53 protein-coding genes and 7 pseudogenes (2 of these 60 cut by a window edge) are annotated in these 56,831 nt (G+C 57.9%); 28 read left to right on the plus strand and 32 right to left on the minus strand.

The features are described from left to right. Both HB780_RS00330 and HB780_RS00335 read right to left on the minus strand, forming a co-directional pair. A pseudogene (locus HB780_RS00330) lies at positions 1-182 on the minus strand (undecaprenyl-diphosphate phosphatase); it reaches 605 nt to the left of the window's first position. 10 nt (positions 183-192) lie between these two features. Continuing rightward, entirely contained in the window at positions 193-1,101 is a 909-nt protein-coding gene (locus HB780_RS00335) for a MurR/RpiR family transcriptional regulator (RefSeq protein ID WP_183686220.1), read from the minus strand. A gap of 77 nt (positions 1,102-1,178) precedes the next feature. On the opposite strand from HB780_RS00335, the gene HB780_RS00340 reads away from it, so the two are divergent. Genes HB780_RS00340 through HB780_RS00350 form a run of 3 tightly spaced genes read left to right on the plus strand, consistent with a single transcriptional unit; the run spans position 1,179 to position 2,727 of the window. Further along, positions 1,179-1,934: a COG4280 domain-containing protein gene (locus HB780_RS00340; RefSeq protein WP_183686222.1), complete on the plus strand. Its 756-nt coding sequence runs from the start codon at positions 1,179-1,181 to the stop codon at positions 1,932-1,934. Further along, complete coding sequence (locus HB780_RS00345) at positions 1,931-2,146, plus strand: hypothetical protein (RefSeq protein WP_183686224.1); 216 nt, start codon at positions 1,931-1,933, stop codon at positions 2,144-2,146. Before HB780_RS00340 ends, HB780_RS00345 begins: the two co-directional genes overlap by 4 nt. Then, on the plus strand, positions 2,143-2,727 hold the full coding sequence (locus HB780_RS00350) for a tyrosine-protein phosphatase (protein ID WP_183686226.1): 585 nt from the start codon (positions 2,143-2,145) through the stop codon (positions 2,725-2,727). The genes HB780_RS00345 and HB780_RS00350 overlap by 4 nt, the downstream gene beginning before the upstream one ends. A 237-nt stretch (positions 2,728-2,964) precedes the next feature. Here HB780_RS00350 and HB780_RS00355 read toward each other — a convergent pair whose 3' ends face one another. Then, positions 2,965-3,153 carry a DUF302 domain-containing protein gene (locus HB780_RS00355; RefSeq protein ID WP_183686228.1) on the minus strand — a complete coding sequence of 63 codons (189 nt, stop codon included), beginning with the start codon at positions 3,151-3,153 and terminating at the stop codon, positions 2,965-2,967. Positions 3,154-3,318: 165 nt separating this feature from the next. Here HB780_RS00355 and HB780_RS33280 point away from each other — a divergent pair, with 165 nt between their 5' ends. Beyond that, positions 3,319-3,444: a hypothetical protein gene (locus HB780_RS33280; protein ID WP_353622942.1), complete on the plus strand. Its 126-nt coding sequence runs from the start codon at positions 3,319-3,321 to the stop codon at positions 3,442-3,444. Between the two features lie 272 nt (positions 3,445-3,716). Here HB780_RS33280 and HB780_RS00365 read toward each other — a convergent pair whose 3' ends face one another. Then, entirely contained in the window at positions 3,717-5,000 is a 1,284-nt protein-coding gene (locus tag HB780_RS00365) for an ATP-grasp domain-containing protein (protein WP_183686230.1), read from the minus strand. 78 nt (positions 5,001-5,078) lie between these two features. Next, complete coding sequence (gene copM, locus HB780_RS00370) at positions 5,079-5,450, minus strand: CopM family metallochaperone (RefSeq protein ID WP_183686232.1); 372 nt, start codon at positions 5,448-5,450, stop codon at positions 5,079-5,081. Positions 5,451-5,655: 205 nt separating this feature from the next. Between copM and HB780_RS00375 the strand changes: the two genes are divergently transcribed. Both HB780_RS00375 and cueR read left to right on the plus strand, forming a co-directional pair. Further along, positions 5,656-8,154: a heavy metal translocating P-type ATPase gene (locus HB780_RS00375; protein WP_183686234.1), complete on the plus strand. Its 2,499-nt coding sequence runs from the start codon at positions 5,656-5,658 to the stop codon at positions 8,152-8,154. A gap of 18 nt (positions 8,155-8,172) precedes the next feature. Continuing rightward, positions 8,173-8,577, plus strand: coding sequence for a Cu(I)-responsive transcriptional regulator (cueR, locus tag HB780_RS00380; RefSeq protein WP_183686236.1), 405 nt, complete (start codon positions 8,173-8,175; stop codon positions 8,575-8,577). Between the two features lie 409 nt (positions 8,578-8,986). Here the strand turns inward: cueR and HB780_RS00385 are convergent, their stop codons facing one another. The 4 genes and pseudogenes from HB780_RS00385 to HB780_RS00400 form a co-directional block, all read right to left on the minus strand. Continuing rightward, positions 8,987-11,041 (minus strand): bifunctional DedA family/phosphatase PAP2 family protein, encoded by a 2,055-nt coding sequence (locus tag HB780_RS00385; protein ID WP_286202824.1) that lies wholly within the window; start codon positions 11,039-11,041, stop codon positions 8,987-8,989. Positions 11,042-11,052: 11 nt separating this feature from the next. Continuing rightward, positions 11,053-11,512 (minus strand): annotated as a pseudogene (locus tag HB780_RS00390) (phosphatase PAP2 family protein). A 54-nt stretch (positions 11,513-11,566) separates the two neighbouring features. Then, positions 11,567-12,088, minus strand: a pseudogene (locus tag HB780_RS00395) (MFS transporter); the annotation flags it as partial. 53 nt (positions 12,089-12,141) lie between these two features. Next, positions 12,142-15,108, minus strand: coding sequence for a Tn3 family transposase (locus HB780_RS00400; RefSeq protein ID WP_183686238.1), 2,967 nt, complete (start codon positions 15,106-15,108; stop codon positions 12,142-12,144). A 165-nt stretch (positions 15,109-15,273) separates the two neighbouring features. Between HB780_RS00400 and HB780_RS00405 the strand changes: the two genes are divergently transcribed. The 3 genes from HB780_RS00405 (at position 15,274) to HB780_RS00415 (ending at position 17,601) form a co-directional block, all read left to right on the plus strand. Continuing rightward, a complete protein-coding gene (locus HB780_RS00405; protein ID WP_183686407.1) occupies positions 15,274-15,828 on the plus strand; it encodes a recombinase family protein in 555 nt (184 codons plus the stop codon). A gap of 110 nt (positions 15,829-15,938) precedes the next feature. Next, positions 15,939-17,039, plus strand: coding sequence for a serine hydrolase domain-containing protein (locus HB780_RS00410; protein ID WP_183686240.1), 1,101 nt, complete (start codon positions 15,939-15,941; stop codon positions 17,037-17,039). An 82-nt stretch (positions 17,040-17,121) separates the two neighbouring features. After that, complete coding sequence (locus HB780_RS00415; RefSeq protein ID WP_183686242.1) at positions 17,122-17,601, plus strand: TlpA disulfide reductase family protein; 480 nt, start codon at positions 17,122-17,124, stop codon at positions 17,599-17,601. A gap of 695 nt (positions 17,602-18,296) precedes the next feature. Here HB780_RS00415 and HB780_RS00420 read toward each other — a convergent pair. After that, the gene (locus HB780_RS00420; protein WP_183686244.1) at positions 18,297-18,644 is read right to left on the minus strand and encodes a winged helix-turn-helix transcriptional regulator; all 348 of its coding nucleotides are present in this window, start codon (positions 18,642-18,644) and stop codon (positions 18,297-18,299) included. A 133-nt stretch (positions 18,645-18,777) separates the two neighbouring features. On the opposite strand from HB780_RS00420, the gene HB780_RS00425 reads away from it, so the two are divergent. From HB780_RS00425 to HB780_RS00440, 4 genes are all read left to right on the plus strand, one after another. Then, entirely contained in the window at positions 18,778-19,632 is an 855-nt protein-coding gene (locus HB780_RS00425) for an SDR family oxidoreductase (RefSeq protein ID WP_183686246.1), read from the plus strand. A gap of 206 nt (positions 19,633-19,838) precedes the next feature. Then, entirely contained in the window at positions 19,839-20,393 is a 555-nt protein-coding gene (locus HB780_RS32690; RefSeq protein ID WP_286202825.1) for a hypothetical protein, read from the plus strand. A gap of 623 nt (positions 20,394-21,016) precedes the next feature. Further along, entirely contained in the window at positions 21,017-21,367 is a 351-nt protein-coding gene (locus HB780_RS32700; protein ID WP_286202826.1) for a hypothetical protein, read from the plus strand. Position 21,368: 1 nt separating this feature from the next. Then, positions 21,369-21,938: a type II toxin-antitoxin system VapC family toxin gene (locus tag HB780_RS00440; protein WP_183686248.1), complete on the plus strand. Its 570-nt coding sequence runs from the start codon at positions 21,369-21,371 to the stop codon at positions 21,936-21,938. Positions 21,939-22,050: 112 nt separating this feature from the next. Here HB780_RS00440 and HB780_RS00445 read toward each other — a convergent pair. From HB780_RS00445 to HB780_RS00490, 10 genes and pseudogenes are all read right to left on the minus strand, one after another. Further along, positions 22,051-22,164, minus strand: a pseudogene (locus tag HB780_RS00445) (IS5/IS1182 family transposase); the annotation flags it as partial. An 83-nt stretch (positions 22,165-22,247) separates the two neighbouring features. Beyond that, a complete protein-coding gene (locus HB780_RS33285; RefSeq protein ID WP_353622940.1) occupies positions 22,248-22,508 on the minus strand; it encodes a hypothetical protein in 261 nt (86 codons plus the stop codon). Between the two features lie 3 nt (positions 22,509-22,511). Next, entirely contained in the window at positions 22,512-23,396 is an 885-nt protein-coding gene (purU, locus tag HB780_RS00455) for a formyltetrahydrofolate deformylase (protein WP_183686250.1), read from the minus strand. A 135-nt stretch (positions 23,397-23,531) separates the two neighbouring features. Then, positions 23,532-24,524, minus strand: a complete 993-nt coding sequence (locus HB780_RS00460) for an ABC transporter substrate-binding protein (RefSeq protein ID WP_183686252.1) — start codon at positions 24,522-24,524, stop codon at positions 23,532-23,534. After that, positions 24,512-24,679 carry a hypothetical protein gene (locus tag HB780_RS00465; protein WP_183686254.1) on the minus strand — a complete coding sequence of 56 codons (168 nt, stop codon included), beginning with the start codon at positions 24,677-24,679 and terminating at the stop codon, positions 24,512-24,514. Before HB780_RS00465 ends, HB780_RS00460 begins: the two co-directional genes overlap by 13 nt. Before the next feature lie 107 nt (positions 24,680-24,786). Next, positions 24,787-26,058: an aminomethyl transferase family protein gene (locus tag HB780_RS00470; protein ID WP_183686256.1), complete on the minus strand. Its 1,272-nt coding sequence runs from the start codon at positions 26,056-26,058 to the stop codon at positions 24,787-24,789. Beyond that, positions 26,055-26,798: a GntR family transcriptional regulator gene (locus HB780_RS00475; protein WP_286202840.1), complete on the minus strand. Its 744-nt coding sequence runs from the start codon at positions 26,796-26,798 to the stop codon at positions 26,055-26,057. The genes HB780_RS00470 and HB780_RS00475 overlap by 4 nt, the downstream gene beginning before the upstream one ends. Positions 26,799-27,404: 606 nt before the next feature. After that, positions 27,405-29,690, minus strand: coding sequence for a xanthine dehydrogenase family protein molybdopterin-binding subunit (locus HB780_RS00480; protein ID WP_183686260.1), 2,286 nt, complete (start codon positions 29,688-29,690; stop codon positions 27,405-27,407). Then, positions 29,687-30,676 carry an FAD binding domain-containing protein gene (locus HB780_RS00485; protein ID WP_183686262.1) on the minus strand — a complete coding sequence of 330 codons (990 nt, stop codon included), beginning with the start codon at positions 30,674-30,676 and terminating at the stop codon, positions 29,687-29,689. The genes HB780_RS00480 and HB780_RS00485 overlap by 4 nt, the downstream gene beginning before the upstream one ends. After that, a complete protein-coding gene (locus HB780_RS00490) occupies positions 30,673-31,203 on the minus strand; it encodes a 2Fe-2S iron-sulfur cluster-binding protein (RefSeq protein WP_183686264.1) in 531 nt (176 codons plus the stop codon). The genes HB780_RS00485 and HB780_RS00490 overlap by 4 nt, the downstream gene beginning before the upstream one ends. Before the next feature lie 615 nt (positions 31,204-31,818). Here HB780_RS00490 and HB780_RS33430 point away from each other — a divergent pair. Continuing rightward, complete coding sequence (locus HB780_RS33430; protein ID WP_286202827.1) at positions 31,819-31,998, plus strand: DUF3309 family protein; 180 nt, start codon at positions 31,819-31,821, stop codon at positions 31,996-31,998. A 475-nt stretch (positions 31,999-32,473) separates the two neighbouring features. Continuing rightward, positions 32,474-32,776 (plus strand): YciI family protein, encoded by a 303-nt coding sequence (locus HB780_RS00495; protein ID WP_183686266.1) that lies wholly within the window; start codon positions 32,474-32,476, stop codon positions 32,774-32,776. 156 nt (positions 32,777-32,932) lie between these two features. Here the strand turns inward: HB780_RS00495 and HB780_RS00500 are convergent, their stop codons facing one another. The 3 genes from HB780_RS00500 to HB780_RS00510 are packed head-to-tail and all read right to left on the minus strand — an operon-like array spanning position 32,933 to position 36,052. Beyond that, positions 32,933-33,601: an NADPH-dependent F420 reductase gene (locus HB780_RS00500; protein WP_183686268.1), complete on the minus strand. Its 669-nt coding sequence runs from the start codon at positions 33,599-33,601 to the stop codon at positions 32,933-32,935. Next, entirely contained in the window at positions 33,598-35,190 is a 1,593-nt protein-coding gene (locus HB780_RS00505) for a hypothetical protein (RefSeq protein WP_183686270.1), read from the minus strand. The genes HB780_RS00500 and HB780_RS00505 overlap by 4 nt, the downstream gene beginning before the upstream one ends. After that, on the minus strand, positions 35,177-36,052 hold the full coding sequence (locus HB780_RS00510) for an alpha/beta fold hydrolase (protein WP_183686272.1): 876 nt from the start codon (positions 36,050-36,052) through the stop codon (positions 35,177-35,179). The genes HB780_RS00505 and HB780_RS00510 overlap by 14 nt, the downstream gene beginning before the upstream one ends. A 116-nt stretch (positions 36,053-36,168) precedes the next feature. Between HB780_RS00510 and HB780_RS00515 the strand changes: the two genes are divergently transcribed. Further along, positions 36,169-37,062 carry a LysR family transcriptional regulator gene (locus HB780_RS00515; protein WP_183686274.1) on the plus strand — a complete coding sequence of 298 codons (894 nt, stop codon included), beginning with the start codon at positions 36,169-36,171 and terminating at the stop codon, positions 37,060-37,062. 217 nt (positions 37,063-37,279) lie between these two features. Here the strand turns inward: HB780_RS00515 and HB780_RS00520 are convergent, their stop codons facing one another. Beyond that, complete coding sequence (locus tag HB780_RS00520; protein ID WP_183686276.1) at positions 37,280-37,525, minus strand: hypothetical protein; 246 nt, start codon at positions 37,523-37,525, stop codon at positions 37,280-37,282. Positions 37,526-37,610: 85 nt separating this feature from the next. Here HB780_RS00520 and HB780_RS00525 point away from each other — a divergent pair. After that, a pseudogene (locus HB780_RS00525) lies at positions 37,611-38,062 on the plus strand (transposase); the annotation flags it as partial. 45 nt (positions 38,063-38,107) lie between these two features. On the opposite strand, the gene HB780_RS00530 reads toward HB780_RS00525, so the two are convergent. After that, positions 38,108-38,794, minus strand: a complete 687-nt coding sequence (locus tag HB780_RS00530) for a class I SAM-dependent methyltransferase (protein ID WP_183686278.1) — start codon at positions 38,792-38,794, stop codon at positions 38,108-38,110. Between the two features lie 36 nt (positions 38,795-38,830). Then, positions 38,831-39,745 carry an NAD(P)/FAD-dependent oxidoreductase gene (locus HB780_RS00535; RefSeq protein WP_183686280.1) on the minus strand — a complete coding sequence of 305 codons (915 nt, stop codon included), beginning with the start codon at positions 39,743-39,745 and terminating at the stop codon, positions 38,831-38,833. A 135-nt stretch (positions 39,746-39,880) separates the two neighbouring features. On the opposite strand from HB780_RS00535, the gene HB780_RS00540 reads away from it, so the two are divergent. The 4 genes from HB780_RS00540 (at position 39,881) to HB780_RS00555 (ending at position 43,085) form a co-directional block, all read left to right on the plus strand. Next, positions 39,881-40,342, plus strand: coding sequence for an Rrf2 family transcriptional regulator (locus tag HB780_RS00540; protein ID WP_183686282.1), 462 nt, complete (start codon positions 39,881-39,883; stop codon positions 40,340-40,342). 191 nt (positions 40,343-40,533) lie between these two features. Further along, positions 40,534-41,571, plus strand: a complete 1,038-nt coding sequence (locus HB780_RS00545; protein ID WP_183686283.1) for an IS110 family RNA-guided transposase — start codon at positions 40,534-40,536, stop codon at positions 41,569-41,571. 381 nt (positions 41,572-41,952) lie between these two features. Continuing rightward, entirely contained in the window at positions 41,953-42,693 is a 741-nt protein-coding gene (locus HB780_RS00550; protein ID WP_183686285.1) for a hypothetical protein, read from the plus strand. Continuing rightward, positions 42,690-43,085, plus strand: coding sequence for a site-specific integrase (locus tag HB780_RS00555; RefSeq protein WP_183686287.1), 396 nt, complete (start codon positions 42,690-42,692; stop codon positions 43,083-43,085). The genes HB780_RS00550 and HB780_RS00555 overlap by 4 nt, the downstream gene beginning before the upstream one ends. 69 nt (positions 43,086-43,154) lie before the next feature. Here the strand turns inward: HB780_RS00555 and HB780_RS00560 are convergent, their stop codons facing one another. After that, a complete protein-coding gene (locus tag HB780_RS00560) occupies positions 43,155-43,388 on the minus strand; it encodes a hypothetical protein (RefSeq protein ID WP_183686289.1) in 234 nt (77 codons plus the stop codon). Between the two features lie 192 nt (positions 43,389-43,580). Between HB780_RS00560 and HB780_RS00565 the strand changes: the two genes are divergently transcribed. From HB780_RS00565 to HB780_RS00580, 4 genes and pseudogenes are all read left to right on the plus strand, one after another. Next, the gene (locus tag HB780_RS00565; protein ID WP_183686291.1) at positions 43,581-44,765 is read left to right on the plus strand and encodes an acetate/propionate family kinase; all 1,185 of its coding nucleotides are present in this window, start codon (positions 43,581-43,583) and stop codon (positions 44,763-44,765) included. A 70-nt stretch (positions 44,766-44,835) separates the two neighbouring features. Further along, positions 44,836-47,250: a phosphoketolase family protein gene (locus HB780_RS00570; protein ID WP_183686293.1), complete on the plus strand. Its 2,415-nt coding sequence runs from the start codon at positions 44,836-44,838 to the stop codon at positions 47,248-47,250. Positions 47,251-47,311: 61 nt separating this feature from the next. Further along, a pseudogene (locus tag HB780_RS00575) lies at positions 47,312-47,782 on the plus strand (SDR family oxidoreductase); the annotation flags it as partial. A gap of 328 nt (positions 47,783-48,110) precedes the next feature. After that, a complete protein-coding gene (locus tag HB780_RS00580) occupies positions 48,111-48,407 on the plus strand; it encodes a hypothetical protein (protein WP_183686295.1) in 297 nt (98 codons plus the stop codon). A gap of 112 nt (positions 48,408-48,519) precedes the next feature. Here HB780_RS00580 and HB780_RS33435 read toward each other — a convergent pair whose 3' ends face one another. Both HB780_RS33435 and HB780_RS00590 read right to left on the minus strand, forming a co-directional pair. Beyond that, a complete protein-coding gene (locus HB780_RS33435; protein ID WP_183686297.1) occupies positions 48,520-49,044 on the minus strand; it encodes a hypothetical protein in 525 nt (174 codons plus the stop codon). 245 nt (positions 49,045-49,289) lie between these two features. Continuing rightward, on the minus strand, positions 49,290-50,243 hold the full coding sequence (locus HB780_RS00590; protein WP_183686299.1) for a chymotrypsin family serine protease: 954 nt from the start codon (positions 50,241-50,243) through the stop codon (positions 49,290-49,292). A gap of 69 nt (positions 50,244-50,312) precedes the next feature. Between HB780_RS00590 and HB780_RS00595 the strand changes: the two genes are divergently transcribed. Further along, entirely contained in the window at positions 50,313-50,558 is a 246-nt protein-coding gene (locus HB780_RS00595; RefSeq protein ID WP_183686301.1) for a hypothetical protein, read from the plus strand. Here the strand turns inward: HB780_RS00595 and HB780_RS00600 are convergent. The 3 genes from HB780_RS00600 to HB780_RS00610 all read right to left on the minus strand — a co-directional run bounded on the left by HB780_RS00600 (position 50,536) and on the right by HB780_RS00610 (position 54,091). After that, positions 50,536-51,663 carry an aKG-HExxH-type peptide beta-hydroxylase gene (locus HB780_RS00600; RefSeq protein ID WP_183686302.1) on the minus strand — a complete coding sequence of 376 codons (1,128 nt, stop codon included), beginning with the start codon at positions 51,661-51,663 and terminating at the stop codon, positions 50,536-50,538. The genes HB780_RS00595 and HB780_RS00600 overlap by 23 nt on opposite strands. Further along, entirely contained in the window at positions 51,660-52,871 is a 1,212-nt protein-coding gene (locus tag HB780_RS00605) for a radical SAM protein (RefSeq protein ID WP_183686304.1), read from the minus strand. Before HB780_RS00605 ends, HB780_RS00600 begins: the two co-directional genes overlap by 4 nt. Before the next feature lie 77 nt (positions 52,872-52,948). Continuing rightward, a complete protein-coding gene (locus tag HB780_RS00610) occupies positions 52,949-54,091 on the minus strand; it encodes a hypothetical protein (protein WP_183686306.1) in 1,143 nt (380 codons plus the stop codon). A 609-nt stretch (positions 54,092-54,700) separates the two neighbouring features. Here HB780_RS00610 and HB780_RS00615 point away from each other — a divergent pair. Both HB780_RS00615 and HB780_RS00620 read left to right on the plus strand, forming a co-directional pair. Then, positions 54,701-55,185: pseudogene (locus HB780_RS00615) on the plus strand (IS66 family transposase); the annotation flags it as partial. 219 nt (positions 55,186-55,404) lie between these two features. Further along, on the plus strand, positions 55,405-56,831 hold the 5' portion of the coding sequence (locus tag HB780_RS00620) for an IS66 family transposase (RefSeq protein WP_183686308.1). Its footprint extends 247 nt past the window's final position; only the first 1,427 of its 1,674 coding nucleotides appear in the window; its start codon is at positions 55,405-55,407; the stop codon falls past the right edge of the window.

Genomic DNA, 56,831 nt, shown 5'->3' on the forward strand with positions numbered 1-56,831 from the left:
CGAGCCTGATAGACGATGGTCACCGCCACCATTGTCCCTGCTTGAATCACAGTATTGAACAGGTCCGACCGCTGCCCCAGCCAATGCTCCGCGATCAGGAGATGCCCTGTGCTGGAGATGGGAAGAAATTCTGTGATCCCCTCGATGATCCCCAGAAGAATGACATTCACGAGTTCCGGCAATTAAGACCTCTCAATGGTTGTTGTCCTCATCGTGCCCGCTCGAGACTTTCGGGATGGCGAGCTCCATCGCCTGCCCGGCGAGATCTGCCCGCAGGCGGTTGAGCTGATTGAGGCTCTCGACAGTCTCCTGGGGAGCGACCGTTCCAAGGCCGACGAGCAGGGTCTCGAGAAATGCCACGGTTGCGCTGTGAGTGCTGAAGGCGTCCGGCCGGCCGCGGGGGATCGTGACGATCCGCGCCACACGATCTTTCAGAGCGTCCTGCAGGCTATCGGTGACGAGGATGGTCTGCGCACCAACGCCTTTTGCATGGGCAAGCAGGACGGATAGCTCTGGATAGACGCGACCATACGCCATGATTACGACAACACTGCCCGATTTGAGTGGCAGTAGATCGTCGGCGAGCAGGAACCCGGACTTCGTCAGCGCGCGAGAGGCAAAGCCAAGCCTGCGCAGCTGGATACAGAAGTATTCCGCAATCGATGATGAAGGCCCGAGCCCGAAGACGGCAACTTCTAGCGCGGTGGCCAGCATATGGACAATCGCCTGAAAGTCCTCAAGCAGAACAGAGTCCCGCAGCTTTGCAGCTGCCTCGGCATGTGCCGCAAAGGTCGTCTCCAACACCTGTTGCAGACTTCCACTGCTTTCATCCAGCGTTTTCGACATCCGCCTTGCGGGAGTAGGCCCAACCTCAAGTTCCGCCGCTACGGCCTTTCGAAGGCCATCGAGGCCGTCGAAACCCAGAGAACGCGCCGTCCGGATGACCGTTGCGTCACTGGTGCCGATCGACTGCGCCAGTTCGAGCGCAGACTGGACGAGAACCTGGTGTCTGTTTTCCGCGAAAAATCTCGCGACCCGGTGCTCGGTTCTGCTGAGGTCGGAGCTTTTCGCCGCCACCAACTCAGAGAACGATGACAACATCTTCATAATTCCTCGATTGACTTGTTGTGTTTACTACACGATTAGTTCTCATGTCGCTACCGCTACGGAGTCGAAAAATGGAAAATCTCACATGGAGTGTCGCGGCACCTGCTGTAGGCGCTGCATTTCTCGCATCCATCGTCGAAGTCGTCGAGGCATTCACCATTATTCTCGCCGTCGGCACCCTTCGAGGATGGCGGCCCGCGATCGCCGGTACACTCGCGGGGCTAGTCGTGCTTGCGCTTATTGTGATCATCCTTGGCCCGCTTCTCGACCAGGTCCCGCTGGACGCCCTGCAACTTGTCATCGGCGTCTTGCTCCTTCTGTTTGGATTGGGATGGCTTCGCAAGGCGATCCTCCGTTCGGCCGGTGTGATCGCCCTTCACGACGAGATCACCGCATTCGCAAACGAGCGCATGACACTTGAGGACGCCGCAAGGCGCCATGCAACGTCGGCAAACTGGCTGGGGGGCATCACCGCGTTCAAGGCAATGCTGCTTGAGGGGCTGGAAGTGATCTTCATCGTCATTGCGGTGGGCTCCGGCCGAGGTCTCATCGCGCCTGCCGCCATAGGAGCCGGAATTGCATGTCTGATCGTGCTTGCGGTCGGTGCAGTCATTCACAAACCGCTCTCACGAGTTCCCGAAAATACCTTGAAGTTCGGCGTCGCGATCATGCTTTCCAGTTTTGGTGTCTTTTGGACGGGCGAAGGTCTTGGCATCAAGTGGATCGGTCAAGACCTGATGCTGTTCGTTTTCGCCGCAATCTTCCTCGCGACCGGGATCGTCATGTCCCAGGCGCTCCGGGTGAAAGTAAAGGAGCAGATACAATGACTATCTTCACGGATGTCCTGAAAGAGCTTGTCAGCATGTTTATGGCGGACGCGCGCCTGACTGCTGCAGTGCTCATCTTGGTTGCTGCAATATCGCTCTGGCTCAAACTCGCACCCGGCGTCGATACGGTCATTCCAGGCTTCGCACTTCTGGCTGGATGCATCGTCATCATCATAGCGATCACCACCGCCCATGCGAGGCGGTCCAAATGACACGAAAGTTCAAAGTTGTTTCTTTGGTCAGAAAAATGGGCGTTTGCCTCGTCGGCACCCTTTTCCTTGCCGGAGCCTTCCTGGGATACCGTCAGGTTTCGGGCAACTTCCATGCCGTTGTCAAAGGTGAAGTCTATAGAGCGGCCCAACCTACTGCGGACCAGGTGACGAGATACGTTCAGGAGAATGGAATACGCTCGATCCTGGATCTGCGTGGCGCTCCCGGTCCGCAGTCACCGCGCTTTCAGGCAGAATATGTCACGGCTCAAAAGCTCGGCGTGGCCCATTATGAATTTCGCATGTCTGCTCGCAAACAACTGACCCAGGAAGAAGCCGCGCAGCTAATCGACATCATGCGCAAAGCAGAAAAGCCTCTCCTGATTCACTGCCAGGCCGGAGCGGACCGCAGTGGGTTGGCGTCAGCTTTGTACCTTGCTGCAATCGCCAACGAAAGCGAGGGCAAAGCCGAGGGACAGTTATCCTTCTGGTATGGTCACATCTCCCTCCCAATCTCGGAAGCATTCGCAATGGATATGACCTGGGAAAAGCTGGAACCCTGGTTAGGCTTTCCCAATTCTTAAACTGAAATTTCAGGCGGATGCGCAACGGCAAGAACCTTTGAGTCATTGCCATCGCGCCCCTGCTTCAACCGTAACGGCAGTTGCCCTCCAGCATCCGCGCCATAGACTTCGTGCAAGTCATCGCGACTGGAACAATCGGCTACCAATGAACTCTAGGGGTCGCTCAGCGTAACAGCAGGCCCTACCCAGACAACAATGCACTGCTGCAGCGCTTGACCACGTCGACCAACAACTTCTTCAGATGCTGCCGATCACCTCTTGGAGAAGAGCACGCACCTGCCCGGCGACTACAATGAGTTCCTGGTTGTCGATCACCTGCATCAAGGCAACGGGATCGATGGCACTGACCATGACGCGCTCGCTCTCCAGCGATCGCACGATCGCGTTGCAGGCCAGCATCGCGCCGAGCTTGGTTTCAATCTTCATCGGCTGTACGCCACATCGCGGTTGAACGCCTTGAACGGGTTCGAACCGCGGACCCGACCACTATTTAGCGAAGCCATTGATATGAAGATACCTTAGCGATGTAGATGGAAACTGCGCAATCAAGTCTAATGTGGGTGGCGGCTCATTTGAAAATGCCTGATCTTCATCGGAAGGTTCCAGCCGCTTCACTTCGGTCATCAATTCATCATCGACCAAGCTCTCGAACCCGCCGAAGTGTCATCGTTCTCACTGGCTCAGCCACCGCCGCCTCGCTCGGCGCGCAATCCCTGACGGCCCTAGCTATGTGAGCTCCACGTCAGGAAGGTCTCTGGTTTGACGCCATCCGTCCGCGCATTCTCGATGAGCGGTTTGAGGGTGTCGTTGACGAATTCTTCCATAGTCGTGGGCAGCGCAGGACGATCATCGCGGAAATTTACACGCCCGTCGTTATACCTCCTCATTTAGAACTTTATGGTGCGAAAGTTATGCCAGGTTCATACAGTTCCTGGCCATTCTCACGCTTGATCGATCCAGGCTGCCACGACCAGCACCGAACTACGTTTCTAGACGGCCATTATCGGGGAAAAACCGCCGCCGGGTGTCCGGAAATTTGTAGTCTGGCCTTGATAGAGACGGGCGGCCGCGAGCAACACTTGGCCGTCGTAGGTATAAAGCCGCACGTCCATCTTACGCCGCGTGGGTGTGCCGTCGATCTCGATCATGCGCTGTCCAGGTGAAGCAAAGGCCTGGGCGACATAGCCGCCACGGGCGATCTCGGCCCACACTCCCTTTGTCACCTTGTCCCCACGATAGACCGCTTTGCTGCCGTGGCCTGAGAGCGGCTTGAAGAACCTGTCCTTTCGGGACTGCCAAAGGGCTTCCGAATTATCAGGCGTAACCAGCGTGGTCTGCGGCACGCTGGCCAGCCGCGAGCGCATCTCCGCAGAAAGGCCAAATGCTTCGAGCCTCGCCGGATCGGACAGCAGCGTCATATTGCGCTTGTTGGATACAAGCGCGTGATTGTGCGGATTGGGCGTGACCACCACGGCGCCATCCTGATAGGCCGCCCTCAACGCAGCATGTTCCGGGCGTTCGAGTGCGAAATCGACTAGTCGGTTGTAGACGAGGTCAATCTCCTGTCCGTCGAGCCGAAGCCTGCCGTCCTTATATGCCAGCGCGCTGGCATCCCCGACAATCGCTTCAAACCCATGTTTCAGCAAAACATTACGAGCAAGAACGAATTCCGGATACAGATACTGCTCCTCCGGTTGATCATCAATGATTGCGATCCGTCCTGGCGAACCGGCTTTACGCTGGAGGCGCCATTCATTTTTGAACATCGCAACGACGATGGTTTCGAAATCATCGTATCTTGTACCGACTGCCGTTCGGTCGACTTCGGAGCAGCACGCTTTCTGGGCCTTGGCGAGCACGGCATTGAGAAAGGCACCGCCCGCGTTGGTGTTGACCTCAATGAGCTTCGGACCGTCATCGTCCAGATGAAAATCATAGCCCATCATCGCGCCAACGGGACCAAAATCCCGCTGAGCGATTTCGGGAGCCCAGGAGAGAACGGTTTCGCGGTAACCCGGCAGCTTGGCAGTTGCCTCGACGGCCATGACAATAGCCTGCATCTCGTCAAGCGCCGATGCAGCGAGGAAGACCGGAACATTCGAAAACAAATGCGGCCGAGACGCCATGAAAGTCTCGGAGAACTGAGGCTCGCCGGCCTCCAGCGACAGCGCAGCCGAAAGTGCTGCCCAGTCGAGGGTAACGCAAAAGCACTTGCGGTTCAGTCGTGCCGCAAGCGACGAACGGCCATCCGCCACGGTTGGAGCTGGGGGCATGTTAAATCTTTCGCTTGGGCGAGAGGCCCGAGCCAACAGACCCGGCTATCGGCGATAAGACGGTTGATGTGAACCGTTTCACTTAGCGTTGGTTTTAAGCCACTCGGTCATCTCAGCGATTTCCCTGGTCTGCGCGTCGATAACCTTCTGCGCCATTTCCTTGGCCCAGGCATTCTTACCGTATTTGAGCTCTACTTTGCTCATGTCGATGGCGCCCATGTGGTGAGCGATCATGCCACAGACGAAGGCCACGTCGGGGTCCTTGTGCATCATCCCCTGCATCATGTCCTTATCCATCTGCATCATGCCGGTCATCATCTTGGAATGGTCGGCGCTCATGTCCGTCGCCATGTCGCTTTTGCAAACCTTCGGAAAACTGCCTTCCTCGGCGTTAGCGATCGGGGCGGCAAATAGCAGGATGGCGCTTGCGAGCAGGAGGGACTGTTTCATGGGTTTACCTTTCAAGCTGGAACAAACCTCTTCAAGGAGGGGTTGCGACACCGTGCTCCTTCCAGCGAGGGGAAGGTCAAGGAAAATCGGTACTCATTGCTACGATTTTCGTCCATCGCCGCAGCATGTCTATTTTGAAGAAATCGCTTGACCTTCCAGTTACGGGAACCGGTACTCTTTTAGATTAACATGAAAGGTACCGCCAATGGCGACCCACGATCACAATCATAGCACCGGAGACGCCAATCTCACCGCCAGTCCTCAAGCGGCAGATGCGGTGGTTCGCGACCCGGTCTGCGGCATGACCGTGGATCCGAAAGCAGCCGGGTCAGTTGTCGAGCACGGTGGCCAAACCTATCATTTTTGCAGCGCGTCTTGCCATGACAAGTTTGTTAAGGCCCCGAAGGACTACCTGACAGCGATTGATCCGGTCTGTGGCATGAGCGTCGACCGAGCCACCGCACCCCACTTCACTCGCCACAAGAGCAAGGGCTTTTACTTCTGTTCAGATGGCTGCAAGGCCAAATTCGAGGCAGAGCCAGCCAAATATCTTGGCGATAAGCCCGTTGCCGAGCCGATGAAACCCGGCACGCAGTATACCTGCCCGATGCACCCGCAGATCATCCGCGACAAGCCCGGTTCATGCCCGATCTGTGGGATGGCTCTTGAGCCCATGGGCGTGCCAACCGGAGATGAGGGGCCAAGTCCCGAGCTTGTGGATTTTACGCGGCGGCTGTGGATCAGTGCCATACTGTCGTTGCCCTTGCTCATCATCACCATGGGGCCGATGATTGGGCTGCCTTTCCGGGAATGGATCGGCGAACCTCTGGGCATATGGCTCGAACTGGCGCTGGCCACACCGGTGGTACTCTGGGCCGCTATCCCGTTTTTCCTTCGCGGCTACGAGTCTGTCGTGAACCGCTCGCCCAACATGTGGACGCTGGTCTCACTCGGCGTCGGCGCAGCCTATGGTTACAGCCTTGTGGCGACCCTATTCCCCGGTATTTTCCCCCATACGTTCCGTGACCACGGCGGAAGTGTCCCGGTGTATTTCGAGGCCGCGGCCGTCATTGTCGCGCTGATTTTCCTTGGGCAGGTGCTTGAGCTTCGGGCGCGCGAGCGCACCGGATCGGCAATACGCGCGTTGCTCGACCTTGCTCCAAAAACAGCGAGGCGCATCGGAAAGGACGGGTCTGAGGAAGATATCCCGCTCGACCAGGTGCTGGCCGGAGACCTGCTGAGGGTCCGCCCGGGCAACAGCATCCCGGTCGATGGGATCGTCACCGAGGGCCGCTCCTCCGTCGACGAATCCATGATCACCGGCGAACCCCTGCCGGTTGAGGTCACTGAGAGTGCCAAGGTCACTGGCGGAACCATCAATAGGAATGGAACCTTCATCATGCGTGCCGAGCGGATTGGCGCCGACACCATGCTCTCGAAGATCGTCGAGATGGTCGCCAAGGCCCAACGCTCTCGTGCGCCGATCCAAGGCCTTGCCGATCGAGTGTCATTCTATTTTGTGCCAGCCGTGGTCCTGGTCGCAGTTGCAGCTTTTGCCACATGGGCGATCATAGGCCCTGAACCCAGCATGATCTATGCAATCGTTTCGGCGGTCTCTGTGCTGATCATCGCTTGTCCCTGTGCCCTTGGGCTTGCCACACCCATGTCGATCATGACGGCGACCGGGCGTGGCGCCCAGGCCGGCGTGTTAATCAAAGATGCCCAGGCGCTGGAGCGTTTCGCCAAAGTCGATACCCTTATCGTCGACAAGACCGGGACCCTTACGGAAGGGCGGCCGAAGCTCACTGATATCCTGACCGCTGAAGGCACAACCGAGGCAGACCTGCTCGTGCTTGCCGCGAGTTTGGAACAGGGATCGGAGCATCCGCTCGCCGAAGCCATCGTTGAAGGAGCAAAGGAGCGCGGCGCAACCCTTCTGGCGACCATTGACTTTCAGGCAATCACCGGAAAGGGCGTGACCGGATTGGTTGACGGCCGGCGCATCGCGCTGGGTAATCAGGCAATGATGGTCGACCTGGAAGTCGACGTCGGAATACTTGCCAAGCAGGCAGACGCGCTGCGGACCGAAGGCAAGACAGCCATGTACGTCGCAGTTGGTGGCAAGCTCGGCGGGATCGTCGCAGTCGCCGATCCGATCAAAGCCACCACCAAGGAGGCTATTTTCGCGCTGCGCGAAAGCGGCTTGCGGATCATCATGGCGACCGGCGACAACGAACTGACCGCAAAGGCAGTTGCCTCCAAGCTCGGCATCGATGAAGTCCGCGCTAGCGTTCTGCCGGAAGACAAGAAAGCACTCATCGACCAGCTGCACGCCGGTGGGGCCAAGGTCGCCATGGCGGGAGACGGTGTGAACGATGCCCCAGCACTAGCGGCGGCCGAGGTCGGCATCGCCATGGGCACAGGTGCTGACGTCGCGGTGGAAAGTGCTGGTATCACGCTGGTGAAAGGCGATCTCAATGGCATCGTCAGGGCAAGGACACTCGCCCAGGCGACCATACGCAACATCAAGCAAAACCTGTTTTTTGCCTTCATCTACAACGTGCTTGGCGTGCCGGTCGCTGCCGGGGTCCTTTACCCGGTTTTCGGAACACTGCTATCGCCGATGATCGCGGCTGCCGCTATGAGCCTGTCCTCCGTGTCCGTCATCGGCAATGCACTGCGCCTGCGCAATTTAAAGCTGTAAGCTCAAGGAGGTTTTTCCATGAATATTGGTGATGCGTCGTTACAGTCCGGCCTGCCACCCAAGACCATTCGCTACTACGAGGATATCGGACTTTTGAAGCCCGGGTGGGCAGAAAACGGCTATCGTGACTACTCGGTCAAGGATCTTCATGGGCTGCGGTTTTTGCAGCGTAGCCGGAGCCTGGGGTTTTCGGTAGACGAGTGCCGGCAACTGCTGTCACTCTACAATGACAAGGCTCGTGAAAGTGCGGAAGTTAAAGCGATTGCACAGGCCAAATTGGTGGAGATCGACCGGAAGATTGCCGAGCTGGTTGGATTGCGCAGTGCGTTGCACCACCTTGTAGCAAACTGCCATGGCGACGAGCGGCCGGATTGCCCGATTATCGACCAACTTGCAGGCGAACCAAGTTTTCAGTCGAGCTGAAACGATGCCCCGGTCGAGGCCGAGAAAGTGCTTCTGAAACAGCCTAAAGGAAAATGACGTATCGTTCAGGCGGAAGGCCTGAACGATACGTGATGACTCAATGCCGGAGCGGTTCGCTTCCGATGGTTTCAGGCGCGTCGCGCCTGAGACGCCCCCTTGGCATTGTGACCGCCAGCAACCGGGTGTTTTTGCGCTCCGCGCGATAGCGGCTGTCATTGCCATCTACGGGATCCGGCCGCGGTTGCTCTGGGTTGCTGTTCCTGTGCTCGGCGATGCGGTGATCTCGGCCATAATCATGTCAGCTGCCGCGGTTGTCGCGCTCTTCAGGGACGTTAATGGCATGCGCAGTCGCGGGGATGGTATGAATCCCGCTGGCCTAAGGGAAACGATACAAAAGGCACGCTACCAACTACCGGATCGGCACGACTTCCGCGGATGCCTTATGGCGCGCGAGCAGAACGCGCCTGTGCCATCCTCCCTCGGCCTCCACGTCATCGCGCAAAACAAGCTGGCCTCCACGAAGCGTTTGTGCCAGAGCCTCTCTTGGCCCGGCGAAATCAGGCTGTGTCGAGACCACCGGGATCAATGACACGGCGCGGTAGATCCGCTCCTCAGTGATGGCTCCCACCCAAAGCGGGGTCTGTTCTCGGTCCGCGAGCACCCTGTCGGTTTCCCAGAGTCGAAGCACGAGACGAGTGCTCGACGGGGCCGGTGCGGCCAACGACCTAACGGAGGTGATAACCGGTAGGCGACCGCTCGCAAACAGCGGAACCACTGGGACGGCAGTGGCGTCGGAGGATGCTGCGAGCCATGTGAGGGCGGTCATTGGCGTCCAGCCGACGGACGTCCTCCAACCGTCCTGCTGCAAAACATCCTGCAAATCCTGCACGCTGCCCGCCCACTGGAACGCAAGCGGCTCTTCGATTTCGCCGGTGAGGTCGATACGACGCTCCGGAAGTGTCTGCCAACCTGTCGTCCACCAATCCGTGACGGAAACGACCCGGACCACGGTTTTGGCGGCGTATCGGTCAATATCAGTGGTGTGGCTACGATAGATGTTACCCCCGCCCGCAAAGAGAACGGCCATGCATGCGACCAACAGCAACGCTGGCGATCCTATTCGTTCGACTGGACGTCTGAGATAGACGATGGTGAGCAGGATCAACCAGGCGGACCCAAACGCCGCCCCGCCAACAACGTCGGAAAACCAATGCGCACCGAGATACAGGCGTGAGAATGCGATCAGAAGGACGAGAACCGTGGCGCCCAGGCCGATCAAAACCCGAAATGCTGGCCGAAACTCGTGGGCGATGAGAACTGCCAGGAAGCCATAGAGCACCATGTTCGTCGTGCTGTGGCCGCTCGGAAAGGAAAAAGCGCTCCAACCGGAATATAGGAGCTCATCGGGTCTCGCTCTGTGAAGTGTCACCTTGATGACGGTGTTGAGAGCCGAGGCTCCGCCGACAGCGACAAGCCAGAAGGCGGCCGTGCGCCATGCCCGTTGCCAGGCAAGCCAAAGAAGCACAACAGCGGTGAGGGCCACCACGACTTTGGTATCACCAAGCTCGGTGACGGCAACCATGATCGCATCGCCGATTGGCGTGCGAACCTCTTGCAAGGCGTTGTAGATAGCGTGGTCCGCGAGAACCAACGGATCACCGTTGACCACGTCCTCAAGGATGCCAAAGAACAGCCATGCCGCCCCGCCGAGCAGGACAAGCATGATGGCGAGAACCCGCGCTTGCGAGCGTTCCGGATCGAGCAGGCTACCGACATACCGGCTGAGCCAGGTGTCGCGAGTTTCCGCCCATCGCCGCATCTCTGCAATGCCCAGGTCCAGCAGCGGAACAGCATGCCTCAATATCCAGCGCCCAAGTCGCCACGTCAGGCAACACGCGGCAATCAAAATGATGAAAAGGACTGCCAACGGCTTTGCTGCGCCGCCTAAAGCACTGAATGCAGCACCGACGAAAACACCGGGAAGGATATGTGACGGCGCCCAGACGAGAGCGGATGTGATGTTAACGACATAAAACCGTCTTGCAGACATTCCGAGCATGCCCGCGAGAAGTGGGATGAATGCGCGAACGCCTGGCGCAAAACGGGCTATAAAGACGCTCTTGTCGCCGTGGCGCTTGAAGAAGGCTTCGCTGCGCTCGATCAGTTCCGGATAACGGTTCAGCGGCCAGAGACTGACAATCTCACGATGGTACCGGTGACCAAGCCAGAAGGACAATCCGTCTCCGACGATCGCTCCAAGAATTGCTGCAGCCAACAGGGGCCAGAGCACAAGAACACCGCTTGGCACGAGCGCGCTGAGCGCAAGGATGACCGCCGTGCCAGGAACAACGACACCTATGATCGGGATCGATTCGCAGAGAGCAAGCACGAACACCGCCATATAGGCAATGTGAGGATGCGCGCTCAGCCACTGGATCACCGATGATACAAAAGACGCGATCATTGTCTTTCATCCTATAGGATATTGGTGATCAGATGATCGGCCTTCGTGCCTTCCCGATACACCGAACGGACGACCAGCGCCGCGACAATTCCTGTCAGCGCGCCGCGCACCGTGAAGGAGAAAGGCGGCCGCAATCGCAAAGGTCGCCGTTGCATGGTCGGAGGGAAACGAGAAGTCTGCGCTTCGTTCGATCAGCAGGTTGGTTATGCCGCCGTCATAGGGCCGTGCCCGGTGAACAAAGAGAAGAATGAGCTGGTTAAGGCCGAGCCCTAGCAAGAACGAGATGCCTGCTGCGAGGAGGACATGGCGTATATGGGGCCTGTCGGGCCTGCGCCACCATTGTATGGCGACCACCAGCACCAGGACCCGGACGCCAATGCTCGAGGTCCAGATCATTAGCTGATCGAGAGCAGCGATATGCCCCGCCAATGCGTTGATGGCATGGTTGATACTCGCGTCGAGTTCATACATTGGCACACTCCCTTTCGACCCTTGCAGCTTCGGAGGTGCTGCATCGATCCTCGATTAATCGGCTGATGCTTGGATATTGCTGCGATCGCGCACCCGCCCACGGATGAAAAACAATCCTGCAAGAGTGACGGCGGTGAAAGCGGCGCCAGCCAGGAACGTGCCCTGCGGCCCGCTGACGTCCCAAAGAATGCCGGCGATGACGCTTGCAACAAGCAGCGCAACCCCTGTCACAAGATTGAACATGCCGAAGGCCGTTCCACGCAGTTCAGCCGGCGCACTTTCCGCAATCAGGGTGGCAAGCAGTCCTTGTGTGAAGCCCATATGGAGGCCCCAGAGCACGACGCCGACGCCAACCCAGAGAATATCGGACGCAAAAGCCAACACGAGATCGGCCACAAGAAGCAGGACCAGACCGAAAACCAAAAGGGTCATGCGGTTGACACGGTCGGAGAGGACGCCGACCGGATAGGCCGACAGAGAGTATGCGAGGCTCATGATCACGAGGACGATCGGGACCAGGGCCAGTGGCAGGTCGATCGATTGAGCCCGCAAGATAAGAAATGCTTCGCTGAAACGGCGTCACGACACGAAAGTGGTGGATCTGTCCGACATTTGAGAACATAGGGTGATCACGCTGCAAGGATGGAAGTTTCCTGCCGCAACGGCCTGAGATCAGCGCCGTCCGTCAGGGTCCAGATGTAGTCGCCGGTGAGGCTGATGTGTTGCCAGCCGAGCGGGGTAATGTGCTTTAAGACGTCAGGCGGCGTCGGAATGCCCTCGCGATTGAGGGCGGCGAACGCCGGTTCGAGATATAGCGTGTTCCAGTAGACGATGGCGTTGATCAGCAGGTTCAGTCCGGATGCCCGATAGAACTGGCTCTCGAAGGTTCGGTCGCGCAATTCTCCGAGACGGTTGAAGAAAAGCGCCCGAGCAAGTGTGTTCTGAGCCTCGCTCTTGTTGAGGCCGGCGGTTGCGTTTCTACGCATTTCCGGGTTCTGCCACCATTGCGGTAGGAAAATCGATCGATTGATGCGGCCGAGATCGCGAAGCGCCAACGCCAGACCGTTCTGTCGTGGGAATGCCGACAGCTTGGCGAGTAGGGTCGAGGGTCGGACCTGGCCGGAACGGATCGTCGTGACGAGGCGAAGGATGTCATTCCAATTTGCCTTGATGCGCTCGACGTTGATGGGCTCTCCGACGAGAGATGTAAGGTTCGCTGGGGGCGTGTCACCGGGAAATAGGTAGAGCTTTCGATCCTTGAGGCCCCGCAGCCGGGGCACAAGCTGGAAGCCGACGAGATGGCAAAGGGCGAAACTCATATCGCTGACCCCACCCGTATCGACATAGTGGGTCTCGATGGCGAGATCGCTGCCATGATAGAGCAGTCCGTCAAGGACGTAGATTGCCTCGCTCGCATTGGCGTTCATGGCAACGATATAGAATGCGCCGTACTGATCGGACGTGAAGCGATAGAATTTGGCGCCTGGATTGGGACCATAGCGGGCATTGAGGTCGCCGATCGCCTCGGCGTGCCCCCCAGCCGGGAAGTATTGGCCGTCCGATGACGAGGTCGTGCCATCACCCCATAGGCTTGCGAGCGGCAATTGCCTCTGGGCATTGACGAGAATTGCGTGCGCTGCGGCGTAACCGTCCTCCCGGATGTGCCAGTCATGTGCCCAGGCAAGCTGGCGCATCGTGATACCGGGAGAAACATCCGCCATTCTGGTGAGGCCGAGATTTATGCCGTCGGCCAGGATCGCGGTGAGAAGGGCAAGCTTATTGTCGGCTGTCCGACCGCTGCGTAGATGAGTGAAAGCGTTGGAAAACCCGGTGCGGGCGTCCACCTCCAGCAGCAGATCCGTGATGCGGATCGCAGGCAGGCGGCTTTCAACCTTTGCCTTCAGCGACTTCGCGATGTCCGGAAACAACGCCTTGTGCGGCGTGACGCTGAAGCCTGCTCCGGTCAATTCGACATCGTCGAGTTCACCGGCGGCAGCCAAACGGGAGAGATCCGCTAGTCCCTCGTTCAGGACCCGGCGCTGCTGACGGAGATACGTCTCGACGTCGGTATCAACGGCGATCGGAAGCGGCCCTTCCTCACGCATCAGCTCGAACGTGGGCGCGGGAATGAGAAAGCTTTCGAAAGACTGGAAGCGTTTGGCCCCCTCCACCCAGACATCGCCCGCATCGAGCCGGCGCTTTAATTCGCTGAACAGGCAAAGTTCATAGGCCCTGCGATCGATCTTGCCGTCCTGCAGGATCAGTGGCACCCAACCTTTTGGAGCGAACGAAATTGGGGCTTTGTCCGGTATCGCCCTTTTGCCGGCACGATAGAGATCAGTGACCACGGATAGTGCCCGCAACAGATTTGCCGCCACGGCGTGGCCGCGGAAGACGAGGGTGGAAAGAAACTGCGGCGCAAGTTTCCGGATTGTCGGATAGCGCTGGAGCATGTCGATTTTGCCATCGATGACATCAGGGGCAATCAGCGTATCGACTGCCTCGACACTAAGCGTGAAGGCAGGCCAATGAATGGCCCTCTCGATCGCGCCAGCGATGTCCTCGCCTTCCTCCCTCGCCTCGATGATCGCGTGACAAACTTTTGAAACATCCCTCAGCGGCCTCTGCACCTCCCGGACCGACCGTGTCACGCGAGCGGCCGCCCGATTGTCGGCTCGCCGGGTCAGCACGCCCATGATCTTCTTGAACATGTCGATGGCGCAGTCGGTCAGGTGGCGGGAAAGATGCAACGCCGTAGCGGCCAGGACAGCGTGCCGGCGTTCGGGGGTGAGATCGCGCAGATGCTGTGCGCTCATCCGCATGCCCTCCGCGGCAAATTCGTCAAAGACCTTGACCGGAACCCGATCCATCAAAGTCGCAGACAGATTCAGCGACCGCAGAAAGCGAATTCGCTCGGCAATTCTATCGAGGTTGGCGGCTGCTGGTGACAATGCCGGCGTTCTCGCCCAGGCAAGGACGGTCATGCTCGTCTCTTCACGCGGATCGAGAAGCTTGTCGAGATCGAGCTTCTGACCCTCGGATAGCCCTCCAGCCAAAGCCCGGTGGGCGATACGAACGCCGCGCCGGATTGCCACATGAATGATGGCTTCAAGCGCCGATCGCGGAGGCAGGAGAATTCTCCGACGCCGCAACTCCTCAACCACCATGTCCGCCAATTTGTCGGCTTGGCGTAGTGTTTGAGCCGCCGGTGTCAGCCAACCGGTCAACACTCGCACATCAGATGGGGCAAATGGCCGAATCTGCATTCGATCGAAAAGCAGAATGAGATGTTCGCGCCGCGTCTGCGGCCGCTCGAAGTAGCGATCGATCTCGCGATGATCGACACCGATCTGCCTTGCCAGAAACCGGAGGACGCCGAGCGGCAGAACCTCGCCATCCGCAAGTGGTCGTCCCGGATACCGCAGCGTGGCCAGGACACAGGCAAGACCCAACCGGTTCGAAGCCTTGTTCTGTCGCATGATGAGATCGAGGTCGGATCGGTCCAGCGTGTAGTGTTTGGCAACCTCCCTGTCGTCATCCGGGATGGTTGTCGCCTGCTGCCACCATGCTTCGCTCAATATTACCCTTCGCGCCATGCCTCGATCTTCCAATAAAGTTGATGAAAATGCAGCGAACTGGAAAATGCCTGTCCGACAAACGACCGTTTGGCGGCGTCCACAAGTTTTGTCCGCAAACATTGCTATTTAACGGCAAATCGGACATTGTCCGCATTGAACCAGAAAACGGACAAGTCGCACCTCATGACTGCGATCGGCTATGTAAGGGTCTCGACCGGAGAACAGGACACGGCGCTGCAGCTCGATGCCTTGCGGAAGGCAGGCTGCGAGAAGCTGTTCGAGGACAAGGCGTCAGGTGTAAAGACCGATCGGCCCGGTCTGACGGATGCTATCCGTTATGTGAGTGACGGCGATACGCTGACGGTCTGGAAGCTCGACCGTCTCGGCCGATCAATGAAGCACCTGATCGAGATCGTCACTGAGCTGGAAGCAAAAGGAGTCGGCTTCCGCTCCATCACCGAGAATATCGACACCACGACATCGGGCGGTCGTCTGGTGTTCCACCTGTTTGGAGCGCTGGCGCAATTCGAACGCGATCTGATCCGGGAAAGGACCAGAGCAGGGCTTCAGGCCGCGGAAGAGCGCGGCCGGCGTGGTGGCCGTCAAGCGGTCGTAACCCCGGAGAAACTTGCCAAAGCTCGGCAGCATCTGGCTGCTGGACTCAATGTTCGCGAAGCTGCCGCGCGTGTCAAAATTGGGAAAACTGCACTCTACCAAGCTCTCAAGGTTGAAAAATAGCGCTGTCGCCGAAGCTGAAAGCTGGCTTGCCGGACGGCCAAGTTGATAGGTTGCCAATGACGATCCGAACAAATCGAAGAGAGATCCTCAAGTACATGGGAGCAACGATAATGGTCGGTACGACCCCAGCCATCGCAGACGAAAAACATACCGATTGGCAGATTGCCGCTTCGGGTGAGACAGAGTTCAAATCCGACCCCGCAAGGCGTTTCGATGATCTGGCGAAAAGCGGAAAGTTATCGGGTGTGCACGGAGTTGTCGCCTTGCGCGGCGGTCGTATTGCCTTTGAACGTTATATCGACGGCAACGACATGAAGTGGGGACAGACGCTAGAAAATGTGAAGTTCGGGCCGGAAACCCTTCACGACATCAGATCCGTTACGAAAAGCATCGTCGGTCTGCTCTACGGTATTGCGGTTGCTAAGGGGCGAGTGCCGGCGCTTGACGAGCCGATCATCGCGCAGTTTCCCGAATATGCTGATCTTGGCCGTGATCCCGAGCGCGAGCGTATCACCATTCGCCATGCACTGACCATGACGCTGGCCATGGAATGGAACGAAGACGCCCCCTACACTGATCCTGCCAATAGCGAGATTGCCATGGAGCAAGCGCCGGATCGCTATCGCTTCATCCTGGATCGGCCGATCCTTGCCAAACCGGGAAGAGGCTGGATTTACAGCGGCGGAGCGGTTGCGCTGATTGGCAAGATCATTGAGCGAGGCACCGGGCAGAGTTTACCGGACTTCGCGAAAGAAGTGCTGTTTGATCCCCTCGGCATCGACGCCATGGAATGGATCCGAGGCCAGGATGGTGAGCCATCGGCTGCATCGGGGCTACGGCTGTCGCCTCGTTCACTGGCCCGCATCGGGCAGGTGATCTTGCAGGGCGGCGAATGGCAAGGCCGCAGTGTCATTCCAAAATCCTGGCTCGATGAAAGTTTCCAACCTGCCGCCATCGTTGATATCGGTTGGCGGGGAATGCATTACGGTTATCTCTGGTATCTCGGCGAGGAGGCTGTAACAGACAAGACAGGAACCTATGGCGAGCGTTTCATCGCTGCGTTCGGCAATGGTGGGCAACGGCTGTTCGTCTTCCCCGGCTTCGACTTTGTCCTCGCCATCACCACCGGCAATTACAATTCCCCGGATCAGTGGATGGCACCTGCCGCGCTGTTGTTCGACGTGTTCCTGCCCAGCCTTACTAAGACGTGAAAGCGGGCGTCTTTCCGTTCCGCTGACGGCTGAACACCGCTAAGATTTGAAATTCGGAAGTCATTTTGCTGCGTCGGGCTAAATGGCGCCGGGCGACCTCAGTTCTTTGTTCGTTCTAAAATGTCGGACAGATCGATCACTTTCGTGTCGTGACGCCGGAAAGCCGAAAACACTCAGGCCGACGCATGGGAAGGTGACCCTAATCAGCTTCTGGGCGACTTGGTGCATCAATTGTAGGACGGATCTCCCTGCCATGGCCCGCCTCCAGCAAGCCATGGGGCATCGTGTGGAAGTTGCCGCGATCTCTGTCGACACGATTGGGAGAGAGGACGTAAAATCCTTCGTGTCGGAGCTCGGTATCAAGGGGTTGCCGATTTATCTCGATCCGGCCGGTTTGGTCGCAGGCCCCGATGCCAAGGGGAATTCGCTTTTTCCCCTCTTTGGAATGCCGATTACATATCTGATTACACCCGACGGACGAATTGCCGGCTACCTGGCCGGCACGGCGGATTGGTTGAGCCAGTCGGGGCAAGATCTACTTTCCTACTACCAGAGCAGTTGAAGAATTTTTGCAGTGATGTTTAGCAGACAATCCGCACCGCTAAGTGGAAGCCCGGCCTTCGTGCGGTCTAGTTGCACATCGGGCGGCCACTGACCGTCTTGTCGAGGGGAACCTCATCCTGGAGGACCTCCCATTGGGCTGCAATCTTCGATCGTGTTGCAGCGATCAGCTTTTTGCCGTGATAACCCTACCGTTGGGACTATTCATGCCACACGGCAGAACTCCGGACGGCCAAGTTCAGTCATCCAGTTGAGAACGCGGACGCCGATCTTTACCTCAGTCTTCTGATTGTCTGAGCCTGTTGGAAACATTATATTTTTGGATCTATCTCCGCGACCACAGTTGAGATGTTAGGATGATGAGGACTATGGCGGGCGAGCAAACCCGCCGAGCGATTGACGCACGGTATGGCCAAGTGACAATCGTGAATTGTATGTATCGTTGCTTTACAACCATAAGTCGGCGATAGCCTCGCAGGCGGGCACATCAAGCCTTTCGCTCCGACGCTCTGTGACGGCTCGGGCGAGATCCTTCCCATGCACCGACGCTGGTATCGGCGCCTGATGGAGTCGGAGGCGACCTTCCTGATCCCGCAGCGGCGGCGCTAGCGCCGAACGGGTGTCGCTGGCGGCAAAGTGCGGTGTGCAAAGGGTGGTGGCAGTATCCACTGTGACCGTGGAATGTCGCGGCGATTATCAGGCTGTAGAATCGCGCAGCAACAGGCGCGATCCGACCGCCACGATGGACCTGATCGCGGGGAGCAACTCCTTCCCCAAGCCTGTCAGCTCATATTCCACGGTGGGCGGCGATGTCGGCATCACGTTGCGTGTCAGGACGCCGCGATGCTCGAGATCTCGTAGCCTGCTTGTCATCACCTTTGCCGAGATGAATGGGCTATCACGGCGCAATTCGGAAAACCGGCGCGGACCTTCGCTCAAGGACCAAAGCACCTCCGGTGTCCAGCAGCCCCCGAGCAAGTTCATACACTTTGACATGGGGCAGCCGGGCAGCGCCACAACCTTCTTTCGTACTTTGAGAACCATTGAACATCCTTGTTGCGAGGTTTCCATTTGGATACCGGAAAGTAGAGGTAACCGCAAGATACGTGGTTTCCCATGGTTACGCTGGCTGCTATTTGAGGGCCCTCAATCCCCGTAACAAGAAATGGACTTAACGATGTACGCCGTAACTGGAGCAACAGGACAACTGGGCCGCCTCGTGATCGAGACGCTCCTCGAAACCATCCCCGCCGATAGAATTGTCGCGGTGGCGCGCAATCCTGCCAAGGCGCGCGATCTGGCCGATCGCGGCATAATCATACGGGAGGGGGACTATAGTCGTCCCGACACACTGGTTCCGGCGTTGGAAGGCGTCGAAAAACTCTTGCTCATTTCGTCGACTGAGGTAAGCGGGCGCCTGCCGCGGCATCGGGCCGTCATCGATGCGGCCGGTCAGGCCGGGGTATCCCTAATCGCCTACACGAGCATGCTTAATGCCGATACGTCTCCCGCGAGGCTGGCTGTTGAGCACCGCCAGACGGAAGAGATCATCGGGGCTTCTGGAATTCCCGCCGTCATTTTGCGCAACGCCTGGTACACGGAAAACCATCTGCTCGCGCTTCCGGCAGCTCTCGAGCACGGCGCCATCGTAGGTTCCGCGGGCGGCGGCCGCTTCTCATCCGCGGCGCGGAAGGACTATGCCGCAGCCGCAGCAGTGGCGCTGGCAAGTGATGGCCACGCTGGGCACACCTATGAATTGGCTGCAGACCAAGCGTTCACGCTTTCTGAGCTTGCAGCGGAGGTATCGCGGCTGTCTGGCAAGACCGTCGTCTACAACGATCTTTCCGAGGCCGATTACGAAAGTGTCTTGACTGGCGCAGGGCTGCCGGCTGATCTCGCCGCTCTTCTTGCGGACGCAGACGCCGCGGCCTCACGCGGTGCGCTATTCGATGACGGAGGCGCCTTGCGACGGCTGATCGGTCGCCCGACCATCACGATGCACAGCCTCGTCGCGACCGCTTTGCGCAGTTGAAGCCAGGCCAGGGCTTCAGGTGATGTCACGCAACGGAATGGTTCTTAGCGGGGCAGTGTCATCTGATCTCTACCAGCCTACCAGAGTGCGTGACATCGACGCCCGAGGTGCGGCAAAAAACGCCTCCAATCATCGAATTTCTCGACTCCTCGAGATGACACCAAAAGAGTTGCATTATGCAAGCGAACCATCAAGGACAAGATAAGATGACATCAGCACTGACGAACTTACAGCAACATTGGTCGAGCGGCGTCGCCACCGGGCTCATCGCCGGCCTCGCAGCCGGCGTAATCGTTCTGGTCCCGGTCCTAATCCTGCAAACGGCGCGAGACGTTCGCGTCGTGCCTGAGATGCAGTTGGCGGCGAGCAGTCTGATGGGCATGGCCGCCTATTCGAGCGCCGCCGGCCTCATCCTGGGAACCTTGCTCCATTTTTTCGTGTCGATCATTCCAGCGGTCCTCTACGCTCTGGTTGCGTGGCAGGTGCCGACCGTAAACCGTTGGGCGTGGATCGGCGGTCCTGTGCTTGGCATTATCGTGTTCTTCTTCATGGGCTTCGTCGTATTGCCACTCAGCGACTTCACCACTCCCGCCTCCGTGACGCCCATGCCCTTCCTGCCCGCCTTGCTGACCCACATGTTCGGCCTCGGCCTGCCAATCGCATTGATCGTGAGGCGCGGATGGATGCGTACTGTGATCGCCCGTCCGGTTGCAGGGCAGGCACAAAATCCATCTGTTTTGAAATCGTCACGGCGAAGCTGAGGAACGACGTTGAGGTCGCACAAATGGAAGCCCATCGTCATGAGATCGGCGCAAATCTGATCGCACAGCGTTCGGGCTTCCTGTCGCAAGAGGCTGCGCCCGGCGTCGAGCATAGCTTGCTGGCCATCGTCCACTGGCGATCGCTCGCGAACGCTTCTGTCCCCACCCTTCTCGGCGCAACCCATGCCGATGATTGCACCAGAATCGTTTATGATGGAACACTATTGCACGCTAGTCAGCGTGCCCGTTGTATCCGTCAATCAAACGAAGGAAGTCGCTTAGTCGACTAGGAATCGGCGGTGGCTTCGATGACGGTCCATGGCTTGGATGGATGCCGAGCCGCGGCACGTCGGAAGCGGCGATATCAAGAGTGATCGCCCCGTGGTCTTCACTCTGCGCAAACGCGGCCCGGTCAGGGTTCATCACCAGTCCCTGACCGATGGCGACGAGCGAGAGGCCACTGCGACTGCCTGTTCGGCTTGTTCCGGAGTCCGGGTCCGGCCATCTGCGATGAGCGGAATGCGCCCGGCAAGGCGGTTGCCTCTTGAAAGCTGAGTCCTGGACGTGTTATGTTAGCCAAACTGGCATAATGTCTGACACCAGACGCAGTTGCGGAGGCAGCGATGAGAAAACACAGCGGCGGCAAAAAAGTGACGCAAACAGAGCCCGGCGCTCTGCTCACAACGGTCGCTCGGAATGCAAAGACCGGCCAGTTCGTCACAATCAGCAAAGCCCGTTTCGAGGCTGTAATGAAAGCTGCAGAGCATTCGGGTTTGCTGGGTGAGAAAAGTAAGCGGATAGGAGGTCGCATCAGCCCGGCACTCATCGAACAGGCGAAGAAACATACAGGCATCGAAACCGACACCGATCTGATCGAATTTGCCTTGGCAAATGTGGCCCTTGATGACGATTTCGGGAAGACTTTCCGGAAGACGAGGGGAACCGTGGATCCCGACTTGAAGCTCGGGTTCTGAATTGGCAGATTTTGATTTTGATGCGTCGGTCCGGTGGGCACGTTTTGATCCACAACGTACATTGGCACGACGAGAGGACCGCGAACTTCCATTCATCGATGATGTGGTGGGAGCTGGGCAAGAGCTTCTGCTTGATACATGCGTTTACATCGACGGCTTGCAGGGGCGTGCGCCTGAGGCGGTTGCCAACTTGCTGGACATCAGGTTGAGCAACCATTCCACCATCGCCATTCAGGAGTTGATGCACACCGCTGGTGTTCTCGATCCCAGGCATCCCGGCACGAGGATGGCGGTGCGACAGATCGGGGTCACAATAAATGGCATGCAGCCCCATCGTATCTTTGCGCCCGATACCGATGTGCTCGGGCGGGCGGCTCTCCTTGCCGGCATGCTATGCCGTCTTCAAGGGTACCAGAAGGACGCGCGTCTTCGCGCACTTCACGATTGCGTCCTGTTTCTTCAGGCTCAGAAACTTGGTTTCACTGTCCTCACAGCCAATGTTAGCGATTTTGATTGCCTGCTGCAACTGATACCAACTGGACGGGCTCTGTTTTACAGGTCAGACGATTAATATCGCAGCCCGGCGCATTCTTCTGTCCGCGTCGGTGTAGTACTCGCCGCCTGAGTCACCGGCTTGTGCTGGCAGATTCCGCCTTGCCTTGCGGTTCAGCGTAGCGGATACGCCAAAGCGTCAAACTGCCACGGCGACGAAGACCGGCCTCGTACTCCTGCCAGTTCGTCACTTTGAATTGCATCTTGCTGATACGATGTCGACGGGCGTTATGTTTGTGCGGCATACTGGATCAATCAAGCTATTTTCGATCGCAGCCGCATAGATGTAAAACGTTGAAGTTTGATCCCTGCACCAATTCTAAAAATATTACCGTTGATGACAGTCTGAGTTCGAATGCCGCTGACTATCAGCAGGGGTTTGGCGGCCACCATCCAAATCTACGTACCGAGTTCCAGGCTTGCGATCTTGATTTTGCTCCCTCTTGGTCAGCAGCTCCTTCGACAGCTCGCCACGGGTCACCGGCTGGAAATATCCCATCGCCATCAGCACCATCGCCTCGATCACCGAAGCCGCCGCCTGCTTGCCGTCGATCACGGTTGCCGCAGCCATCGCACTCATCGCAGCCATGGCCTACCCCATCCTCTCGGAGGCATAGCTCCCGGGGCTTGCCGGGAAGACGATGGTGCGGTTGCCGTTGAGGAAGGTGCGATAGTGGATATGCGCATGGATGGCCCGCGCCAGAACCTGGCTTTCGACATCACGGCCGATCGAGACGTAATCGTCGGCCGACTGCGCATGGGTGATGCGCGCCGTGTCCTGCTCGATGATCGGACCTTCGTCCAGATCCGCCGTCACATAATGCGCCGTCGCTCCGATCAGCTTCACACCACGCTCATAGGCCTGCTTGTAAGGATTGGCTCCCTTGAAGCTCGGCAGGAAGGAATGGTGGATGTTGATGATCCGGCCAGACATCTTCTGGCACATGGAATCCGACAGGATCTGCATGTAGCGCGCCAGCACGATCAGTTCCGTGCCGGTCTGCTCGACCACATCCATGATGCGGGCTTCCGCCTGCGGCTTGTTGGCCTTGGTCACCGGAATATGGTGGAAGGGGATATCGTGGTTGACCACCACCTTCTGGTATTCAAAGTGATTGGAGACGACACCGACGATGTCGATCGGCAGCGCCCCGATCTTCCCGCGATAGAGCAGGTCGTTGAGACAATGGCCGAAGCGCGACACCATCAACAGCACCTTCATGCGCTTCTGGGTGTCGTGGAACTCGGCTTCCATCTCGGACTTACTCGCGATCGGCTTGAAGCCCTCCGCCAGCGCCGTCTCGCCGACCCCTTGTTCGGAGATGAAGCTCACCCGCATGAAGAACTTGCCGGTATCGAGATCGTCGAACTGCGAACTGTCGACGATGTTGCAGCCCTGATCGGCCAGATAATTGGCGATCGCCGCAACGATCCCGCGCGTCGATTGGCAGGATACGGTCAAGATATATTGGCGCATAAGTTGTTTTCCTAGCATTACACGGACATTCCGGGTGTCCGCACAGCGCGCGAACACCTTTCCGGGAGCGGTGAACTTAACTGTCGTTTCATCCAGAGATGGCCTTTGAGATTCAAATTTGAGAGGCCAGCGACGTTAATCTAAGGCACTATAATCCGGCTGTCGTTCAAAGGTCCGGATTTCCTTGTTTATCAGGCTGCCATCCGATCCCCTCTCGACTTTTCGGATGTAGACATTCTGGATGACATTACGCGTCTTGAGGTCGATTATGATCGGTCCGCGCGGACTTTCCCAGGATTTGCCGGCCACCGCTGCGATCGCTGCGTCCGGATCCGCTTTGCCGCCCGTGGCACGGATCATTTCATAGAGAGAGTGCGTGCCATTATAGGCGGAAACGGTGGCAGCGTTTGCCACCGCATCTGGGTAAAGTTCCTTCAGCTTCTTGATGAAGTCGCCATTCTCAATGGAATCGTGTGCGGCGGAATAGAGGTAGCAGGTTTCAAGGCCGATCGCAGCGTTACCAAGCGCCTGGAGATCAGACTCCCGCGTCTCCGACGTTGCAATGAATGCGATGCCCGCTTTGTCAAGGCCGTTTTCGCGATAGGCCTTTATGAAGCTGTATGTCGGCGGACCGTATGGAAGGAATACGAAAAGGGCATCCGGCTTCTTCAGGGCGACCGATTGAAGATAGGCGCTGAAGTCCGTCGTGGTCAGCGGCATGCGGATCGATTGCAGGACTTCGCCGCCGCCATTTTTGAAGGTCTTGACGAAATGCGTCTCGGCATCGATGCCTGGCCCGTAGTCGGAAACGAGTGTGATGGCGTTGTTATACCCCTTTTCCAGCGCGTTCTTCGCCGTCGGCATCGTGACTTGCGGCAAGGTATTGGACGTGCGGACGAAATATTTGGATTTCGACACGACAGCGGAAGCTGAGGCATTGAAGATGACGGTAGGAATCTTTGCCTTTTCTGCGACCTGAGCGGCCCCTGTGGTATTTGGCGCAAAGACAAAGCCCGCGAGATAATGGACCTTGTCGCGTGTTACCAGTTCAAGCGCCTTTGCCTTGGCCTCGGACGGTTTCGCCACCGGCAGATCTCGCCAGATGAATTCGATCTTCACGCCGGGCATGGGATCTCGATGCCTTGGCGGAACGGTTCTCCGAACGAACCGGAAAAGCCGCCGCTAAAAGGCCCCAAGACGCCAACCTCGACCGTCTCCTCGGCATTGGCGGTCCTCAGGAAACATGTGGCTGCCAACAAGACCGCGGATACGAACGTCTTCATTTCTTTCTCCTCCTCCGACGATGAACGGCTTCATCCCGTTCGTAAAAACTCTGTGCCCGGCGACCAATCGGCCGCCGGCTCCATCCCCATTTCAGCGTTGATTGCCGTCAGCCGGCGACGTCGGCGCGCCGGTTGTCCTGTTTGTAGGGCGCAGGGGCCACCGTTGCCCGAATTTCCTTTTGCAGATGACCGGGGTTGCCCCAAATCACGCTGACCTCCGTGCCGGGCTCGCTCTGGTCAATATCGATTGTTGTGAGCGACAGCATCTTGCGGAAATAAAAGCTGTAGCCGCGAGACGTTGAGACACCGACGAGCTTGCCGTCCTTCATCACCTTGTCGGCATGCATGAAGCCTCGTTGTTCGCGCGGCATTTCCATGAAGTCGTAAGGCGCACCTTCCTTGTAGAGCGAACTATACACGTCGACGATATCCTCGGCATTCCAGACGAGCGTGCGGATGACGCGCTTGGGGGCTGCCAGCTCCTTTTCCAACGCATCCCGACCGATGAAATCATGGTTCACCTTGACGCTCTTGCCCCAACCGAGCTCGACAGGGCTACGATACCAATCCTCGATCCTTTCGCCTTCGAAACTTCCCGCAACATTGAAGGTTGAAGCGAAGGCGGGCATGGCGGCTTTGAACTCAGCCAGATATTCCTTCATGTCATCGCCGAAGATCGCCGGAAGATAATCCGTGACGATGGTCGGGAAGCAGGCTTCAAGGTGATTGATGAATGCCGTGCGTCCGCCGAGCTGACGGATACCAAACTCCTGCCCCGCCTTCAGGATTGCCTGATAGACTTCGGCGCTGTGTTCCGCCGGGCCCTGGAGCTCATAGCCAATCTCTCCGGCCATTCCCTGCCGCAGCGCCAGCACCTCGTGTCCGGCAATCGTGATCTTGCCATTGTGCATGAATTTGATATCGCGGATGTCCTGGCCGCAAGCCTTTTCAACCACATGGACGGCCGTGGGGCCGGAAACCTGAAAATTGAACCAGTCATCGACTTCGGACGTGGCGTTGTAGTTGCCCTGCCGCATCTTGTAGTCGACCCAGAACCCGCCACGGCCGAAGAGGATGAACTCTTCTTCGCCCAGACGGGTCAAAATCCCTTCGTGGATGACTTTGCCGTCCTTATTGCAATGGATGACATGCTTCGACTGGTTGAGGACAAATTTCTCGAAGCTGTTGACCGACACGTCCGAGAACAGCTTCAGCACATCTGGGCCGCGGAAGCGCCGCTCCCAGAGGAACGACCAATCGCCGATATAGCAGGTCTCCTTCCAGGAGAGGCTTTCGTCCTGCCAATTGGTATATTCCGGCTGACCCCATCGGCTTGTAAAGTAGCCCGGCGGCGTACGACGAAGATCTGCGATAGTCATAGAGTTCCTCCCTTGATGTAATGGATTGCTCCCGTCGGACGCACGGGAAGCTCGACATCCGTCTCGTCGCTGACCCACGGGATCTTTTGCTTGAATGCGCGCAGTATTTGCAGGTAACGCGCCGCACAGAACGAGTGCTCCAAAGCGAGCGCTTCCGCTCGCTGGCCCTTGCCGGTGCGAATGCAGTCAACGATTGCTCGATGCTGCTCCTGCGCGATCATCAGCACGCGCTGCACGGACGGCTTGTCGAGACTGAGCGATTTTACAAATGCGTTGGCAGAGGCGAACGGAAGCGTCTTAATCTTTTCCAGCGAGCGTGCGACCATCTGACTGCCAGAGGCTTCCACCAGAAGCTCATGAAACCTGTCGTTCAGACGGACATAGTCATCCTGATCGACGGCATCGCTCAGATTGTCGACAACGTCATCAAGCTGAATGACGCACGCGTTCATTTCAGCAACGATTGAGGGCGTTGCGCTCCCCTCGGCTGCATATCGCGCAGCCAGGCCCTCGAGCGTGCCGCGGATTTCGATCGCCTGATAAATATCGGTTTCCGAATACATTTTCACTGTGAAGCGATTCGTTGCCGTGCGCTCAAGAAGGCCCTCATCTGCCATCTGATTAAGGGCCATGCGGGCCGGCGTCCGCGACACGTTGAACCGGTCGGAAATCAGTGCTTCCGACACGCGGCTGCCCGGCATAACTTCTGCGTCAACAATCAGGCCGCGTAGCCCCAGCACTGCCCGCAATGTTTGCGATTGGGAACTGTCATTATCGTTCGACACTTTTCTCCTCCGTGTAACAGGGCGAACTTATTATAAAATGTATACGACGTCGAGCGAATACCTCGGAAAATACCACGTTATAAGTCTGGATATCACAAAAGAGTATACGGATGTCGTTTTCTGGGGGTCGCCGCACATACAGCGGCAGGTGGATTCCCTACAAGCGCGAAGGTTCGGTATGCCTTACGAGCTCAAACTATCAGGTCGCTTCCACGATGTTGGACGGGCTGCGGCACAAGGTGCTGTTTGAGAGTTCCGCGTGGAAATCAACACTTTGAGGAACGGCTTTTACCGGACACGGTTATGCAGCGAGCGCAGCAAATTGCTCAAATGCGGATTGGCCGCTGATTGTTGAATTCCATACAAAACCCTCTCCAGCAAAAGCGTCCCCGGATTGATTCGGTAGCGAACATCGCCCCCAGTGGATTTTGCATTAAGCGATTGATAATATTTGTCTATTAGTAGTGCCTTCGGGTTCATCGTTGGCGCAGTCGCGCGCCCACCGCATCCTGTCCTCCTCTAGCGAGGGGGCATTGTTCGCTGCTGATTCAAACTTCACCCCTAAATCAGCTTGTCGAGCGTAATCGGCAAGTCCCGAATACGTTTGCCGGTCGCGTTAAAGATGGCATTGGCAACCGCAGCCCCAACGCCGGTGATTCCGATTTCCCCAATTCCACGCGCTCCCATGGGGGCCTGCGGATCAGCCGCATCAGTGTAGATGATGTCTATCTGAGGGACGTCCATTTGTACGGGGACATGATATTCGGCAAGCGAAGCGTTGACGATACGACCAGTCCGCTCATCGAAATTCGTCTCTTCGGTCAGCGCCAGGCCAATCCCCATCACGATGCCGCCCTTGAACTGACTAGTTGCAGTTTTGGCGTTCAGGATATGTCCTGCATCAAACGAGCCAAGGAAGCGGGAAACTCGAGTTTCTCCGGTAACGTCACTGACGCGTACTTCACAGAATTGCGCCCCATAGGAATGCATGGAAAAAGCCTGCATTTCCGCTGGGGGCGCTGCCTCGGCCTGACAGACGAGTTCGTTGCGACCTGAACGACGAAGAATCGATTCGTAGGTCTCGAAACGCTCCAGATCGTCGCGATGGCCGATTCCACCGTCGCGCGGCTCGACATCAGCAAGCGAAAGGCCAGCCAGCGGCGACGCATTGCCCGCGAGCTTGAGCAGCTCCTCGACGAAGACTTCCGTTGCGGCAATGACCGCGCCTCCGATGGAAGCGGTCTGCGTCGAGCCGCCGGCGATGACACCACGTGGCAGGGTGCTATCACCATATTCGAAGGTGACATGATCGGTCAGCACGCCAAGACGGGCTGCAATGTGCTGCACCTGCGCCGTGGCCGTGCCCATTCCCATATCGTGAACTGCCGTCGAGACCGTGACATGACCAACAGCCGTCAGCCTGATGCGGGCGGCCGTTCCGGGAAAGCGGTGATAGGGATAGGTCGCTGTTGCGCAACCCATACCAATGAGCCATTCGCCGTCACGCTGCTGGCGTGGGGTAGGGCTGCGGCGGTGCCAGCCGAATTGTTTCGCGCCCGACTCATAGGCTTCGATCAGGTGGCGGGAAGAGAATGCTTTGCCACTGGTCGGATCCTTTTCCGGCTCGATACGCTTGCGCAGTTCAATTGGATCGATCCCGAGTTTGTCGGCTAGTTCATCGAGCGCGCATTCCAGCGCAAACGTGCCGACCGACTCGCCCGGCGCGCGCATGAAGGTATTCGCCATCATATCCATGTCGGCAACCTCCTGGGCGAGACGAAAGGTTTTGGCGGCATAGAGATGTCGAGCCGGAAAGGTGAATTGTTCAGGACAGGAATTATGCAGCGTCATAGCAACGATACCCGTGTGGATGACTGCATCTAGCTTTCCCTCACCGCTAGCGCCGAGTGCCACGCGCTGCTCCGTCACCGTGCGACCGCCGACAATGCGGAATACACCCTCGCGCGATAGCATGATGCGTACCGGCCGTTTTGCGAGTTTGGCCGCGGCACATGCCAGGATTTGATGATCCCATAGACATTTGCCGCCAAAGCCTCCACCGACATACGGGGATGTCACGCGCACCTTCTCCGGATCGATATCGAACATATCAGCCAGTTGTCCGGCCGTCAGATCAATCATCTGGGTAGCGTCGTGCAGTCGCAGTTCGTCGCCTTTCCAGGCGACGGTCGCGGCGTGTAGTTCGATTGCGTTGTGATTGTGCCGGGGTGTTCGGTAGATATTGTCTACCTGCACTTCGGATGCCTTTAAGGCATGCTCCGCATCGCCGATTTCGAGAATAGGCGGCTGACCCAGCAATGTCTCCAGCTGGCGCGGCCTCATCTTGGCTTCCTCAAACGAGGTGACCGCCGGCAACGCCGCATATTCCACCTTGATCAGCGATGTTGCAAAATCAGCCTGCTCCTGAGTTTCGCCGAGGACAAGCGCAACAGCCTGACCGTTCCAGTGGATTTCGTCGTTCTGCATGACCGGCAAGTCGCTTGCGCCTGCAGACGATGGCGAGGACATCATCAGAGACGGGGCCTTCATCCGGGGTGCATTTTGATAGGTCATTACAAGCACCACGCCCGGCGCCTTTTCGGCTCCCATGGTATCGAGCTCGGTAATGCGACCGCGGGCGATATTGCTGAAGACGAGCGCGGCGTAGCAGATATTCTCGTAAGGATACTCGGCCGCAAAGAGCGCCTTGCCCTCTACTTTGAGAGGTCCGTCGATGCGCGATATCGGCTGACCAAGCGCACCGTGCTTGCGCAGCATCGGATCTGATGTGACCCCCGGCTGCCAGCTGCCGGACTTGTCCCTTTGGGCATCGGATTGCACGGTCATGCGCCCTCTCCTTTCAATTCATCGAGAACCGCAACGATCGTTCGTTTCGCCAACTCGATCTTGAAGCCGTTGTCCCTCAGCCCGACGGCTGTCGCGAGTTCCACTTCAGCTGCGGCGCGGAAGCTCTCAAGACCGGCGGGCTCGCCTATCAAGGCTTCCTCGGCCTTGAGGGCGCGCCAGGGTTTGTGGGCAACCCCGCCAAGTGCCAGTCGGACATCACGCACTTTGCCTGCGTCATCGATGTCGATCGCCGCAGCGACAGAGATCAAAGCGAAGGCATAGCTCGCGCGGTCGCGTACCTTGCGATAGGTGGAACGCCGGGCGAAGGGAAGCGGCGGAATTTCAATTGCCGTGATCAGCTCGTTGAGCTGCAGCTGCGTTTCAATATCCGGCCGGTCGCCGGGCAGCCGGTGCAGATCCAACAGGCGCACGCTGCGCGAGCCGACAGGCCCTTCAAGATGCACAGTTGCGTCAAGCGCGGCGAGCGCTACGCACATGTCGGATGGATGGGTCGCAACACAGGAGGATGATGCGCCTAGGATCGCATGATAACGGTTAAAACCATCCTTGGCGTCACAACCCGCCTGCGGCTGTCTTTTATTGCAACGAGCCGCATCGTCATAAAAGTACCGACACCGCGTGCGCTGCAGAATATTGCCGCCAACCGTGGCCATGTTACGGATTTGGGCGCTGGCGCCGGCCAGAATTGAACGGGCGAGAAACGGAAAGGCCAAGCGAATATATGGATCAGCGGCGAGCGCCGTGTTCTTCGTCGCCGCACCGATCAAAAGACTGCCATCGGGACGCAGCTCGATCTCAGCCGGCAAGCGAGTGATGTCGATCAGCATTTCCGGCCGCTCGACACCCTCGCGCATCAGATCGACGAGGTTCGTGCCGCCGCCGAGATATTTCGATGCGGTGTTGGCTTTCGCAAGATCAACGGCCGCCATAGCGTCGGGCGCCTGGTCGTAGGTAAAGACATTCACGCGGGTGTCCCCTCTTTTGCCTTGTTGCGCGTTTCGACCAGCGCTTGAGAGATGGCGTCGACAATTCCGTTATAGGCTCCGCATCGACAGAGGTTGCCGCTCATGCGTTCGCGAAGCTCAATCTCATCGAGAGCGACGCTTGCTGCCATCAGCTGCTTCGTGACCACGCTCGGTACATTGCGGTTAACTTCACCCATCATTCCGATCGCGGAACAGAGCTGTCCCGGCGTGCAATAACCGCATTGAAACCCTTCGTGCTCGATAAAAGCTTGCTGTAGAGGGTGCAGATTGCCATTGCTGGCAAGCCCTTCGACGGTCGTGATGCTGCGACCCTGGTACTGGACTGCAAGGGCAAGGCAGGAGTTGATGCGCTCGCCATCGACCAGAACGGTGCAGGCGCCACAAGCACCCTGATCGCATCCCTTCTTGGTGCCGGTGAAGCCGAGGTTATTGCGGAGAAGATCGAGCAACGAGGTCCGAATATCCGCCTTAACGTCGATGTCCTCTCCATTAATCGTAAACCTCATGTCGGTCGCCTCCTTCAGCGGCATTGATTTGATACATTCCTTGAGGACGTACTGAGGGAACGCGTTTGCGAGGAAATTGATCCATCGTCACGTACGGCTGAAGTAGGGTTTCAACCGGAACGCTCATCCGACATATCGTGCAAGGACAGAATAGGTTTTGATGGCAAGCTGCACATCTGTCGCCTTAGGCCGGGGAAGCCGGCCTTTGCCTACATTCCGACATTGAGCACTGGTGACGCCGACGTCAGACCGAGGGGCAAGGTTTCGGGTGCCTGCTGTCGAAAACGAGACGATGTATCTTCATCATGGAAATGTCCTTGGACGGAGCATCTTCAGTGTCAAATGAGGAGCCGCACACCACCTTCGACTTCGTCAGCGTCGCGAGCGATCGTCCTCACCTTCGCCCAAGAGAGCGCTGATGTCCTGATTGCTCACTCACCTTTGGTGCAGCCGCGTCTTACTCGCCACCCAGGATGCGTAGGCCAGAACCAGCCAATCCGCGCTGCAGCGCGTTACTCCGGATACTGCGGTTGAATGCTGATCATTTGTCGGCACCCTGAGAGGAACTATTCAAGTCAGCGCCCGTTACGTCTCAACACACTAGAGGAGAGACGCATGAGCCTATTACTTATAATAATCATATTGGTTGTGATCTTTGGCGGCGGTGGCGGCTATTATGCACATCGGTCCTATGGCGGCAGAGGTGTCGGAGGTATCTTCGGGCTCATTCTAATTATTCTGCTCGTTCTTTGGTTGCTGGGCGGACTCCACGGTTTTGGGCCGGCGCCTGTCTAGCAAGAGACGTCGTCATGGACGTCAGTGGCGAGGCACCGTCTAGCTCCGAAGGGAATATCGAGTAGCTGGTCCTTATATTCAATGCCCGCGATAGACAAATTCGGCGTGGGCGTTGACCTTTATTTTAGCTTGACGCCGCATGAAAAGCGGGACCTTGCCCGAAACAGGAAGCAGAGTGCCGTCAATCCGGGAAGAAGTTCGATCCCAATTCTGAGTTGCACGACAGCGCTGGCTAGGGCTTGAAAGACCGGACTTTCCTCTATGATATGATTGCAGCAAGCGCTTCGTTCATAAGCTGTAAAAGGCTGCTTTTCTCCAAGAATGAGCAGAGCGGCGATGTGATCTATATCGCCGTTTGTCAGAAAGCGCGGTCATTCCGTGTACTTTCCGATCAAGTGAGAGGCCTGTTGAAGGGGTCTGCGCGCATACTGACCAAACGCGCATCGCTCCTACAATCCTATCAGAAAGCAAGCCGATGTTTTTTGTCGTTACAATGTCGCATCCCGATGGGGATGGTTGGGGACAACATGTCGAGGCGCATGTTGTTTATCTCAAGACCTTGGTCGCTCAAGGTAAACTACGGGCTTCTGGACCGGCTACCGGCTTTCCATTACGTTCTGGCCTATTGATTTTCACGGTGGTCGATCGCGCCGAACTCGACCAGCTTATTGCTGGTGATCCGTTCGCGAAGGAAAATCTGATCGCAAATATTACGATTGTGGCGTGGGACCCTCTCTTTGGGAGATTCGCCGAAGAATCCTCTGATTCCGTCAAATAGTGAGACGATCAAACCGACTTCTCGTATGTATACGGGCATATGTTGATCGGCACTGCAACGCCGCGCTTGAAGAAATCGGTCACGGCGTCGTTTTGCAGTTAATCGAGGTCTTCCTCAATTTGTGTGGAAATCAACAGTTCTGGGGCCTGGTAGCCTTCATGAGGCTGGCAACCGGCGCCATGACCCCTCCGGCAGTTCCCCCTCGCGTGTGGCCGCGTTCACGGCTGCTTGGAGACCCCCCGCATCGAGCGGAATGCAATAGGCCGGCTTCGCACGCTCGAAACGCCAACTGTCCACAAGAACGCCGGTATCGACCACGTCGAAGCCGAATTGGTCGTGAAGCCTCGCAACCACCTCCTTCGACGCCGCGTCGTCACCTGCGATCGGCAACGCTCGACGGCCAGGGCCTGTGGGCGGTCGAGCGCCGAGCGGCAGATCACGGGCAAGAATGGCATTGAACGCTTTGACAATCCGGGCCTCCGGCAACCGGGCTGCAACCAGCTCGCTCGTCGTGGTCGTCCGCGCATCCAGAGAGGCGATCCGGCCATCGCGCTCCGGGTAGTAGTTCATCGCATCAATGACGATTTTCTTGCCAATTTCCACGCGCGGAAGGCTGTCGATGGCGCCCAGCGGGACTGCAGCCACCACGATCTCACCGAACGCAGCCGCCTCGTCCGGTGTGCCCACAACGCAACCTATTGCGTTGGCCAGATCTACAAGCCTCGCCGGGTGCCGCGAGCCGATCTTCACCTCGTGGCCCTGTTCCACGGCCAACCGGGCGAGCGCCTCGCCAACAGGGCCGGCGCCCAATATTCCGATCCTCATCGTGCCTTCTCCTGTAACTGCGCAGCACGTGTGATGCGATAAATCGAATTTTCGACATCGGCCGCGACATATATAGTTCCATCGCCGCCGACGGCGATGCCACCGGAGCGGGGGTAAGGCTCGCGCAGATATCCCACGGGCAGATCGCGAGCGACCTCCACGCAGGCTTTGCCCGGGTCGATCAGCGCGACGCGTCCCGCCTCCACGTCGAGGACCGCGACCGCGCCGTCGGGCGTTACTGCTAAGGCTCGGATCGCGCCCAGGTCGCGGGCGATTTCAGACACCGTGCCGTCAGCGAGCGCAATTCGCAGCAGCCGGCCCGTGCCGCTCTCGCCGACGTAGACGAGACCGCCGCCCGCGTCGGCAAGAGCCGACGGGTAATGCAAGCCTGTCCCCACACTCCGGCGATCATCGCCTGAGACTTGGATAATCCTTCCGGAGATGGGCTCGGCCACGATGAGGCTGCCGTCGTTCAGTTCGATTGCGGCAGAAGGCTGATCGAATCCATCTGTCTCACAGACAAAGTTTCCATCCAGATCGAACAGTTGGATAACACCGAACACTTCGCCGGTGAGGACAACGTGATGGGGCGCGACGCTGACCGACGTGGGGAATTTGAGCGGCGTCGCGACCGCCCGCGCCATGTCGGAGACGGCGCCAGTGCGCGGATCGATCACCCGGTAGGCGCAACTGTCGGCCAAATGAAGCCTCTCGCCTTGCGGGCCAGACGATAGAGCCACTGCACGCGGGAAGCCGAGATCGCCAGCGACGACCGTTCGAACCGTGCCGCTTGCAGGATCGACTTCGTGGATGCTGTTGTCGACCATGCTGCTGACATACAGCCGGTCGCTTGGACCGACCGCAAAATTGTCGGTGCCGGTCGCGAGCCGCACAATCAGTCGACGCGCCCACAGAGGCTCCTGCTCGTTGAGTGCGAACAGTTCGCCCGTTGCGTCGTCCAGCACGTAGAGCTGCTCGGCCGAGTCGAAGCGTACCGCTCCGGGTTTGCCGAACCCTTCGGCAAGGACCTCCGTGTGACCGCTTTCTGGATCGACGCGCACCACCTGTCCGCGCTCCCAGGATGGTGCATAGATCATCCCGTCCGCGCCGAAGTGAAATGCGTTCAGCCCACCTGTTTGCTCCGCCACCAATCGTGGCGGCACTAAGCCGGCCAGGTCGATTTCCCACAAACCCTCACCCATGAAGACCTGGCCCACAAATAGACGTTTTCCGTCGCGGGTCAGCGCGATCGAGTTAGCGCCCGGAAGCCCGGTCGCCAAATCACGGATGCGGCCGTCGGCCGTCCGCATCCGCACCGCGCCTTCCAACAACGCGGTCCAGATCATATCGCCAGCTTGCGTGAAGACGAGGTCGTCCGACTCGCCTGCGAACGGGCCGACCACGGTTTCGATCGCATTGGTCGCAAGGTCGAGCGCGAAGATGCTTTCGCCCAGCACGCTCGCCGCGTAAAGCCGGCCGTCGGAGCCGAACGCAACCCCGTTCGCCGTATGGAAGCCGGAACCGTCGACGATCCGCTCTATCGTGTAGCCCGGCGCGCAGGCAGGCAGCCGCCCATTATTGATGAACATTGATTATCTCCAAATTCAGAAATGTGAGAAGTGCATCGGCAATCTCGGCGGTCTGTTCCTCCATGGCTGCGAGAAACGTGACGGGAATCGTCTGGGTCATCGCATGCTTCATAAGGCCCGCCAGGCGCTCGCCCTGAAGGCCGTAGTGGCCTTCCTGTGGCGTGGTGAGCTCCAGGACCAGCGATGGCGCCTCGATCCGCGCCACCGCCTCAGCCAGATCAAGAGCGAACACGGCATGGTAGATCGGCACCGCGCTACGCCAGCCGAGCAAGAAGTCGATCGACCTCGCCTCGGCGTTTGCGATAGTGCGCGCGCTTTCTCGACCAACTAACAGTGCATCTGGCCACCAGGTCGTGTCGAGTGTCAGTTTGGTGCGCAGCCATTCGCGCAACGCGTCGCCCTCAATCGGCTCGCCAGCAGCGGTGCGATAGCGCGCGAAGGACGGCGCCAATGCTGCATTGCGCCTCTCCGTTTCAGGGAACAAGCTATGTGTCTGGCCGGCCAAGACCAGCCGATCCACCCGTTCCGGCCAGTCCGCCGCCAGCGCCGCAGCCACCTTGTTGCCCGTATGCATGCCGAAGACGTGCGCTCGCTCGATCCCGAGCGCATCGAAAAATTCGACCATGCATGCTGCAATTGCGCGCACCGACATCGGCTGAGGCAATCCGTGCGAATTGCCAAGACCCGGCAGATCAACCGCGATCGCGCGGACAGTCGGTGCCAGCAGTGGCAGCAACGGCTCGAAGAAGCGGTGGCTGCGAGGAGTTTCGCCAATGAGCAGCAACGCAGGCCCCGCGCCTGCTTCGGCGTAATGCAGTTGACCCAGCGCGTCCGACGCATAGGCCCTTTGGATAGCGGTCATGATCTTGTCTCCAGGCAAGGCGTTAAAGCAATTCCTTGCTGAGGATCTGAAGTAGTACCTTGCTGGCGAGCTATAAATGAGCAAACAGTGTGATCATTTCCAACCAGGAGGATAGAATGCTTGATCGCCTCACGAGCATGGCAGCTTTCGTAAAGGCGGCGGACGCAGGTTCGTTCACAGCTGCAGCCATTTCGCTCGGCATCTCGGCACAGATGGTGGCCAAGCACATCGTGGCTCTCGAAAACCAACTGGGTGGGAAGTTACTGGCGCGCACCACCCGTCACCAGCGCCTGACCGAACTTGGCCGGACCTACCACGAGCGATGCAAGCTGATCCTTGCCGAAGTGGAGGCGGCTGACGCGCTGGCTGCACAGGTGAAGTCGGAACCCCGCGGCCTCTTGAGGATCAGCGCGCCGATCACGTTCGGCGCGCACGGGCTGGTGCCGCTGCTAACTCGCTACCAAATCGCCCATCCACTTGTGGAGATCGACCTAGTGCTGACCGACCGGTTCGTGGATCTCGTAGAGGAGGGCTTCGAGGCGGCGCTCCGCATAGGCCCACTCGAAGACTCCGGGCTGATCGCGCGCAAGCTAACACCGTATCGGTTGGTCGCCGCTGCGGCGCCGGCCTATCTTGCTAAGCGGGGCGTTCCAGTCGATCCGGCCGACCTCGCAGCACACGATTGTCTCGTTTATGCCTATCGGTCTCGTAATCCCGATCGGCAGTGGCAATTCCAACGCGATGGCCGCACCCATACGGTAGACGTGCGCTGCCGCTTTCAGGCCAACGACGGCACCGCGCTGGTATCGGCCGCCATTGAGGGTGCAGGAGTGGTGCTTGCTCCTGAAGACGTGCTCCGCGACACACTGACAAGCGGCCGACTGGTTCGTGTGCTGCCGGAATACGAGACACCCTCCAGATCGATGCACCTCTTGTTTTCACCGGACCGACGCCAAACGCCCAAGCTACGCAGCTTCATAGATGCCGCGGCAGAACATTTCAGACCGTAGTTTGTTCCCTCCATCCAATCCAGTCGGCAATGAGCGGGAAGCAGCCCCGCAGGCGCAAACCTTTATAGCTGCGGATTGGTCTTGGTCGATCCGCTACTCAAGCCGCCACCGCACCAATGCGAACGTGCAGCGGTATCCCTTACAAAGAAAATCGCCTTCGCCCCGATCGAGCTTGGCAAGATCGGCGCGGCGACCGCGTCGTTGTGGCGGCCTTGTGCTAACGCAGTTCGCTACGGCGGAGCAGGCCGGCAAGACGCCTCTGTCCTTCGAGCACGGTCCGCAGAGGACGCCACATGACGGTGATCCGATCGATCAGGCCATCGGCGTCGACCTGGATCACCTCCGTCGTGTCGGCAGTCAGATCGCCCAGCGTTGTCCTGTTGAAACTCACGAAACGGTCCTCGCCATCGGCAACCCCGACGCGGGCCGTCGCGTCGATGACGGACTTCACCGTCTGGATCACGCGGTGGACTTCAGCCTTGCTGGCCTGCCCCCTGAAAAATGATCCTTTTTGAAGTATGGCTTAAGAGCCGAAGGAGGACATTGAAATGGCAGGCAGAAGACATAATGCGGAAGAGATCGTCACGAAGCTTCGTCAGGTCGACGTGCTGACTGGGCAGGGCAAATCGATGGTGGAGTCGATTCGAGCGATAGGTGTGACGGAAGTTACATATTATCGTTGGCGGGCCGAATATGGTGGTCTGAAAGGTGATCAGGTGAAGCGCCTGAAAGAATTGGAGACTGAGAATGCCCGGCTTCGACGAGCGGTTTCTGATTTGACGCTGGATAAGATAATCTTGGCGGAGGCCGCCAAGGGAAACTTCTAAGCCCCGCTCGTCGCCGCGCGTGTGTGGAGCATGTCATCGAGGAGCTGGGCGTGTCCGAACGACGGGCATGCCGGGTTCTCGGCCAGCATCGCTCCACCCAACGCAAGATCGCCAAGATACCCGATGATGAGGCAGTAATAGCCCTTCGTCCCAAAGCAACGACTGACATCATTGCCGACACGATATACGCGGTGCTTTTGCTACAACATCGATACATCTCACTGATACCGTGCCGTAGCTACCCATCCTCTGAACGAGAAAGCGGCGTAGAAGAGTTCTACATCTGCGAAGCCCGCTTCCCGAAGCAGCGCTTCATCCTCGGCTGCGCTTAACAGCGGCAAGTTTTTTGTCATGGCAGTGCCAGAAGCGACTGCCCTTTCCCAAGAATGATCTGCCCTGTCGGCGAACACAGCAGAGCGCGTCAACCAACGAACGGCATCGCCGCTTCCTGCGCTATGGTGAGCGACCACGAGTCTTGCGCCGGGCTTCAACCGGCGACGTATCTCCATCAAAGTGCGCAGGCGGTCATCCTTGTCGAGGAAATGAAGCACCAGCAGACAAGTCGCGCCGTCGAACCCCTGTGGCAGAACCGCGTCTACAGTGCCCTCAACAAGCTCAACCCGGTGCGCAATTGACGCTGTGTTGCTGCGAGCCAGATCGAGCATTGCAGCGGAAGGATCGACGCCGACAAAGGTCCAACCGGGCTGGGCTTCGCCGATAGCCTTCAACTCCATTCCGCCTCCAGCACCGATGACGAGAATCTGGGCATCTCCCTTGGCGTGCTCATTCAGAAGCAGCATTGTCATGCGGTGAAGATCGGCCAGCCCCGGCACTTTTCTTGGCGTATTCTCCGCGTAGGCCGCAATCGCTTCTGCTTTGGCAAACGGGTCTTGATTATTCTTCATGACGCTTCTCAGTCTATTGCTGGGCGTTGAGGCCGGTCAGATCGTTCCGAACATCAACGATCGATGCACGCCTGCACCGGCAAGGTTTCCGTCTCCCACAGCCAGCGCGACAGATGCCATCATCCGCGCTGCGTCGCCGCAAGCGAACACGCCCTGCATGCTGGTCTCCTTCATGGGATCGGTCTTTATGATAGCGCCGACCGGTCCCTGCTCCATTTCCAGGCCAAGATGCTGTGCGATGGGAGTGGCCAGCTCAAAGGGTGCAAGTACAAAGAGCCCCGCGAAGGGAAAAGTGCGGCCGTCCGCAAGTTTCACATCCGCATGACCCATGATCGCTGCGACGGGGCTGCGCTCCACCCTCGTCCCGCACGCCTCAAGTGCAGCCAGTTGTTCTGAATCCGGCTCGAACGCATCGTTGATGAAGAACGTCGTTGGCCCCCAGTCCGGCAGCATCAATGCGTGACGCATGGAAAGCGCAGATCCCTCGATCACACCGATCCGACCCTGATCCAGCTCGTATCCATGACAATATGGGCAATGGAAGACGCTTCTGCCCCAGCGTTCTGCGAGCCCGTCAATATTTGGCAGAATGTCCTTTACTCCGTTGGCCAGAAGTAGTCGGCGCGAGATATGCCGTGTGCTGCCGACGATGACTTCGAAGGCGGCGTCTGCCGAACGGGAATTCTCGATCCTTCGAGCAGTGTCCGCCCGGGCAGAACGCCACGTGACTGTGGGATACATCAATACCTGCTCTCGGGCGTTGGCCGCGATAGTCGCTGGATCTATACCGTCCTGCGTCAGGAACCCATGCGAGTGACTGGCGAACCGGTTGCGCCTCAGTCCCTCATCGATGATAAGCACCTTCCGCCGGGCACGCCCTAACTGCATCGCGGCTGACAGACCCGAATAGCTACCGCCGATGATGATCACGTCATGAATGTTGTCGCTCATATGTGGCTTCTCCATCTTTCGACACACCATAAGTGTCGTAATATTGGGCTGTCAACACTCATGCAACATTGATTGTGACGAGGACGGTCGCATGGTATGGTTTGAGGCTGAGAAGTTTGCAGAGGAATGGGCGACATGAGACAGGACAGCAGGTTATCGCGAATGTTGCACGTCCTGATCCATATGGGTCGTCATGATGGAGCAATGACCTCCGATATGATCGCATCCATGCTAGACGCCAATCCGGTCGTGATCCGCCGGACGATGGGCGGTCTCCGAGACCAGGGCTACGTCAATTCCGTGAAGGGCCATGGTGGAGGCTGGACCCTTGCCAGACCTCTCGCGGAACTCACACTCCTCGACATCCACCATGCAGTGGGCGAGCCGTCCATCTTCGCTGTTGGTCCGGCCTACGACATGCCTGGGTGTCCCATTGAGGCGGCCGTCAACGCGACGCTCGAAGGAGTCTTCACGAACGCGAGACGGCTACTGATGGAACGGTTCGCTGGCGTGACGCTCGCTGATATCGCGAATACCGTCCCATCTGCATGCACGTTGAAGAAGTCAGGCCCTGCAAGACCTGACGACGCTATTTGATCGAGGTCACCAATATTTGAGTTCGAGAAGGCAGCTTTGCGCCCACAACAAACGTCTAATTACCCTCGATAAGTGACAGAATGGCCGCGGCTCAGACAATTTGAGGGTCTTGATGTTGGAGTGGACGGCCCCTGAACGGCATCGAAATGTGCCAGAATGAGCTGTTAAGATCTCAATCGAAGGGGCCGCCCATGGACAAGATTATTCGTATTGGCATGGATACGTCAAAACATGTTTTTCAGTTGCATGGCGTGAATGCTGGAGAGAAGCCGGTCTTGCGTAAGAAAATGCGACGCAAGGAGATGATCGACTTCTTCACGACCTGCCCGCCAACTTTGGTAGCGATCGAGGCCTGTGGTGGTTCGCATCATTGGGCACGGCTGCTCGCCTCATTCGGACATGAGGTGAAAATGATCGCGCCACAACTTGCTAAGCCCTACGTCAAGCGGAACAAGAACGACGCGGCCGATGCGGAAGGGCTCTGCGAGGCAATGAGCCGCCCAACGATGCGGTTTGTTCCGGTTAAGACAGTTGATGAACAAGCGGCACTCATGCTGATCGGCGTCCGTACCCGTCTCATCGCCAACCGCACCCAACTCGCCAACGCAATCCGGGGCTACGCCAATGAGTTTGGTGTCTCTGCAGCCAAGGGGCTGGCACATATCCCTCTGCTGCTTGAAAGGATACAAGCCGACGGGACTGTGCCAGAGCTCGCACAGGAATTGTTCATGAGCCAGGCCGAGGAATACGCTCAACTGGAGAAGAAGATTGCGGATGTCGAGGCCAAGGTAAAGGCATGGCAGCGTAACGACGAACGCAGCATACGTCTCAACACCATTCCCGGCATTGGCCCAATCGGTTCGGCTCTTTTGATAATGAAGACACCCGCTCCGGAGCTCTTCAAATCTGGTCGCCAGTTCGCAGCTTGGATAGGGTTGACGCCAAAAGATCACTCGACCGGCGGCAAGCTGCGGCTCGGTGGTATCACGCGAGCCGGCGATGAAGCTCTGCGGGCCGTCTTGGTGGCTGGAGCAACCGCTGTCATTCATCACGCGCGACGATCTGGCAAGGCTTCTCGATGGTTGGCGGAACTGCTCAAGCGCAAGCCGCCTAAACTGGCAGCTGTCGCACTCGCTAACAAGATGGCGCGCATGGCTTGGAAGCTCATGGTCTCTGGAGAGACATACAGCGCACAATCAGGACCAGCTTTGACGGGATGCGCCGCATGAAGATTGGGAAGCAAGAACCGGGACATCCTGATCTTCACCACGTGTTGGTAATACTACAACTTGCAAGATAATAGCAGATGGTGTGATCGATCGATCCGGGACACAGGACACCCCGGGAATCCCATTGGCCCCTCAAGGCCGCCTTGATGTTTGGGACCTGTGTTGCGGAAACCATCTTGGCCAGCGTTCATGTGCGAACGCAACAACAGGCCGGACATATGGACGCAAGCGATCAGATCAAATTATCTCAAACTATCTTGCGAGTCGGGGGCCGTCCACATATGGGATATGAACCAGCGACCTATCTGAGCCAGATCGCCAAACCACTGAAATCTATGGTAATGTCCTTTATCATATATAGATTGAGCATAGGATGAGAACATGACAGACATTGTCACGAGCTATCTTGCTTCACCCCAAGCGGACGCAGCAGCGATCGCGGGCTTGGTCGCGCTCGCGACGGCTGCGATAACGGCATTCATTACAGGCTTGGTTGCCAAGAAGAATATCAACGTGCAGCTGGACCTATTTAAGAAAAAAATCATCGCCGATTTAGATTTGCTGGAAAAGCGTGTGCAAGGAGACCTCGCAGTAGTGAAGAGCAAGGTGGAATTGGAAGTGTCGGCGGCGGAACGCAAACGCGTTGCAGAATTTGCGGGGAGCGTTTTAGCCGACTTCTATAACGCAAAATCACTATTCAAATCCGCTAGGCTCTCGTGGGAGAAAGGGGACATCAAGAAAGATGAGCAAGGCAAGTTGATCGTCGATGATGATATAGCCGATATGGCTCTTAAGCCTTTTCAGTACTTGCGCGATCGTGAATATATTCTTTTTTCTTTGGAGTCAAAGCGTGCCAATGCGGCCGTTCAGTTCGGACCAGAGGCACAGGTGCCGTTTGATATTGTTGCCGGATGCTATGCCATGATCGACGACGCAACTCAGAAGATCATAAAAGACACAGCCCATGCTAAGCTTTCTGAGGAGCAGCTTGAGGATTTGTGGATCATAGTCGGAATACCAGCGAGAGAAACTTTTAAAGATCCTGTCACACCAAGGATAGAGGAGGCTGTCTCTAAGATCGAGGCCATCTGTCGTCCCTTTACCCAAATAGGGGCACAGTGAACCAGCTCGTCGCCATCACTCCCGGTTCTGTTTTACCGGTGCTAGTTGCCGATTCCGGCGAGCGCGCCGCGATCTGCTTCCTAGAATTCTTTACGGCGAACATCCGGAATCCTAACACTCGGAAAGCTTATGCGCGATCGGCGGCCACCTTCCTGGATTGGTGCGACCGGCGGGGTATTAACGCGCTGACGGCAATCCAGCCAATTCACGTGGCCACTTGGATCGAGGAAATTGGCCAAAGCCATTCGGTGCCAACCGTAAAGCTGCGTTTAGCGGCGATCCGGCATCTCTTCGACTGGATGGTGAGTGGCCAGGTGATGCCCACCAATCCCGCCCCACAAATGCTTATGCTCCCCAGAGTTGGCGCATTCCGGCGTCGACGATGCCGATAACCGGTTCTACCCTGTTGCCCCCGAGAGCTGGGAGCATGATCTCTTCTAAGACCGGAAATCGAATTTCGGCTATTCTCCCCGGAATTTCGATTGGGTGATCAGCACCGCGCGCCCAAAATCCGTCCGTGGCAAAGCCAAAATGGCGGCGACTGCATAACACACACCATCAAAGACCAAGTTGTAGCACCACGACGATGCGTGCACCAATGCCGTTTTTATTTGCATGATCATACCTCGTGTTTGAACTTGTTCGATCGGTGTGAGTTTAAGCCTCAGGACATGCTCTGCCTTGATCTTGGTCAAGACGGAGTATCGAGGGCGGACCGCGAGCGTCCGACAGCTTGATATGGGTCAATGCCATCGGCGCACGCCCCTCGTAGATACGATGCCAGTTCTGAAACGCTTCGGGCTTTGGAAGCCCAGCCAGTTGTTTTGCCGCCGCCAATCGCCCTCAGCGCATAATTGGAAGCTGATTTCCAAACCAAAGGAAATATTATGACGGATGCGAACCTGCTGCTCACGTTCAATGCAGGCTCTTCAACCATAAAGATCGGTCTATTCCAGTGCGGTGCGAACCAGGCACGTCGTATCGGCAGGGGCTTGATCGACCTCAGCAGGCGGCCCTTGTCCTTTCACCTGACCGAAGGGCCAGCAGTTTTCGATGCTCCGCTACGCGCAGAAGGTGGGGAGGATTTACGCGAGGTCATCGCTGAAACATTTGAAGTGCTCGGCAGGCATTTCGACATGAATGCAGTGCATGCCGTCGGTCATCGTGTCGTTCATGGCGGCGATCTGTTCACGGGCGCCGTTCGTCTCGACGAGGCCAGCATCAGCGCTATAGACGGGTTGACCGCGCTCGCCCCTTTGCATCAGCCCCAGGCGCTCCGCCTGATCCGCGCAGTCCAACATCTGCGGCCGGCGCTCACGCAGACGGCCTCCTTCGACACCGCCTTTCACGCGACCCAAAGCGATCTCATCCGCCGATTTGCCCTGCCCCGCGCCCTGCACGATCAGGGGATCAAGCGCTACGGCTTTCACGGTCTTTCCTATGCTTTCATCACCGCGGAACTGCGGCGGCACGCGCCGGAGATTGCGGCTGGTAAAATAATTGTCGCGCATCTTGGCAGTGGCGCCAGCCTCTGTGCCCTTGATGGTGGAGAAAGCCGCGACTGCAGCATGGGGTTTTCAACACTTGACGGCATTCCGATGGCAACCCGCTGCGGCGCGCTTGATCCCGGCGTGCTGTTGCATCTTCTCGGGCCGAAAGGCCGGACACTGCGCAACCTCGAGGACATGCTCTATCATCGCTCCGGCCTGCTCGGTGTTTCGGGTATTAGCGGCGACACGCGCGATCTGTTGCGGGACGAGCGGCCTGAGGCGCGGGAAGCGATCGATCTTTTTACCTTGCGTATTGCCGGCGAAATCGCTCGCATGACGGCAACGCTCGGCGGCCTGGACGGCATCGTGTTCACCGCCGGGATCGGCGAGCACCAGCCGGAAGTCCGTGCCGCGATCTGCGATCGCCAGCGGTGGCTGGGCCTCGATATCGACGGCAAAGCGAACGCCGCCAGCGCCCTCATTATCAGCACATCGGCAAGCTCCGTCACAGCGTTCGTCATTGCCACGGACGAGGAGCAGATCATCGCGAACGAAGCCTTGTCGGTTCTGGCAAGCAAGTGATCCAGATCAGCAGCCCGCCGCGTCGTTCGCACTAGTCTGACGTATGACCACATTGAATTGGAGCAACCACATGGAAATGCAGCCAACCGCCACTTTTACACATCCGCTCGATGCGACGGAACTCAACCTCATCGACCGCTATTGGCGCGCCGCCAACTATCTCTCGGTCGGCCAGATCTACCTGCTCGACAATCCGCTGTTGCGCGAGCCGCTGATGGCTGAGCATATCAAGCCCCGCCTGCTCGGCCATTGGGGCACGACTCCAGGGCTCAACTTCATCTACGCTCATCTCAACCGGGTCATCCGCAATCGCGATCTCGATATCATCTATATTTGCGGTCCCGGCCATGGCGGCCCCGGCATGGTCGCCAATACCTATCTCGAAGGTACCTATAGCGAGATCTATCCGGATATTTCCGCAGATAAGGATGGCATGCGCAAACTCTTCCGCCAGTTCTCCTTTCCCGGCGGCATTCCGAGCCACGCGGCACCCGAAACACCGGGATCCATCCATGAGGGCGGCGAACTCGGCTACGCGCTGGTGCATGCCTACGGCGCTGTCTTCGACAATCCCGACCTGATCGCCGCCTGTGTCATCGGCGACGGAGAAGCGGAAACCGGCCCACTGGCTGCAAGCTGGCATTCCAACAAATTCCTCAATCCGGCGCGCGACGGCGCTGTGCTGCCGATCCTGCATCTCAATGGCTACAAGATTGCCAATCCGACCATCCTTGGCCGCGACACCAACGAGGATCTGCGTCATCTCTTCATCGGCTATGGCTACGAGCCCTTCTTTGTCGAAGGTTCGGACCCGCATCAGATGCATCAGGCCATGGCCGCAACCTTCGAACAGGTCTTCGACCGCATCCGTGCCATCCAGACCGAGGCCCGCACTGGCGCGCCGGGTAATTTCTGCCCGCGCTGGCCGATGATCGTGTTCAGAAGTCCAAAGGGCTGGACGGGGCCTAAGGAAGTCGATGGCAAGAAGGTCGAGGGCTTCTGGCGGGCGCATCAGGTACCGGTCTCCAATTGCCGCAAAGATGCCAGCCATCGACAGATCCTGGAAGACTGGATGCGAAGCTATGATCCCGCGGACCTCTTCGACGCCGACGGGCGCTTGAAAGAGGAATTGGGCGCACAGGCACCTGCAGGCAACCGCCGCATGGGCGCCAATCCCCATGCCAATGGCGGTCTGCTGCGCCATGAACTCGTTGTGCCCGATATCCGCGACTATGCAGTTACCTTCAAAGAGCGCGGCAGAACAATGACGCAATCAACCGAGATCCTCGGCCATTATTTGCGTGACACCCTGACCCTCAATGCCGATCGTGCCAATTTCCGTATCTTCGGCCCCGATGAAACAGAGTCCAACCGCCTCGGCAGCGTCTTCGAAGTGACCAACCGCGTGTGGATGGAGGAAATAAAGCCCTATGACGTGAGCCTTGCCCCGGATGGGCGGGTGATGGAGGTACTCAGCGAACATCTGTGTCAGGGTTGGCTGGAGGGCTATCTGCTGACCGGCCGCCACGGCCTGTTCTCCTGCTACGAAGCCTTCATTCATATTATCGATTCCATGTTCAATCAGCACGCCAAATGGATAAAGGTGTCGCGCGAGCTACCATGGCGGAAGCCGATTTCGTCGCTGAACTACCTGCTGACCTCGCATGTCTGGCGGCAGGACCATAACGGCTTCAGCCACCAGGACCCCGGCTTCATTGATCTAGTCGCCAATAAAAGAGCCGATACCGTGCGCATCTACCTACCGCCCGATGCCAACACGCTGCTTTGGACCGGCGACCATTGCCTGAAGACCTATGACCGCATCAACGTGATCGTTGCCGGCAAACAGCCGGAGCCGCAATGGCTGTCGATGGATGAAGCCATCAAACATTGCGAGGCCGGTATTGGTATCTGGCAGTGGGCCGGCAACGAACGGGGCGCCATCGAACCCGATGTCGTCATGGCCTGCGCCGGTGATGTTCCCACCATGGAGGCGCTCGCCGCCGTCGATCTTCTCCGTCAGTACATTCCGGAATTGTCGATCCGCGTGGTCAACGTTGTCGACCTGATGGCACTGCAATCGAAGGCACAGCACCCGCACGGCCTAACCGACGAGGTGTTCGACGGGCTGTTCACACCGGATCGGCCGGTGATCTTCGCCTATCACGGCTATCCCTATCTGATCCACCGCCTGACCTATCGGCGCACCAACCACAGCAACATTCACGTGCGTGGCTTCATCGAGGAGGGAACGACGACCACGCCGTTCGACATGACCGTTCTCAACGAACTCGACCGCTACCATCTCGCTATAGAGGCGATCGAGCGCGTACCGGGTCTGAAGGACAAGGGGCAGAATGTGATCAAGCTTCTCCGCGACAAGCTCGAAGAACACGGCCGCTATATTCGCCAATACGGTGAGGACATGCCGGAAATCAGCAATTGGAAATGGCCTTACGATGGAGATGGGCATCGTTTGTCCTGAAACGTTGCTCCGAAAAATGCCGGTCTTGATGAGATATGAACCAATAACCACGGCATTTGGACGCACCATTGACATCCTCTTCGTGAACGCGGGCACCGCCAACACAGATCAGGCGCAGACCATCGCGGAGATCTCGACGGAGGAATTCGTCCGTGTAATGGTCACCAACGGGCTAGGCCCCATGCGCGTGATCGAAGGCCTGCAAGATCTCGTGTCGCCGACCGGCATGATCGGCATCATGTCGTCAGGACAGGGCAGCATCGCGAACAACGTCAACGGTGGACATGAGGTCTATCGTGCCTCCAAGGCGGCACTGAACCAGTACATGCGCAGCTACGCGGTCCGGCATGCCGGCGAACCGCGCGCCCTAGTTCTGGTGGCGCCCGGTTGAATCCGCACGGCACTGGGCGGCCCCGAAGCACCGTTCAGCATGGAAGAGACCGCGCCGCAGATCGTCACCGTGCTTCTCGCGCAGTGGGGCAAGCCCGGCCTTCAATATCTGGACCGTGATGAGCGCACTGTTCCCGGGTGAATGCCATCCGTCCGGAATTTGTGGATCAGCACCCGGGGGTTCACCCCTTAACATTGCCGCGCAAGACACTGAAACAGAAATACAAAATTGAAACCGCCCGGGGTATGATCGGCGCCGATCGTCACCTTATCCAGGTTGCAAATTTGCGCGCAAAGCCATGTGTGAAACGGCTCCGAACATTCACCCCTTTCGGACGACATCTAAGCTATTGAGTTCAAATAGCAATTTTTCAGGATTGCGGGGTCAGCGCCAGCAATTAGTTGACCCTAGCCAATGTCTCAATTTTCTAAGCGCTTCCAAATGGTTGTCGTAAACACTCATGGGGTGAATGTTCGGAGCCGTTTCACAATCAAACAAAGCGCTTTACGAATTTGTCGTCAAGAGGTGCCCGAAGACCTCGAGCAAGAAGATCGTCCGCGCGGCACTTCTTGCACTCACTGATCCCGACGTCACGGATCGAACCGTGCTGGACACCATATACGCGCTTGCCATCAAGCATCGGATGGACGAAATCGGTCAAGGCGACGTAAGCGATGAACAAGACGACACACCAGAGGTCGCGCCGTCGGTGAAGTCTTCAAGGAAGCGTGCTGCGTCGTCCGCGTCGGCAAGCGTTTCGCCGTAAGACCCATACGACCAACGCCTTGCTTTTGCCACCCTGAGGACATCCGACCTTTACATTGCCGTGCTACCTTCAACTTCTATGAGGGAGTATAGCCATGCAAGACTTGACGATGTCAGAAGTTCTGAAAGATCCTTTGATCCGGCAGATGCTGCGCGCCGACAAGGTGAGCCTTGGTGCATTCGCCCAGTTGCTTGAGAACGCTGCCAACGATCGTGGCCGCAAATTGGCAGCTAGCAGTTGGGTAGCGCGCAGACAATCGCCGAATCCGTGCGAGCAACAGTATCACTCGGTGGCCTGATACATCCTCACAGCATGGACGCTTGATGTTCGCCCCAAAAGGCGGCCCTCTTTTGTCGGTGAAGCGGCGGGTACGCAAGATGTTGAAGCCATCGATCGCCTCATCGCATTTGCTGACCGCATTATCACAAAACTGAGTGCCGACAAGCTGTCTGGCATCGATCCGAACGAGATCGGCGAGCAGGTCGCAAAGGTTAAGGGCCTGCGGGACACGCTCATCCAGGCGAAGGGGAAAGCAAAGAAGCAGGAGGAAGAGCAGGCCGCTCCGCAGGATCAACCTGAACAAGAAGCACAGGACGATGGCGCCGAAGCAAGCGATGCAGGCGTTGAAAATCCACACGACGAACCGGAAGAGGGGGACCGGAGTGAAGAAGAATCTTGGTCCCCCGAGGAATTACTTGCATCCTTGCTTGAGGTCATTGCGGCCGAGATGGGAGAGGCGGAGGCTGAGCGGTTGTTAAATTTAGCGCGCGAAAATCTTTTGGCGCAATAGTGGAAACAGTTTTTCATCTGCGGTCTCGCTCTCCGGTTCTGGGAACTTGTCCTACCCCCAAACTGCCGCAGGCTGCGTGAAGATTGATTATTTTAGCCAGTCACCAATGTCACACCGAAAGCATCGAGAACATCGGCCATATGGTTTGCAAATGAAATTGTCGCGCCGCCAGCGAACAAGAGGCCGACGGCGCTCCCGCTCGCCCGCTCCAGCACCAGCGATCCGGAATCACCGAGGTCGCTGAATGCCCCGCCCTCTATTGAGGTGATGGCGATCTGATCGTGAAACAGAAGGGTGCCGATGTCATATGGAAGTTTGATGTCCGCACTGACGCTGGATACGTAGCCTCTCGTATAGCCTGTCGTCCGTCCAAATTTTTCGACGATCGTGTCGACCTCCGCCGATTTTACACCAGTCGGAGAGCCGATGTCCAGGATGTCCGAAACGGCGAGATTCGGATGTAATAGTTTTCCGATCGCTCCGTCGACATAGTTGGGCGCTCCGACTACCAGGGGTACATAGCCATCGAGAACGGCGATTTTGTCACGCTTCAGGCTGCCGCCGTCGTAGGGGCTCGGTTCGAAGATCGAGGAGCCGAACGGCAGACGATTCTGATCGGCAAGCACATGGTTGTTGCTCAATATGTAAGTGCCAAAATTGTCGTAGACGAGTGCCCCAAATGTCCCGGCGATGGCTTCGCGCGTACTGTTATCCTCAACACCCGTTGAACATCCCGGCTGGGCCGGCCGCAGACGCAACCGTGGCCCCGGCCACGCGGCCAAAGGTTGGAGGAAGCCGACTTCCTCGACATCGGTCTGCAAGCCGTCCAGCGTAGAAGGCAGCATTTCATTGGCGCCGATCTGCGCCTTGGGGTGCTTCTTACGCACGTAGATCTTTATTGCCGGTTCGGCGGTGGTGCGTCCAGAGACGACCTTGTATCCGACCCCGACGCCGTGAACATTGATCTGTGGCGCGGCGGTCAGTATCCGACTCGCGGCCACCCCACCCATATCGCTTGGCCCCACTAGCAGCAGACGCCGCGACAATGCTGATTTTGCCTCGGCAAGATGTGCTAGACTGTGGGATGCCCTTCCGATCATGTGAGGTGTCCTCGAATGTCTAGAGATCTCGGTACTTCGCCGGAAATTGAACAGCTGCGCGCCAAAGCCTCGCGCGAATGGCTTGCCTTGCCCGGCGTGCAATCCGTATTGCTCTCGCCGGACGGTTCGGGCGGCTGGAAATTCGTCGTCTACGTCAGTAACAGTACCTCCCCTTCACCCGCTATTCCCTCTTGCATCCAGGGCCTGCCGGTAGAAATCGTTCCGCTTGACGGTCCAATCAGGCCCCTTGGCGGGCTGTGAGCGATGTCCCGCCCACCATCGCTGGATGGCCAAGACGATCCAGCGCGATCGTCCGCAGCTCGTTCAAAAGGTGAAACGCAAAAGGAGTAATGTGCTCGCGCACGGCGGTGATGGCTTCGACAAGCCCCGTACTGAAAAAACCCGCTGCCGCCTTCTGGAACAGCGCATCGGCCTCATAATCGGGATGGTCGCTCTGTTCTAAAACCTCATCCCAAAACAGTGAGAGCTCGAACCATACGCAACAGGCGTGGACGAAACCATGCAATGGCAAATCGGTTCCAGTCCAGGGGGAGATCACCCGCGGCGTCTCGGTATCGGCGTTAAGGAAGAACGGTGCATCCAGTTCGGCGAAATAGAGTGCGCTGTGGGTTGCTTCGTGCAGCAAGGCATCGGCAATACTGTAGTGAGAGATGTCTGGTGCTGCGACGTTTGCGAGCGCAGCCACCCCCGGATGGCGGCGCGACGAACTCGTGCCAAAGCGGCAGCCTGGATCATCGTAGAGAGCCAAAGCGCGAAGTGCGATGGAAATGAGCTCAGATCCCGCCGGTGCTATTCTGTCGATCAGTTGAAAGGCTTTGTTGATCTTAGCTGCGCAAAGCCGGATGTCGTTAGGCGGCCGAATGCGCTCGCGCTGGGACAGCGGTAGGTACAGCCCGCTTGTCGCAAAGGGGCTGAAACCATCAATCGCTATACCCCTCAGCCGCGGGGCTGCATAAGCGATCTGGCCATCCCGATTAAGGCGATAGTCGCCGAGTGCCGTCCATTCAACGTATTCATCCGGGCGGATTCGATTGAGAAGACAGTGTTCGGCTTCGATCCAGTCTCGCAGGAGCTGCCGACCTGCGTCGGACTCATTGTCTCCCGTCGCGATCAATTGGCCAAGAACAGGGGCTGAGACCAACCTTGATATAGAGCCCGCTGGCAGCGCCTTCAGCAAGGTCAAGCATCCAGCGCGATCGGCAAGGCCGTCAAGTAGCGTCTCGCGGCTGGCCGAGAAGCGGGCTGCGCAAAGCCAAGCCTTTCCCACGGCCTCTTCTTTGAGAAGCAGGTGGGATATGATGTCGGATAGGTGTGCGGAGACGTCCGCGACAATGGGTTTGTTCATTGGAGAGCCACCATCTCAATCTCGCCCTCGAGCGCAGTTCGCCGACGCTTGGTTTCGGCATGGTCAACTTCCAATCGAGCGCGTATATGGGTGAATAGCCGCAAGAGATCGCCGCACCAGACGCTCGCATTATTGAAGCCGTTCTCCTTCGAATAGCGATGCGGATGATAACCACCACCGCAGGTATCACGCTCGTTGCAGCTCTCGCATTGTTTGGCCAGCGGAAGACTGTCGAAGACCATTTTTGCATGAAGGGGGCTGCGTGCCGGGAGGTCGATAAACTCATCCCTCAAAACGTTCATTCCCGTCTTGACCAACCCGTCGCCGCAGGCCTTGAGAACATCGAGCCCTTCGACATCACCACCGCAGGATACGACAACATAGCGTAGCGGCTGGTTGCCGAGAGCGTCAACATGGCTGGCGCCACCCATGATCGACCGTGCCATGTCCCAGAAATTTCGAATGCGGATATCCAGGGTCGAATTGTACCACCAGTCGTCGAAGATCGGGATCAGGAAGTCCGCACAAGGCGTAGGACCGTGCAAGGTATGGACATCGCCGATTGTGTCATGCGTAAGGTCGGGGTAGAGATAGGACAGACTGGTGCAGCCGAGGTCGAGGATGTGCCGATGGACCTCCAAGGGATCGGCGCCAAGGGGTATGACGGTCAAAATACCGAAGCCGACACCCGCATCCTGCAAGGCTTCGATACCGCGTAAGACCCGCTCGTGTGATCCGCGGCCGCGATGATCGAACCGTACCGCATCGTGAATGGCACGCGGCCCATCCAGGCTGACCCCTACATTGATATTGTTTCGTTTCAGGAGTTCAGCCCAGCCTTTGTCGATCAGCACGCCGTTAGTTTGAAGACTGAGCCGGACATCCATATCGTCCAAGGTTCGACGCGCTCTGACGCATAGTTCCTCGAAGCGGCGTGCACCAACGAGGGTAGGCTCGCCGCCATGGAAGGAGAAATGGACCCGCCTCTGTCCAAATCGCTCGGCATGATTGCGCACACGCAGAAGGAGGGCATCAAACACCTCGTTCGACATCTTTTTCGGACTGTCCTTCCAGCTCGTGTCGGCGAGGTTGAATTCATAACAGTAAGGACAGTCTAAATTGCATCGCGCCGTCAACTTGACAATGATCAGCGTCAAAGGTGTCACTGCAACGACGTCTAAAAATTCGGCGGTTCCAGCAGATCCCATCTTCTTCTCCTGTCGGGGAACGAAAGACCACTTCCTATTGATTTATCGCTATCGGCTACATGTGCAGTCGCTTTGCCCTAACGTTTCCCGGAAAGATCTCTTTCGATCGCCGGACGGAATGTCTGAGCCACGCGACGACCGTCCGCAAACTCCTGGCCGCCGTGTCCGCTTTCGCTATGGGTTTGATCATGCATTTCGCCGGCCAGATTGGCGCCGGATTGGCCTAGTCTTGTGCGCCCGACGCTTCTGCTCGTCAGCCCCTGCGGCTGTCCAACTTGCCGGGCGACCTGCTCGATGCTTCCGCCGCCATGCCCACTCTCGCTATGGTTCTGGTCGTGCATCTCGTCAGCGAGCTTGTCAGCCGCGCTGACGGTGGTCCGGTTAACCAGCTCGTTGATGCCACCACCACCCTCACTATGGGTCTGGTCGTGCATTTCACTGGCGAGCTTGGCGGCCCGGTTGGCTGACGCGGGGCTCGCCAGTTCGTTGATGCTGCCACCACCTCCTCCACCGCCTTCGCTGTGGGTCTGGTCATGCATCTCGCCGACAAGGGAGCCGATGGATTGCCGCGCACCGGAGCGTGCGAAGCTCCTGCTCGTCAATCCCTGCGGCTGTCCAGCCTGCTTGGCGACCTGCTCGATGCTACCGCCGTGTCCTTCACTATGCGTCTGATCGTGCATTTCGGCGGCGAGCTTTGCGGCAGAGCCAACAGAGGCCCGGCTCGCAAGTTCGTTGATGCTGCCGCCCCCTCCGCCCTCGCTATGGGTCTGGTCATGCATCTCGCCCACAAGCGCGCCGGCCGATTGACGCACGCCGGCGCGTGCGAAGCTCCTGCTCGTCAGCCCCTGCGGCTGTCCGGCCTGCTCGACGCTGCCACCACCATGGCCGCCCTCACTGTGCGTTTGATCGTGCATCTCGCTCAGGCGACCGCTGACTTGCTCGGATACCGATTGGCCTGCGGCCAATGCTGGTTCGCCGGAAACGCCGTGATCCTGCCCTGCCCTAACCGCGCTCTGGCGAGCACCGGGTGGAGGCGGCAACTGGCTGAAAGGGTCTTCGCCCTGTTCGGCGGCAACGGTATTGGCCAGGCTCTTTTCAACGGCGGCACGAAGGCTCGTAATCACCGATTCTACCGGCAGATCGTTCGCGTCAGCGGTCTCGCTGTGCGTCTGGCTATGATCGCCATCACGCTCCACACTCCACTTTACGGAAATTGGCATGGTCCTTCCTCCTCGGATTGTCTGGGGTCGTGTCAACGCCTGGATACGCGCACCTTCTAGTGAGCGCCGGAGCTCTGCCGCACTCTCGAACGCCTTCGGCGTTGAATAGTGGTGACTGGTGCCGGAGCTGTCGCTGCTATGTGTTTGATCATGTCCTTCCGCCAATATTCGATCGCGGTTGAGCTCGACCTGCACGATATCGCGTAGTGAGTTGGCAACTGGGCGCACTGACTCAGCCGCCGGATCTTGGGGTCCACCGCTCATATTACCTCCAAGCCACTCCCTTCTATCGAAGAGAGCGGGCACGCGAAGTTAAATTTCGGAATTCGTCCGTCCGGTATTGCTGCCGTCTTCAGTAACACGCAATCGGGTTGCGGAGGGCACACTATACACAATAGTATAGTCGCGTAAATACTATTTTAGACTTTTATTATACAAAGGCGGCCAATTAACTACATGTTTGGCTGTTGAGTTGCGCCGCGATTTAACCCGTTTTGCTGTTTATCGCTCACCCGGACAGGAAAGTCTAAATGCTGAAAATACCAGCTGTTTTTGCACTATTTATAGGCCAGTGCACATATGGAAAAACGGCTCAAACCAATGCAGAAAACAACAGAACGGCTGGTCACTGTCGTCCGCAATCTCGTCTGGCGCTTCTACAAGGTGTTGGAAGCCTACAAGCAGAATCCTTCGCCACAGGCTGCCCCTGCATTCCGACGACGGTTCAAACGGATCTTCACCCTACGCACTGGTTATGAGGCACTCGACAAGCTGCTTGAGTGGCTGCGTCGAAGGAAGAACGAGTTGCTGAAGGTGCTCGAGCATCCCGGCATCCCGCTGCACACCAACGCATCGGAAAATGACCTGCGGACCTTCGTCACGAAACGAAAAATCTCCGGCGGCACGATGAGCCCAGCGCAAACGTAGTTTGTCGCCGCGACGGCCGGGTCGCGCGAGACATCATGCTCGGTCTGATGAAGACCTGCCAGAAGCTCGGGCTTTCTTTCTACCACTATCTGGGAGACCGGCTTGGCATTGGCAACATAGGTCAACCGGTTCCCCAGCTCCCGGCGATCATTCTCGCTCGGGCTTGAACGCTGGAGCCGCCAGGGCTCACCAGCACTCAACGCTTTTGCCTGCCGAACCGGCAATGCCACCGAATGTGCCCCACTTACCCCGTTCAGTACGTGGGGCAAAATCGGTGGCAGGGTTTCAGCGTCGCCGCATAGAAAGTGTGCATAACCATGCGCGTTGAATCCTGTTGGTCGGCGCAGGGATTCCTAAGACGAGGCAAATCATGATTCGGTCCAGGGATGGCAAAGAGACGGCTCCCCTCCCCCGAGCATGCCGACACGCTTTCACTGAATGCGTTGCGCAGTCTTGTGTCCGGTCTGTTGGAGCGGTCGCAGCAGGCGGAAGCCCGGCTCGCGAAGCTCGAGGCCGACAACATCCAACTGCGCGAGGAAAACGCCGCCCTTCGGCTCGAGAACACCCGCCTGAAACTCGACAACCAGCTGCTGCGCGACGAGATCGCCCGACTGAAGAACCTGCCGCCGCGGCCGCCGTTTCGCTCATCCGGAATGGACAAGGCAACGGACGTTGCACTCGTCAGTAAGCCGGCGAGCAAGAAGAAGCCACGCGGCCCGAAGCTGGATGTGAAGCGGGTGAGCCGGCAGGAGATCCTGCGCGTCGATGCTCCTGATGGATCGCGCTTCAAGGGATACAGAAGCGTCTACGTTCGCGACCTGGTGCTCAAGGCGGAGCTCGTGCATTACCGTCGCGAATGCTGGGTGACCCCGAATGGAAAGACGGTGCTGGCAGCCTTGCCAGCGGGGATTACGGGTGGCTATGGCGCCAACCTCAGGCGGCTTTGCCTGATGCTTCATGCACAAGGGCAGGTGACGACCGGACGGCTGACGACATTGCTGAACGATATCGGTCTCGACATCTCCAAGCGTCAGATCGTGCGGCTTGTGACCAGGCAACTGGATGGCTTTGTTGCCGAGGATGCGGCGGTGCTGCATGCTGGTCTTGTATCGTCGCCTTATGTGACGGTCGACGACACTGGCGCGCGGCATTCCCATAATAACTATTACACCACACATATCGGCGGCCCGAATTTTACCGTCTTCCGAACGACAAAATCGAAGTCTCGGCTGAATTTCCTGTCGCTGCTGCGCGGCAATTACCAGGATTATGTGCTCAACGATGCCGCATTCGATTATCTGCAAGAGCGCCGTGGCGATCCAGTCATGGTCGCCGGACTTAGGACGTTTGAACCGCAGCGCTTCTGCAACCAGGTGCCGTTCATGACGCATCTGGCCGAAAAGGGCGTCGATATCTTCGATCGGCAGGACATTGGCACACTCGCTGAAGCCGGCCTTTGGGGCGCCATCCGTCACCACGGTCTGATGGGCAACATGGTGATCGTGTCCGACGACGCCGGCCAGTTCCGCGTCGGCAATCACGCGCTGTGTTGGGTCCATGCAGAACGCCTTCTGCAAAAGCTCATGCCGGCCACCGCCAAGGAAGAGCGGCGGCTCACGATGGTTCGCGATCTGGTCTGGCGTTTCTACAAGATGCTAAAAGCTTACAAGCAGAAACCTTCACCGCAGGCTGCCCCTGCCTTCCGACGACGGTTCGACCGGATCTTCGCCTTGCGCACCGGTTATGAGGCACTCGACAAGCTGCTTGAGCGGCTGCATCGAAGGAAGAACGAGTTGCTGAAGGTGCTCGAGCA

It is taken from the genome of Rhizobium lusitanum, from assembly GCF_014189535.1.
GTDB lineage: Bacteria > Pseudomonadota > Alphaproteobacteria > Rhizobiales > Rhizobiaceae > Rhizobium > Rhizobium lusitanum_C.

Excerpts from the sequence above, each read along its gene's own strand:
- HB780_RS00335 (WP_183686220.1), bottom strand. The coding sequence starts at position 1,101 with ATGTTGTCATCGTTCTCTGAGTTGGTGGCGGCGAAAAGCTCCGACCTC.
- HB780_RS00340 (WP_183686222.1), top strand. The coding sequence starts at position 1,179 with ATGGAAAATCTCACATGGAGTGTCGCGGCACCTGCTGTAGGCGCTGCA.
- HB780_RS00345 (WP_183686224.1), top strand. The coding sequence starts at position 1,931 with ATGACTATCTTCACGGATGTCCTGAAAGAGCTTGTCAGCATGTTTATG.
- HB780_RS00350 (WP_183686226.1), top strand. The coding sequence starts at position 2,143 with ATGACACGAAAGTTCAAAGTTGTTTCTTTGGTCAGAAAAATGGGCGTT.
- HB780_RS00355 (WP_183686228.1), bottom strand. The coding sequence starts at position 3,153 with ATGAAGATTGAAACCAAGCTCGGCGCGATGCTGGCCTGCAACGCGATC.
- HB780_RS00365 (WP_183686230.1), bottom strand. The coding sequence starts at position 5,000 with ATGCCCCCAGCTCCAACCGTGGCGGATGGCCGTTCGTCGCTTGCGGCA.
- copM (WP_183686232.1), bottom strand. The coding sequence starts at position 5,450 with ATGAAACAGTCCCTCCTGCTCGCAAGCGCCATCCTGCTATTTGCCGCC.
- HB780_RS00375 (WP_183686234.1), top strand. The coding sequence starts at position 5,656 with ATGGCGACCCACGATCACAATCATAGCACCGGAGACGCCAATCTCACC.
- cueR (WP_183686236.1), top strand. The coding sequence starts at position 8,173 with ATGAATATTGGTGATGCGTCGTTACAGTCCGGCCTGCCACCCAAGACC.
- HB780_RS00385 (WP_286202824.1), bottom strand. The coding sequence starts at position 11,041 with ATGATCGCGTCTTTTGTATCATCGGTGATCCAGTGGCTGAGCGCGCAT.
- HB780_RS00400 (WP_183686238.1), bottom strand. The coding sequence starts at position 15,108 with ATGGCGCGAAGGGTAATATTGAGCGAAGCATGGTGGCAGCAGGCGACA.
- HB780_RS00405 (WP_183686407.1), top strand. The coding sequence starts at position 15,274 with ATGACTGCGATCGGCTATGTAAGGGTCTCGACCGGAGAACAGGACACG.
- HB780_RS00410 (WP_183686240.1), top strand. The coding sequence starts at position 15,939 with ATGGTCGGTACGACCCCAGCCATCGCAGACGAAAAACATACCGATTGG.
- HB780_RS00415 (WP_183686242.1), top strand. The coding sequence starts at position 17,122 with ATGGCGCCGGGCGACCTCAGTTCTTTGTTCGTTCTAAAATGTCGGACA.
- HB780_RS00420 (WP_183686244.1), bottom strand. The coding sequence starts at position 18,644 with ATGGTTCTCAAAGTACGAAAGAAGGTTGTGGCGCTGCCCGGCTGCCCC.
- HB780_RS00425 (WP_183686246.1), top strand. The coding sequence starts at position 18,778 with ATGTACGCCGTAACTGGAGCAACAGGACAACTGGGCCGCCTCGTGATC.
- HB780_RS32690 (WP_286202825.1), top strand. The coding sequence starts at position 19,839 with ATGACATCAGCACTGACGAACTTACAGCAACATTGGTCGAGCGGCGTC.
- HB780_RS32700 (WP_286202826.1), top strand. The coding sequence starts at position 21,017 with ATGAGAAAACACAGCGGCGGCAAAAAAGTGACGCAAACAGAGCCCGGC.
- HB780_RS33285 (WP_353622940.1), bottom strand. The coding sequence starts at position 22,508 with ATGGCTGCGATGAGTGCGATGGCTGCGGCAACCGTGATCGACGGCAAG.
- purU (WP_183686250.1), bottom strand. The coding sequence starts at position 23,396 with ATGCGCCAATATATCTTGACCGTATCCTGCCAATCGACGCGCGGGATC.
- HB780_RS00460 (WP_183686252.1), bottom strand. The coding sequence starts at position 24,524 with ATGCCCGGCGTGAAGATCGAATTCATCTGGCGAGATCTGCCGGTGGCG.
- HB780_RS00465 (WP_183686254.1), bottom strand. The coding sequence starts at position 24,679 with ATGAAGACGTTCGTATCCGCGGTCTTGTTGGCAGCCACATGTTTCCTG.
- HB780_RS00470 (WP_183686256.1), bottom strand. The coding sequence starts at position 26,058 with ATGACTATCGCAGATCTTCGTCGTACGCCGCCGGGCTACTTTACAAGC.
- HB780_RS00480 (WP_183686260.1), bottom strand. The coding sequence starts at position 29,690 with ATGACCGTGCAATCCGATGCCCAAAGGGACAAGTCCGGCAGCTGGCAG.
- HB780_RS00490 (WP_183686264.1), bottom strand. The coding sequence starts at position 31,203 with ATGAGGTTTACGATTAATGGAGAGGACATCGACGTTAAGGCGGATATT.
- HB780_RS33430 (WP_286202827.1), top strand. The coding sequence starts at position 31,819 with ATGAGCCTATTACTTATAATAATCATATTGGTTGTGATCTTTGGCGGC.
- HB780_RS00495 (WP_183686266.1), top strand. The coding sequence starts at position 32,474 with ATGTTTTTTGTCGTTACAATGTCGCATCCCGATGGGGATGGTTGGGGA.
- HB780_RS00500 (WP_183686268.1), bottom strand. The coding sequence starts at position 33,601 with ATGAGGATCGGAATATTGGGCGCCGGCCCTGTTGGCGAGGCGCTCGCC.
- HB780_RS00505 (WP_183686270.1), bottom strand. The coding sequence starts at position 35,190 with ATGTTCATCAATAATGGGCGGCTGCCTGCCTGCGCGCCGGGCTACACG.
- HB780_RS00510 (WP_183686272.1), bottom strand. The coding sequence starts at position 36,052 with ATGACCGCTATCCAAAGGGCCTATGCGTCGGACGCGCTGGGTCAACTG.
- HB780_RS00515 (WP_183686274.1), top strand. The coding sequence starts at position 36,169 with ATGCTTGATCGCCTCACGAGCATGGCAGCTTTCGTAAAGGCGGCGGAC.
- HB780_RS00530 (WP_183686278.1), bottom strand. The coding sequence starts at position 38,794 with ATGAAGAATAATCAAGACCCGTTTGCCAAAGCAGAAGCGATTGCGGCC.
- HB780_RS00535 (WP_183686280.1), bottom strand. The coding sequence starts at position 39,745 with ATGAGCGACAACATTCATGACGTGATCATCATCGGCGGTAGCTATTCG.
- HB780_RS00540 (WP_183686282.1), top strand. The coding sequence starts at position 39,881 with ATGAGACAGGACAGCAGGTTATCGCGAATGTTGCACGTCCTGATCCAT.
- HB780_RS00545 (WP_183686283.1), top strand. The coding sequence starts at position 40,534 with ATGGACAAGATTATTCGTATTGGCATGGATACGTCAAAACATGTTTTT.
- HB780_RS00550 (WP_183686285.1), top strand. The coding sequence starts at position 41,953 with ATGACAGACATTGTCACGAGCTATCTTGCTTCACCCCAAGCGGACGCA.
- HB780_RS00565 (WP_183686291.1), top strand. The coding sequence starts at position 43,581 with ATGACGGATGCGAACCTGCTGCTCACGTTCAATGCAGGCTCTTCAACC.
- HB780_RS00570 (WP_183686293.1), top strand. The coding sequence starts at position 44,836 with ATGGAAATGCAGCCAACCGCCACTTTTACACATCCGCTCGATGCGACG.
- HB780_RS00580 (WP_183686295.1), top strand. The coding sequence starts at position 48,111 with ATGTTCGGAGCCGTTTCACAATCAAACAAAGCGCTTTACGAATTTGTC.
- HB780_RS00595 (WP_183686301.1), top strand. The coding sequence starts at position 50,313 with ATGTCTAGAGATCTCGGTACTTCGCCGGAAATTGAACAGCTGCGCGCC.
- HB780_RS00600 (WP_183686302.1), bottom strand. The coding sequence starts at position 51,663 with ATGAACAAACCCATTGTCGCGGACGTCTCCGCACACCTATCCGACATC.
- HB780_RS00605 (WP_183686304.1), bottom strand. The coding sequence starts at position 52,871 with ATGGGATCTGCTGGAACCGCCGAATTTTTAGACGTCGTTGCAGTGACA.
- HB780_RS00610 (WP_183686306.1), bottom strand. The coding sequence starts at position 54,091 with ATGCCAATTTCCGTAAAGTGGAGTGTGGAGCGTGATGGCGATCATAGC.